The sequence below is a fragment of the Companilactobacillus hulinensis genome, from assembly GCF_003946555.1.
GTDB lineage: Bacteria > Bacillota > Bacilli > Lactobacillales > Lactobacillaceae > Companilactobacillus > Companilactobacillus hulinensis.
The window spans coordinates 1-57,671 of the sequence record NZ_RHOO01000010.1; the positions used below are offsets into that span (position 1 = coordinate 1).

The 57,671-nt window shown below is 38.2% G+C and carries 54 protein-coding genes and 1 pseudogene (1 of these 55 running past the window's edge); 11 read left to right on the top strand and 44 right to left on the bottom strand.

All coding sequences use genetic code 11. The annotated features are described in order from the left end of the window. Window positions 1–909: 909 nt before the first annotated feature. The 19 genes and pseudogenes from EKM66_RS06590 to EKM66_RS06680 form a co-directional block, all read right to left on the bottom strand. Window positions 910–1,125 (bottom strand): annotated as a pseudogene (locus EKM66_RS06590) (2,3-bisphosphoglycerate-dependent phosphoglycerate mutase); the annotation flags it as partial. An 8-nt stretch (window positions 1,126–1,133) separates the two neighbouring features. Then, window positions 1,134–2,594 carry an ATP-binding protein gene (locus EKM66_RS06595; RefSeq protein ID WP_225426570.1) on the bottom strand — a complete coding sequence of 487 codons (1,461 nt, stop codon included), beginning with the start codon at window positions 2,592–2,594 and terminating at the stop codon, window positions 1,134–1,136. A 714-nt stretch (window positions 2,595–3,308) separates the two neighbouring features. Next, window positions 3,309–3,998 carry a 2,3-diphosphoglycerate-dependent phosphoglycerate mutase gene (locus EKM66_RS06600; protein WP_125762844.1) on the bottom strand — a complete coding sequence of 230 codons (690 nt, stop codon included), beginning with the start codon at window positions 3,996–3,998 and terminating at the stop codon, window positions 3,309–3,311. A 98-nt stretch (window positions 3,999–4,096) separates the two neighbouring features. Further along, window positions 4,097–5,545, bottom strand: coding sequence for a hypothetical protein (locus EKM66_RS06605; RefSeq protein ID WP_125762846.1), 1,449 nt, complete (start codon window positions 5,543–5,545; stop codon window positions 4,097–4,099). Between the two features lie 57 nt (window positions 5,546–5,602). Next, window positions 5,603–6,655, bottom strand: a complete 1,053-nt coding sequence (locus tag EKM66_RS06610; RefSeq protein WP_125762848.1) for an AI-2E family transporter — start codon at window positions 6,653–6,655, stop codon at window positions 5,603–5,605. Between the two features lie 11 nt (window positions 6,656–6,666). Next, window positions 6,667–7,467 (bottom strand): YdcF family protein, encoded by an 801-nt coding sequence (locus tag EKM66_RS06615; RefSeq protein WP_125762850.1) that lies wholly within the window; start codon window positions 7,465–7,467, stop codon window positions 6,667–6,669. A gap of 19 nt (window positions 7,468–7,486) precedes the next feature. After that, window positions 7,487–8,899 (bottom strand): hypothetical protein, encoded by a 1,413-nt coding sequence (locus EKM66_RS06620; RefSeq protein ID WP_125762852.1) that lies wholly within the window; start codon window positions 8,897–8,899, stop codon window positions 7,487–7,489. A gap of 496 nt (window positions 8,900–9,395) precedes the next feature. Then, entirely contained in the window at window positions 9,396–10,349 is a 954-nt protein-coding gene (locus EKM66_RS06625) for a peptidoglycan recognition protein family protein (protein ID WP_125762854.1), read from the bottom strand. 104 nt (window positions 10,350–10,453) lie between these two features. Further along, complete coding sequence (locus tag EKM66_RS06630; protein ID WP_125762856.1) at window positions 10,454–10,945, bottom strand: sigma-70 RNA polymerase sigma factor region 4 domain-containing protein; 492 nt, start codon at window positions 10,943–10,945, stop codon at window positions 10,454–10,456. Between the two features lie 171 nt (window positions 10,946–11,116). Continuing rightward, on the bottom strand, window positions 11,117–11,890 hold the full coding sequence (locus EKM66_RS06635) for a hypothetical protein (protein ID WP_125762858.1): 774 nt from the start codon (window positions 11,888–11,890) through the stop codon (window positions 11,117–11,119). A gap of 45 nt (window positions 11,891–11,935) precedes the next feature. Next, the gene (locus tag EKM66_RS12860; protein ID WP_125762860.1) at window positions 11,936–13,711 is read right to left on the bottom strand and encodes a glycoside hydrolase family 73 protein; all 1,776 of its coding nucleotides are present in this window, start codon (window positions 13,709–13,711) and stop codon (window positions 11,936–11,938) included. A gap of 195 nt (window positions 13,712–13,906) precedes the next feature. Further along, window positions 13,907–14,146 (bottom strand): hypothetical protein, encoded by a 240-nt coding sequence (locus EKM66_RS06645; RefSeq protein ID WP_125762862.1) that lies wholly within the window; start codon window positions 14,144–14,146, stop codon window positions 13,907–13,909. Between the two features lie 81 nt (window positions 14,147–14,227). Then, window positions 14,228–14,653, bottom strand: coding sequence for a protein-export chaperone SecB (locus EKM66_RS06650; protein WP_125762864.1), 426 nt, complete (start codon window positions 14,651–14,653; stop codon window positions 14,228–14,230). A gap of 24 nt (window positions 14,654–14,677) precedes the next feature. After that, on the bottom strand, window positions 14,678–15,013 hold the full coding sequence (locus EKM66_RS06655) for a hypothetical protein (RefSeq protein ID WP_125762866.1): 336 nt from the start codon (window positions 15,011–15,013) through the stop codon (window positions 14,678–14,680). Between the two features lie 22 nt (window positions 15,014–15,035). After that, entirely contained in the window at window positions 15,036–15,578 is a 543-nt protein-coding gene (locus EKM66_RS06660; protein ID WP_125762868.1) for a hypothetical protein, read from the bottom strand. A gap of 286 nt (window positions 15,579–15,864) precedes the next feature. Beyond that, a complete protein-coding gene (locus EKM66_RS06665) occupies window positions 15,865–16,875 on the bottom strand; it encodes an SLAP domain-containing protein (RefSeq protein ID WP_125762870.1) in 1,011 nt (336 codons plus the stop codon). 155 nt (window positions 16,876–17,030) lie between these two features. Continuing rightward, window positions 17,031–18,557, bottom strand: coding sequence for a hypothetical protein (locus EKM66_RS06670; RefSeq protein ID WP_125762871.1), 1,527 nt, complete (start codon window positions 18,555–18,557; stop codon window positions 17,031–17,033). A 343-nt stretch (window positions 18,558–18,900) separates the two neighbouring features. Further along, window positions 18,901–19,131: a DUF2922 domain-containing protein gene (locus tag EKM66_RS06675; protein ID WP_125762873.1), complete on the bottom strand. Its 231-nt coding sequence runs from the start codon at window positions 19,129–19,131 to the stop codon at window positions 18,901–18,903. A 191-nt stretch (window positions 19,132–19,322) separates the two neighbouring features. Beyond that, on the bottom strand, window positions 19,323–19,529 hold the full coding sequence (locus tag EKM66_RS06680; protein ID WP_125762875.1) for a hypothetical protein: 207 nt from the start codon (window positions 19,527–19,529) through the stop codon (window positions 19,323–19,325). 169 nt (window positions 19,530–19,698) lie between these two features. Between EKM66_RS06680 and EKM66_RS06685 the strand changes: the two genes are divergently transcribed. Beyond that, window positions 19,699–20,583 (top strand): outer membrane protein assembly factor BamD, encoded by an 885-nt coding sequence (locus EKM66_RS06685; RefSeq protein ID WP_125762877.1) that lies wholly within the window; start codon window positions 19,699–19,701, stop codon window positions 20,581–20,583. 223 nt (window positions 20,584–20,806) lie between these two features. Here the strand turns inward: EKM66_RS06685 and EKM66_RS12545 are convergent, their stop codons facing one another. Next, window positions 20,807–20,962, bottom strand: a complete 156-nt coding sequence (locus EKM66_RS12545) for a hypothetical protein (RefSeq protein WP_164505073.1) — start codon at window positions 20,960–20,962, stop codon at window positions 20,807–20,809. Between the two features lie 382 nt (window positions 20,963–21,344). On the opposite strand from EKM66_RS12545, the gene EKM66_RS06690 reads away from it, so the two are divergent. After that, window positions 21,345–22,889, top strand: coding sequence for an SLAP domain-containing protein (locus tag EKM66_RS06690; protein WP_164505074.1), 1,545 nt, complete (start codon window positions 21,345–21,347; stop codon window positions 22,887–22,889). Window positions 22,890–23,050: 161 nt separating this feature from the next. Here EKM66_RS06690 and EKM66_RS06695 read toward each other — a convergent pair whose 3' ends face one another. The 7 genes from EKM66_RS06695 to EKM66_RS06725 all read right to left on the bottom strand — a co-directional run bounded on the left by EKM66_RS06695 (window position 23,051) and on the right by EKM66_RS06725 (window position 30,005). Further along, window positions 23,051–23,296, bottom strand: coding sequence for a hypothetical protein (locus EKM66_RS06695; RefSeq protein ID WP_125762881.1), 246 nt, complete (start codon window positions 23,294–23,296; stop codon window positions 23,051–23,053). Beyond that, a complete protein-coding gene (locus EKM66_RS06700; RefSeq protein ID WP_125762883.1) occupies window positions 23,286–23,489 on the bottom strand; it encodes a hypothetical protein in 204 nt (67 codons plus the stop codon). Before EKM66_RS06700 ends, EKM66_RS06695 begins: the two co-directional genes overlap by 11 nt. Beyond that, window positions 23,476–23,673, bottom strand: a complete 198-nt coding sequence (locus EKM66_RS06705; protein WP_125762885.1) for a hypothetical protein — start codon at window positions 23,671–23,673, stop codon at window positions 23,476–23,478. Before EKM66_RS06705 ends, EKM66_RS06700 begins: the two co-directional genes overlap by 14 nt. 21 nt (window positions 23,674–23,694) lie before the next feature. Continuing rightward, a complete protein-coding gene (locus tag EKM66_RS06710; protein WP_125762887.1) occupies window positions 23,695–24,225 on the bottom strand; it encodes a hypothetical protein in 531 nt (176 codons plus the stop codon). Window positions 24,226–24,430: 205 nt separating this feature from the next. Beyond that, complete coding sequence (locus EKM66_RS06715) at window positions 24,431–25,924, bottom strand: APC family permease (protein ID WP_125762889.1); 1,494 nt, start codon at window positions 25,922–25,924, stop codon at window positions 24,431–24,433. A gap of 262 nt (window positions 25,925–26,186) precedes the next feature. Next, window positions 26,187–27,551, bottom strand: coding sequence for an aspartate aminotransferase family protein (locus EKM66_RS06720; RefSeq protein ID WP_125762891.1), 1,365 nt, complete (start codon window positions 27,549–27,551; stop codon window positions 26,187–26,189). A gap of 729 nt (window positions 27,552–28,280) precedes the next feature. Further along, window positions 28,281–30,005 carry a pyruvate oxidase gene (locus EKM66_RS06725; RefSeq protein WP_125762986.1) on the bottom strand — a complete coding sequence of 575 codons (1,725 nt, stop codon included), beginning with the start codon at window positions 30,003–30,005 and terminating at the stop codon, window positions 28,281–28,283. A 216-nt stretch (window positions 30,006–30,221) separates the two neighbouring features. Here EKM66_RS06725 and EKM66_RS06730 point away from each other — a divergent pair, with 216 nt between their 5' ends. Beyond that, window positions 30,222–30,743 carry a DUF308 domain-containing protein gene (locus tag EKM66_RS06730; protein ID WP_125762892.1) on the top strand — a complete coding sequence of 174 codons (522 nt, stop codon included), beginning with the start codon at window positions 30,222–30,224 and terminating at the stop codon, window positions 30,741–30,743. Here EKM66_RS06730 and EKM66_RS06735 read toward each other — a convergent pair. Beyond that, a complete protein-coding gene (locus EKM66_RS06735) occupies window positions 30,740–31,114 on the bottom strand; it encodes a PaaI family thioesterase (protein ID WP_125762894.1) in 375 nt (124 codons plus the stop codon). The two genes, EKM66_RS06730 and EKM66_RS06735, sit on opposite strands and share 4 nt — an antisense overlap. 24 nt (window positions 31,115–31,138) lie before the next feature. On the opposite strand from EKM66_RS06735, the gene menB reads away from it, so the two are divergent. Then, window positions 31,139–31,954 (top strand): 1,4-dihydroxy-2-naphthoyl-CoA synthase, encoded by an 816-nt coding sequence (gene menB / locus EKM66_RS06740; RefSeq protein ID WP_125762896.1) that lies wholly within the window; start codon window positions 31,139–31,141, stop codon window positions 31,952–31,954. Window positions 31,955–32,221: 267 nt separating this feature from the next. Continuing rightward, window positions 32,222–33,676 (top strand): o-succinylbenzoate--CoA ligase, encoded by a 1,455-nt coding sequence (locus EKM66_RS06745; protein WP_125762898.1) that lies wholly within the window; start codon window positions 32,222–32,224, stop codon window positions 33,674–33,676. A gap of 36 nt (window positions 33,677–33,712) precedes the next feature. On the opposite strand, the gene EKM66_RS06750 is transcribed toward EKM66_RS06745, so the two are convergent. The 9 genes from EKM66_RS06750 to serC all read right to left on the bottom strand — a co-directional run bounded on the left by EKM66_RS06750 (window position 33,713) and on the right by serC (window position 43,948). Continuing rightward, the gene (locus EKM66_RS06750) at window positions 33,713–34,297 is read right to left on the bottom strand and encodes a GNAT family acetyltransferase (protein WP_125762900.1); all 585 of its coding nucleotides are present in this window, start codon (window positions 34,295–34,297) and stop codon (window positions 33,713–33,715) included. Beyond that, window positions 34,297–34,473 (bottom strand): hypothetical protein, encoded by a 177-nt coding sequence (locus EKM66_RS12550; RefSeq protein ID WP_164505075.1) that lies wholly within the window; start codon window positions 34,471–34,473, stop codon window positions 34,297–34,299. The genes EKM66_RS06750 and EKM66_RS12550 overlap by 1 nt, the downstream gene beginning before the upstream one ends. Before the next feature lie 99 nt (window positions 34,474–34,572). Next, on the bottom strand, window positions 34,573–35,325 hold the full coding sequence (locus EKM66_RS06755) for an alpha/beta fold hydrolase (RefSeq protein ID WP_125762902.1): 753 nt from the start codon (window positions 35,323–35,325) through the stop codon (window positions 34,573–34,575). A 563-nt stretch (window positions 35,326–35,888) separates the two neighbouring features. Continuing rightward, window positions 35,889–36,167 carry a hypothetical protein gene (locus EKM66_RS06760; protein ID WP_125762904.1) on the bottom strand — a complete coding sequence of 93 codons (279 nt, stop codon included), beginning with the start codon at window positions 36,165–36,167 and terminating at the stop codon, window positions 35,889–35,891. Between the two features lie 517 nt (window positions 36,168–36,684). Then, complete coding sequence (gene carB / locus EKM66_RS06765; RefSeq protein WP_125762906.1) at window positions 36,685–39,834, bottom strand: carbamoyl-phosphate synthase large subunit; 3,150 nt, start codon at window positions 39,832–39,834, stop codon at window positions 36,685–36,687. After that, the gene (locus EKM66_RS06770; protein ID WP_125762908.1) at window positions 39,831–40,907 is read right to left on the bottom strand and encodes a carbamoyl phosphate synthase small subunit; all 1,077 of its coding nucleotides are present in this window, start codon (window positions 40,905–40,907) and stop codon (window positions 39,831–39,833) included. Before EKM66_RS06770 ends, carB begins: the two co-directional genes overlap by 4 nt. A gap of 211 nt (window positions 40,908–41,118) precedes the next feature. Beyond that, window positions 41,119–41,397 (bottom strand): LysR family transcriptional regulator, encoded by a 279-nt coding sequence (locus EKM66_RS06775; RefSeq protein ID WP_125762910.1) that lies wholly within the window; start codon window positions 41,395–41,397, stop codon window positions 41,119–41,121. Between the two features lie 303 nt (window positions 41,398–41,700). Then, window positions 41,701–42,870 carry a phosphoglycerate dehydrogenase gene (locus tag EKM66_RS06780; protein WP_125762912.1) on the bottom strand — a complete coding sequence of 390 codons (1,170 nt, stop codon included), beginning with the start codon at window positions 42,868–42,870 and terminating at the stop codon, window positions 41,701–41,703. 1 nt (window position 42,871) lies between these two features. Continuing rightward, entirely contained in the window at window positions 42,872–43,948 is a 1,077-nt protein-coding gene (gene serC / locus EKM66_RS06785) for a 3-phosphoserine/phosphohydroxythreonine transaminase (protein ID WP_125762914.1), read from the bottom strand. Window positions 43,949–44,232: 284 nt separating this feature from the next. Between serC and EKM66_RS06790 the strand changes: the two genes are divergently transcribed. The 3 genes from EKM66_RS06790 (at window position 44,233) to EKM66_RS06800 (ending at window position 47,040) form a co-directional block, all read left to right on the top strand. Then, window positions 44,233–44,856: a histidine phosphatase family protein gene (locus EKM66_RS06790; RefSeq protein WP_125762916.1), complete on the top strand. Its 624-nt coding sequence runs from the start codon at window positions 44,233–44,235 to the stop codon at window positions 44,854–44,856. Between the two features lie 114 nt (window positions 44,857–44,970). Beyond that, window positions 44,971–45,780 carry a glutamate 5-kinase gene (gene proB / locus EKM66_RS06795; RefSeq protein ID WP_125762918.1) on the top strand — a complete coding sequence of 270 codons (810 nt, stop codon included), beginning with the start codon at window positions 44,971–44,973 and terminating at the stop codon, window positions 45,778–45,780. Window positions 45,781–45,792: 12 nt separating this feature from the next. Further along, window positions 45,793–47,040 carry a glutamate-5-semialdehyde dehydrogenase gene (locus EKM66_RS06800; RefSeq protein WP_125762920.1) on the top strand — a complete coding sequence of 416 codons (1,248 nt, stop codon included), beginning with the start codon at window positions 45,793–45,795 and terminating at the stop codon, window positions 47,038–47,040. A gap of 250 nt (window positions 47,041–47,290) precedes the next feature. On the opposite strand, the gene EKM66_RS06805 is transcribed toward EKM66_RS06800, so the two are convergent. Continuing rightward, window positions 47,291–48,235 carry a D-2-hydroxyacid dehydrogenase gene (locus tag EKM66_RS06805; protein WP_125762922.1) on the bottom strand — a complete coding sequence of 315 codons (945 nt, stop codon included), beginning with the start codon at window positions 48,233–48,235 and terminating at the stop codon, window positions 47,291–47,293. A gap of 235 nt (window positions 48,236–48,470) precedes the next feature. Between EKM66_RS06805 and EKM66_RS06810 the strand changes: the two genes are divergently transcribed. After that, window positions 48,471–49,190, top strand: coding sequence for an MIP/aquaporin family protein (locus EKM66_RS06810; RefSeq protein ID WP_125762924.1), 720 nt, complete (start codon window positions 48,471–48,473; stop codon window positions 49,188–49,190). 41 nt (window positions 49,191–49,231) lie between these two features. Here the strand turns inward: EKM66_RS06810 and EKM66_RS06815 are convergent, their stop codons facing one another. Together EKM66_RS06815 and EKM66_RS06820 are read right to left on the bottom strand one after the other, a co-directional pair. Then, window positions 49,232–50,452 (bottom strand): ABC transporter permease, encoded by a 1,221-nt coding sequence (locus EKM66_RS06815; RefSeq protein ID WP_125762926.1) that lies wholly within the window; start codon window positions 50,450–50,452, stop codon window positions 49,232–49,234. Further along, entirely contained in the window at window positions 50,445–51,341 is an 897-nt protein-coding gene (locus EKM66_RS06820; protein ID WP_125762928.1) for an ABC transporter ATP-binding protein, read from the bottom strand. The genes EKM66_RS06815 and EKM66_RS06820 overlap by 8 nt, the downstream gene beginning before the upstream one ends. Window positions 51,342–51,459: 118 nt before the next feature. Between EKM66_RS06820 and EKM66_RS06825 the strand changes: the two genes are divergently transcribed. Both EKM66_RS06825 and EKM66_RS06830 read left to right on the top strand, forming a co-directional pair. Then, on the top strand, window positions 51,460–52,368 hold the full coding sequence (locus tag EKM66_RS06825) for a DMT family transporter (protein WP_125762930.1): 909 nt from the start codon (window positions 51,460–51,462) through the stop codon (window positions 52,366–52,368). Between the two features lie 226 nt (window positions 52,369–52,594). Further along, window positions 52,595–54,670, top strand: a complete 2,076-nt coding sequence (locus EKM66_RS06830) for an Ig-like domain-containing protein (RefSeq protein ID WP_125762932.1) — start codon at window positions 52,595–52,597, stop codon at window positions 54,668–54,670. A 195-nt stretch (window positions 54,671–54,865) separates the two neighbouring features. Here the strand turns inward: EKM66_RS06830 and EKM66_RS06835 are convergent, their stop codons facing one another. From EKM66_RS06835 to EKM66_RS06850, 4 genes are all read right to left on the bottom strand, one after another. Then, entirely contained in the window at window positions 54,866–55,609 is a 744-nt protein-coding gene (locus EKM66_RS06835) for an SDR family oxidoreductase (protein WP_125762934.1), read from the bottom strand. A gap of 16 nt (window positions 55,610–55,625) precedes the next feature. Continuing rightward, window positions 55,626–56,042, bottom strand: a complete 417-nt coding sequence (locus EKM66_RS06840) for a cupin domain-containing protein (RefSeq protein WP_125762936.1) — start codon at window positions 56,040–56,042, stop codon at window positions 55,626–55,628. Window positions 56,043–56,282: 240 nt separating this feature from the next. Then, window positions 56,283–56,720: a MerR family transcriptional regulator gene (locus EKM66_RS06845; RefSeq protein ID WP_125762938.1), complete on the bottom strand. Its 438-nt coding sequence runs from the start codon at window positions 56,718–56,720 to the stop codon at window positions 56,283–56,285. 62 nt (window positions 56,721–56,782) lie between these two features. Further along, a protein-coding gene (locus EKM66_RS06850) for an ABC transporter permease (protein ID WP_125762940.1) crosses the window boundary here: on the bottom strand, window positions 56,783–57,671 show its end. Its footprint extends 1,694 nt past the window's final position; 889 of the gene's 2,583 nt are visible here — the last part of the coding sequence; the start codon falls outside the window, past its right edge — the gene reads right to left on this strand; it ends in the stop codon at window positions 56,783–56,785.

A 57,671-nucleotide genomic window follows, 5' to 3' on the forward strand; every position in this document is an offset into this window, starting at 1 on the left:
TGGCACCACGGTGATACTGTGTTAAAGTAGATATGCTCATAGTAAATGTCTTCTTTCATGGTCTGTTTAGTCACTACCATTGTAAAACATTTACTATGGGTATTTTTTTTTGATTAGGTGTTCGGATTAATTTTACAATTCACGAATTCAATAATTTTTCCTCTTTAAATATTTCGTTTTAAAATAAGTTAGAATCATTGGATTCTCTTCTTTATTAAATTACGAAACCAAATTAAAAAAGGCCTCACATAATGTGAGGTTAAAGTGCTTCATAATTGTTAGATATAATCTAACGACTTTAGGAACGCTTTTTCACGACCAAATACTCTTCAGAGTTCAAAGGTAAATTTTTTAATCAAGCTATAAAAACTTATGTACTCATTAAGTCCCTACCTGATGCTTGATGAATCTTCTGCATTTTTTGTTCATTTCCTACTATTCTGTCTGAATCTTTCTTCAGTCCCCATATTCCGAGTGCAACTAGTGCGCCAAGAATTACATCAATGATATGACCAGCTGGTTTACCTTCTTGCTTTGCCTTGTAAATGTAGTAACCTACACCTCCTACAATTTAGTAATCACTAGACATTATTAAAGTAGCAAATATAGCCTGTTCTTGAAAATACATATATCATGCACAATTACATGTACTTTTACGTACACTTTGACATCCCTCCCTACAAAAAATGTGGTACTTGATGAGCAACATCAAGTACCACATTTATAATATATACTTATTACTTCATTCAAATCAGTGCCCATTTAGTGACCAATTAGCGCCCGATAGAGTCTTTTTGGTCAAAAAAAATAAGACTACACAACAAAGTGCAGTCCTATTTAAAAAGGAATACGGTCGCCAAGACGACCCCATAAGTAACTCTAATCGGCAAAGCCGTTAAGAGTCACTAATTAGTTCAATTTTTTCTTACTTACAACTTGTAATTTGTCATCCAAGTCATATACAACTGGCTCACCAGTAGCCATTTCAACATCCATGATGTCAGCATCACTGATATTTTCAATGTATTTTGTAAGAGCACGTAGTGAGTTACCGTGGGCAGCGATGATTACGTTCTTGCCATCTAGAAGTTTTGGAGCAATTTCATCTTCCCAGAATGGAATTACATTAAAAACTACTTTATTAACCTATAATATTGGTTTGGAGATGTCGGAGCTGAGGCAACTCTTTCAAGAATTCCCATTTTGGATAGATGATTTAATGCATTTCTAGCGGAACTTATGCTATATCCATCAACCACCTCATACAGTTCACGAGTACGAACGCTATTGTGATCATATGCAAGTCCAACTGCTGCTTTTTCAATAAAGTTTAACTTTTGCCAATCTTTTCCAATTTTTGATTCCAAATCATCATTTTTTCTAAATGAACGCATAATAATGTTATTTTTTAAAATCAAATTAACGCTGTTTGTATCCACTTCATAAATAGGATCATCCAAAAAGAACTCATTCATATCTTTATAAATACGATCCACACCTTCACCGAATTCACGTACCCAACCAAAATCGGTTAACGCTCGTGCAATATATGGATTTCTAGAATAGTGTGTTCTTCTGATGTTTTCAGGTGTAACTACCGCTGGCAAACTACCTGGACTATGAATTTCTAATCGATCATCAAACATCAATACTCTGATATCATCACCCGTGTAATTATATCCACGATGTGTGACTGCATTAACAATTCCTTCAAGCCACGCTCCTTTAGGATATTCTGGAACATCAATAAATTTGCCTAATTTAGTGTCTAAACTAGAAAATGTCCTCAATTGAGCTTCCAAAATATCGCTTGCTTGTTGTAACATTTTATCTAATGGCCCCTCAATTCTAATTTGTTTAACAATATTCATGTCGGAACCAGTTTTTGCTTCCAGACCCTCATATCGAATAAACCTAATTCTTGCCCCAGGAATAAAAGCAGTCGGATATTTAGAAAGTAATAATACTCCAGCTACTGTCAGTCGATAATATATTTGATTATTTTTATCTCTAATTCGTTTTGCTAGTCCCTTAGGAAAAAGCAAGTCCCAAAGATTATCTCCATCAAATCCATACAACTTTTTATATTTATCAACAGTTTCTGGGTCAAGATCATCTAGAATTGCTTCATCGACAGCTTGACTTTCATATGCTCTAATTCCCTTATCAAATTCCAAATTCTTACGTTCTTCAAATGTGACACGATGAGTCTCGTCACCCAATCTAAGATATACTTCATCCCTTTTATTCATATACAATTTATCGTCAGTTGGTCGAACTGTTAGCAACCATATTTCATCAGAAATCCCCTGAATATTGACTATATGCTTAACATTCTTTTCTATCTCTAATGTCGGTACCACTCGTTGAGAACCGATCTGAAGAATATCATTTTTCTTTTGAGACGAAAGTAAATCAACTCCCTCATACCTTCTGTCTTTAATACCTAATGCAACCGTTCCACCATCGGCATTAGCAAATGCTATCAAAATATTAGCAAGTTTATTTAAATCATATGAAGCACTCTTTCGATCGAAAGTTTTGCCTTCTGGAATATTTAATAAATCTTTTTCTTCATACCTAGGAATATTCAATTGTGCACCTCTTTTTATAAAAAAATAATCCTATTAAACTTTGTATAGTTTGTCTTAACTTCACAAAATTACTCTTAACTCCGTAAAACCACCTTTATCTCCACAAGGCCACTCCCGGCTCCGTAAAACTTCCTTTAACTCCACAAAGCTACTTTCAGCTCTGTAAAAATTCTCTTAGCTCTACAAAGCTACTTTCAGCTTCGTAAAAATCCCTTTAGCTTTACAAAACTACTTTCAGCTCCGTAAAACTCCTTTTAACTCCACAAAGCTACTTTCAGCTCTGTAAAAATTCTCTTAGCTCTACAAAACTACTTTCAACTCCGTAAAACTCCTTTTAGCTCTACAAAACTACTTTCAACTCCGTAAAACTCCTTTTAGCTCTACAAAACTACTTTCAGCTCCGTAAAACTCCTTTTAGCTCTACAAAACTACTTTCAACTCCGTAAAACTCCTTTTAACTCTACAAAACTACTTTCAACTCCGTAAAACTCCTTTTAGCTCCGTAAAACTCCTTTTAGTTTTTAACACATTCCATTATATCAGCTTTACTACAAGCAGCAATTCAAATAACATATTTTCAAAAATAGCAAAAAAATACGACCTACACACATTGTGCGGTCGTATTTTATATCTAACTAATCAAGGAGTACGGTCTCTAAAGTCGACACCATACCATAAGTAACTCTAAGTGACAAAGTCACCAAGTGTTACTAATTAGTTTAACTTCTTCTTACTTACAACTTGTAACTTGTCATCCAAGTCATATACAACTGGCTCACCAGTAGCCATTTCAACATCCATGATGTCAGCATCACTGATATTTTCAATGTATTTTGTAAGAGCACGTAGTGAGTTACCGTGGGCAGCGATGATTACGTTCTTGCCATCTAGAAGTTTTGGAGCAATTTCATCTTCCCAGAATGGAATTACACGTTCCAAAGTAACCTTAAGGTTTTCACCACCAGGAATAATCTTTGGATCCAAGTTAGCGTAACGACGGTCTTTAGCAGCTGAACCTTCGTCAGTAGCTTTCAATAATGGTGGCAATGTATCGTATGAACGTCTCCAGATATGAACTTGTTCATCACCATATTTTTCAGCTGTTTCAGCTTTGTTTAATCCTTGAAGTGCACCATAGTGACGTTCGTTAAGTCTCCATGTCTTTGTTTCAGGAATCCATAGTTGGTCACAGCCTTCAAGTGCGTAGTGCAATGTCTTAATAGCACGTGTTAGTACTGAAGTATATGCTTGATCGAATTGGATGCCTTCTTCTTTAAGAAGTTTACCAGCGTTTTGTGCTTGCTTTACACCTTCATCACTAAGGTCAACATCAACCCAACCAGTAAATTGGTTAGATAAGTTCCATTGACTTTGTCCGTGACGAATGAAAACTAATTTTGCCATTTCAAAATCCTCTTTTCATTTCTTATACAACAATACATTTTACACGATAATGGCAATAAAAAAAAGCCAGTTTCATGTAAACTGACTCATTAAATACATTATTGTTTGTATACAGGAGTTTCAACGTCACTCAATGTTGAAATGTCCATCTTGATCTTAGAATTTGTATTCAAGTAACTATTAACTTTGTCTGTGCCAGCGAATACAGCTGTAACTTGATCCTTGCCACTGACCAAATCAGTGATGACCTTAGCGTTTTGATCTTGTGTCATAACGATTGGGATAACTTCGAAGCCTTTATCACGTAATGACAATAACTTCTTATAATATGCGGAATCAACTGATAAAAAGATTGTAGCTTGAACTTGGCGCAACGCTTGATTCTTCAACCACCAGATAATCAATTCTTCATCCGTTGCAAAGGTACTGATCAAAACATTACCTTGTGTGAACAATTGAATATATGGATCATCGTTGGTATAGCTCTTGATCAAGACCAAGGTACCATCTTGGCGATAAAAGTTCTCACGAACGACCTTATTAGGATCATGGTGATCGTAGAATTGAGTTGCGGAGATAACTCCATTAACATCGAAGATATCACGACTCAACAACTTACCACCACTGTAGTGACGAATAACTTGTAATTGTTGGTTAGAAGTACGTGATACTTCCATGATCAAGTTGTCATCAGCATCAAGAATCTTGTCAGTCTTATCACTAATATGTTGAATACGGTATGATTCTTCGAATGGGATTTCGGCAGGTGTAGCCACCATATTCATCGAACGTCCTTGCAAATCATTGTACATACTCAACAAGTATGAGTTAGGGTCGACCCAACCGGCATTTTGATAATTAGTCCATGTTTGGTTGACCTGATCATCGTAAGCAACTGAAATAGCGTTAGCCATCAAGTTATTATTGGCCAATGTCATAGTAATCTGTTGCCAAAGCTTGCTTACATTATCTTCTGGATTAGGATCCAATTGGTCAGTAAAAATGAAGTAATTGCGGTTTGGATCAAGATAGATTTCATTAGCCATCTCATCAGTGTCGTACCACTTTCTCAACAGACCATTGATCTTTGTGATACGCTCAGTTGCAGCGTCACGCTCATCTTTTTGATCACTGCTGACACTGCGCAGAACATGATTGCAGTATCCACGGTCAGCCAACAACTCATGACGCAATTGAGCTTTTAGAGACTCGCTTTGAGCCAAAGTATTCTCCAAACTATCTTGAGTATATTTCCAGTCTTGTGTATCATCAGCTTCTGGAACTGGCTGCTCTTCGTAGTAGTTGCCATTGACCTCTGGTCCATTATTATCTACGCCGTAGCTTTGATATTGTTGATCCATTGGTTGCTGTTGCTGGTAACTTTGATCAGGCTGTGATTGTTGATTATAATCGTAATTCATTTGTGGTTGCTGTTGATTTTGAGGATCTTGAAAAGAATCTACATTAAAGTTAGGTTGATTTGCGGACATATTTGAATAATCGTTTGATTGATTATCGTCCTTCTTTTTTCTATCAAAAAATGACATACACCTATTCTCCCATCTTACTCAGTTATCCCTATTATATATGACTGCAATACTTTTTTATCGAAATTTCTTCAAACTTAACTTCTTCTTAGATTCATTCTTTTGAATCGAATGTACCCCGAGAATATCCAAGAAGAAAACAAAGATTGGAATACCGATAATCAAGCCCCATGTACCGATAAGCTCCTCGGAAACAATCAAAATAACAAACGTAAAGAAGATTGGCAAATGTGTCATACTCGACATAAATTGCGGGTTCAAGAAGTATGTTTCAATCATATGAATAATAATTATCATAATTATAATATAGACTACATACCTAATTCCACCCACAGAATATCCGATGAAACTTAATGGAATCAGTGAAATAATCACACCTGCGACAGGTATCAGTGACAATATGAAGACCATCACAGCAAGTGCGATGACACTTGGCATCTTCATGAACAGCAACGTGATGGTTGTCAAAGCTGTATTAACAACTGCAATCATCAACTGTGCCTCAATAACGACTCCAAATGTATTAACGAACTTCTGTCCATAATAACGAAGATCATCAAACAACCAACCATAACTACTGTCTAAGAATTGACGACCAAAGACATTCATCTGCTCAACCTGACTAGTATAGAAGAAACTCAACAGGAACGACAAGAAAATATTCAATCCCATTGCGCCAACACTAGAGATATAATTGACTGCTTGTGCAACTGCCGTCTTGATCTGTGCATCAAGATTGATCTGTTGCAAATAATCATATACTGCCGTTAGATAAATATTCGACTTCATATCATCACTCTGATAGAACTTCTGCAATGAAGTGAACATCTTCCCCGTCTGACTAACTATCTGTGGAACATAGTTTGCCACGGCAAATACCAATCCGGCAATTATCAGTAGATATACCGGTACGATCACCCAAACAGGCTTAACTTTTGGAAACCTTTTTTGGACGGATCTAACTAATTGAACTGACAAAAAAGTAAACGTGAACGTCAGCAAGAACAAGCTCATCATGCTGCGCAACAAGTAAAATAATCCAATTACAGCTATAAGCAATACGAATCGTCGTAATCGCTTATTAGCCACGAATTTATCATATGAAATCATGCGACACTCCCTTAATCAAATACGCTAAACAATAACACTACGATAATAAATATTACCGACATAACGGTGTACCTATAATACCAAACTATTGCCGTAAACTCACGAAACATTGCTGGACAGCGAAGGATCGGTATTGTTCTTGCAGGCAGATAGCCAACAGATATCCCTAGATTCTTAATATAACGCATCGTTCTAGGAATATGGAACTCACTTGTAATAATCGTTACTCGTGGAACATGCTTGCCACGCCAGTTCTTCTTCAAGACAATTGATGAATATTCGAGATTCTGCATCGTGTTCAAAGATCTATTCTCCAGAATTATCTTCGACTCCGGAATCCCATGTTCAATCAAATAATCCTTCATCAATCCTGCTTCAGTTAGCGGAAGTTGTGAGCTATGCCCACCGCTGACGATGATCTGAGGATAATCCTTCAAACGGTGATATGTGGCAATCGTTGTATCCAACCTATCCTGCATAACCGGCGGAACACGCTTAGTCATGAAACTGGTCCCAAGCACCAGCAGATAATCAGCTCCTTGCACCTTGGCTCGTCTCAAAAAATAATAAACATAGAAAATGTAACCTAACAAAATCATCAGTAATACCAAATCAATTGAAAAAATCGTGATGACATAATAACGAATTATCAATGGTGCATGACAATCCAATAAATGAACAAATATGATCGTCATCATAATTACCATACTGCTAGTCGTCAAAACTGGATGGCGGCTGAACATATAACGTGTACGAAAAATCAAAAATAACTCTATCAATCCTATGAATATAGCTAATAATATATATTTCATAAGAATTCCCCCCAATGAACTAATTCAAAGTGAATTTTAATTCTGGGACCTTGAGCGAGACACCATTGACCAAAGTCCAAGTGACCGTCGTCGAATCCTTATCTGGTTGTTTCAACAGAAACAGACGATTATTCAGCATACCATAAATCAAGAACTTCCCCTGATTCGTCGTGATAGTCGGTCCGCCTTCCTTATAAGTAGCGGGTGTAACTAAGAACAAGTACTGCATCAATGGTTGACTCTTACCATCAATATCAACACCTTGATAATCGGTCGGAACCTGATCAGTTCCATATTTACCACCGAAGTCGACTGCTATACTACCAAGCTTCTTATCATTATTGTCAGAAATAGCCGCTGCTAATTGCATGAAGTCAGCGTTCGATGACACTGGTTTCTTCTTATATTCTTGATAATAATTGTAAGTCTGATTAATATCATTCTTCAAAAGTGTCTGCGGAGTATCCGAAGTCGTTAACAAATTACCATTGGTATTCGTCTGACCAGATTGCTTGCGAACTGTGAAGTCCGAGCTGAACAAGTAGACCTGCCCATTGTCATTCTCAATTCGAGTTCTCGCACGGTCGATTTGATTGCCAGTTGCCTTAGAATTGACCTTCAAATTAACGCTCTTTGGTAAGAGATGATCTTGATTCTGACCATGGAAGTAATACTGAATCGTCAAGAAGTTCTTCGGCATCAAATAAACCTTGCCATACAGACTCTGAACTTGACCAGATTCTACTGTTGTTGCCATAACGACCTTGCTATCCGTCTTATCAGTAGCTGGCTGAGCAGCGTGCTCCGTCATCGTCATCTGGTAAGTTCCGTTAGCATTAACTGTCAAATTACCATCAGTCCGACGGTAATCTATAATAGTAGAAAAATTAAAATTACCAGTTAAATTAGAGTTTTTCAACGGAGTAGCATCATGATTAATGTTGACGATGTGATCCGGCATTGATTCGACCGAAATATTCTGTGACTTCGACTTGTTGACTGTTGCTGACTTCTTATCAGTCTTGGTAATGTAGCCAAACTTGTACGTCTGACCTTGATATTGAACGTAGTACCCCTTCATATGCCGGCCATAAACGTTTTCTTTGTATGGCTTAAGCAACTTAAACACAACCTTGTTACTAGCATTGATAGTTATGGTCTTACCATTTCTATCTAGCTGATAACTCGGGTTGGCATTATTATTGTTCATCCGGTTGATTCCGACACTATCGCCGAGTGACAAAATATCCTTGACTTCAGCTTTGTTATTCTTCAAAAACTTGATTGAAATAACGTCTGCCTCTCCCTGATCTTGGAACATGTACCAAGTCTTCGTTGTTTCTACAACTTGGGCATTATCTTTTTTGCCACAACCTGAAATTACGATAAAAAGAAATAAAATCCCCAATACTGTTAAAAATTTTTTTCTCATCGATATTCTCCTACTTATATACACTTCAATTATACAACGTGTGATTATTTTTTAGGAAAAGATTGCTGGAATTTTGGGTTGGCATTTACTACGGTACTCCGGGAGAGAAAAAATATTGCCTGTCGTGTGGACCGGCTCGAGTCACGGTCTCTCACCTCGACTTTAAGCTTTGCATAAACCGCAAATCTTAAAGCTCGTCCTGTGGCTTCGCCACATTCACGGCGGGTTACTTTTTTCTCTCCCTCCGTCTTTTTTTATACTTTCACTTTTATAGCAAAATAAGGCACAACTACAATTTGACTTAGTAGTTGTACCTTATTTCATTAGTAGATAAATTGTATTCAAATATGTATAAATTCAAACTAAGAAGTAAATTAGCCGGAGATAGAAAGTGAATGAGCCAGAGTGGTAAGTGAGGTTTCAGACCGCACTTCGGCTGAAATCGTTCCCCACAGTAGGTTCAATCACTTTCTATCGTAGGCGGCAAAGCAAAAACCTACTTAGTAATATATTGATCGGATACCCACTCTGTTGTAGCAACACGATAGTAAGTATGACCACCGTAATCCTTAGTCTTATCTGTATACCAAGGAGTGTTGTTTGATAAAGCACGGTTCTTAACTTCTGAAGCTGAACCATCACTGTTGAACGTTACTAATGGAACATATGCACCACCAGCATTGTTAACTTTAATCGTGTTGTTGTTATTATTATTTGTATTACCAGTATTATTGTTGTCTCCACCACCGTTAGTTACAGAACCATCGGCTTTAAGACTGTTATAGTATTGACCAATCAAATCATAGAATTGATCCATGCTGTAACCCCAAGCTGCGAAGTAACCAACTGGGTCAGTGTGGTTTGTGTCACCATATCTTTGTGATACATCGTTGTGTGATAGAACTGTTGTACCAGGTGTGAATGGCAAGTTGTATTGTAGTAGTTTACTTGCGATGTAATATGCATCATTTGAAACTGAGCGAGCAAATGCATCAGTTGTACTTACTTCACATAATTCGATTTGAATGTATTTACCGTTAGCTGTTGGACCAGCACCCCAGACACCATAGTCAGTACTGTGAATGTTGATGATTTCGTTGTTATCAACGAAGGCATGAACATATGAGTATATATTTGGCCACTCACGGTTGAAATATGTAACTTCATTTCTAGCAGTAGCGCCTGGTGTGGCTGTTTCGTGAACTACGACACCTTCCGGCTTCCCTACACCGTTGTCATAGCCGAACCATTTGTTAAATGTACCTTGTTCGTATTGAATAGATACAGGTTTGATATTGTTGTTATTAATGTAGTCATTGATTGCTGAAGCAGCTTTAACATTTTGTTGGATTGCGAGTTGAGGGACTACCTGCCCTACAGTCATGAATCCAGCACCAGTCAAAGCAACAGTTGTTGCTACACTAGCCATTAATTTCTTTTTTGATACCATAATAAATATTTCCTTCCCGCCGTTAATTTTCTTAACCCTTAAATTATAACAAGATTTTTCATAAATTAATTGAAAGTAACATATCTGTAACCAGATAGTAACCTTTACACCGTTATGTTCAAGCGTAATTTAGCCAAAAGCCTATTGCGATGGTACCTGAGGTTACGTGTACTGCATTCATAACGCCGTGCTAATATTGATAAGGAATTATTATTAATGAAATGTTCCTGAAATATTAAGGATTCAATCTCCGATAATCCTTGTAAATCAAGGCATTCTAGCTGGTTATTAGCTTCCTGCTCAATAATTGAGAAATCGAATTCATCAAATGAATGGATCTCGGAGAATCTCAAATCTTGCCGCAATAAATCTGTCATTCTCCACTTTAATTTTTGATAAATATGGACATCAAATCCAGTCTCATCGTTATACTCATTCATAAAATCGACAAAGCTGTGTGCAAATATGATGACTGCTTCTTGAAAATAATCATCGTAATCAAAACGTGTCTGATAGATGTTAACTCTCTTCAAAACACCATGGATCAATCGCTTATTTACGATTGCCTTATTGAATCCTTCTTCTAAAGTTGCCAAATACAAGTCCTCATTAATACGATACTCATAAGCGCTTATGGCAAGGATTAATATAACAATTCTAGAATTGCATTGTTAGTTGCCAAATCGTCATACGAGTGTTCATTAAATAAGGCTATTGATCGAACTATAAATATAAAGAGTCGATTGTACCAGCGTTTGCCATCTAACTTAGCAAAGTAATTTTAATCGCATAGTTTTTTGAACATAGACGATTCTGGTCTGCTTACTTTCAATTTCATTCCTAGTCATCACTTCTAATAAGAAGTTTCGTAACTGATCCAACCTAATATGAATTTCACTCCATTCTTTAGGCGGTGCATCATGAAACATACAACCGCACACCTTCCTATCATTCAGAAATTGAGTAACATTAGAACAAACCCTCACTTCTAGATTTGCTCTAAGCATCCACACTCTAATAGCTTTGACCTGTGCTTCACTTATTACACACACGTCGTGGACCCTGTCATTTAGATTGCCTCGTGGAAAGTCCATTTCAACAACTGAATTATATTCAAGCTTGAATCTTGCCCTCATTCCTACTTGCTGACAGTCCAATATCCGATGAATCCCAATCCAATCAGTACAATTACGACTCCCACCACTCATAGGCATGTATGAGACACTTCCAAAGACCATTGGGATATTACGCTTCATATGATAAGCCTCAGCCATGAACTTCGTCAGCATGAACCCAGCATAATTAACCTTATGAAATTCATTCATCAATTGCTTTGTCGTCTTGTCCACAAAGAAAACACCAAATTCATCATGTATGACAATAGAGTTACCCGTAATTATTCTTTGCTTAGAACTAATATCCAGTAATGCAATTATATTATTATCTACTGCAAAATTTTCTTTTTTGTACATCATGTTAATACCAGTACCAAGCAAAAAATCCGTCGATAGAATTTGATTGTTAAATTTGTTTAAGTTCATAAGTCCCCTTCCGGAACGAAAAAAGGAAGACGCCTAAGCGTCTTCCTAATTTGAAGTATATATGCAATATTTCCCGTTGACCCAGCCAGATGATACTCTGTACCATGTCTGTCCATCAACTATTTGTTGCGATGTTACTTGCCATGTCGTACCGTCAGCCAGTCGAGTTCCTGTGAACTTATTGTTTGCGGCTGGGCTGTTATATACGTTAACTCCATAGCCTGGAATATAGTTAATTTTTACGGATCCCGAGACTGTCTTAACGTAATTTGATCCTTTAACTTGAACATCATTAGCACTGACCCATTGGCCTGTAGCTACTCGATACCAAATAGTACCATCTGAATGAGTCGACTTCTTATCGATTTTCCAGTCAGTATTATTGAGCAGACTTACAGCTAGTGCTTGATGCTTATCGTTATAAACTTTAGCACTTGGTGTTGCCGTAACATGAATAATATCAGGATATGACACGATATTATCATTCTTATAATCTTCATCTGTCTTCTCAGATTTCAACTCTACATCACTAGCAGCTATATAAGAATTTGTACCAACAAAATAAAACTTTTCATTATTACTATTTGTAACGTACTTCGTTGTGATCCATTCTGATTGATAAGGAAGGATACGTCCCGTTGCAGTTGATTTATCAGCTGAACTATATACTTGAGCACCTGTTCCTTTAATAACAATTGCTGTATCAGAAATAGACACCGGCGGATTCGTCGTTGTGCTTGTCTCTTGAGACTTCAATTGTACATCTGAAGCTTTAACATACTCAGTCGAGCTGACCTTGTAATATACTTGGCCATCAGAAGTAACCACCTTGGCAGTAACTACCCAAGGAGTATTATAACCGAGCGCACGATTGGCCGGCTTATTTGCGTCTGCATATAAATACACTCTGGCGCTGTTCTTATTAGTAACTGTAGCAACGTCGTTCATCTTGGTTACAGTTCCGTTGACTTGTTGTTCGTTCGTATTATCACCTGAATTATTGTCAGAGGCTCCACCGGTAGATGCATCACCGTCATATTGAGTCAGATTATAAGATTCAATAATTCCGTTGAGAACTGATGCATATGTTGGTGCCGTGGCATATCTTCCTTGAAGCCAAGCTGTGGCATCCTTATATGACGAACAATTTTCTTTCCATGTACCACTGTAATATGAAGAATTCCAAGAAACACCGTTACGGAGCTTGTTTCCATTATCAGCAAATGATTCATAGTAGCTAGGATACTTAGCAAAGTTGGCATATATAGAATACCAACCTTGAGCAGCACTCCACTCAGACGTAGGCATCGATACATAGGCACCGTTGTAGCTTCCTTTGATACCGAATAAGTTATGTGCTTCGGTAGCAAGCGTCGATTGACCCCAGCCACTTTCAAGAATGGCCTGAGCTAACATAACAGAAGTATACAATTTGTATTGTGAAGCAGCCTTTTGAGCCATTGGTACAGCTTCAGCTAAGAAAGCCTGTTGTTGAGAACTTGTAACAGCAGCCGTGGTAGTGGCTTGTGTTAATGCTGTGGCAGCACTACGTTCCAACACACTCGTACCAGTAGTGTTGGGATCACTCTTAGCAGATTCAATTGCATCAGCAGTGGAATCATTAAGAGGTGCACCCTCAGTATCCATTACACTAGCAACACTAGTATCTTTTGCACTCGAATTATCGTTAGTTTGATCCTTCGTATCATCGTTGTCATCGTTACTCGTTACGGCGGCATGTACGTGCGCCGTATTGGAAGAAATACCTATTGCAGCAAGAACACTAGCTACAGCGGTAGAAGCGACCCATTTTTTGTTCATAATCGTACTCCCCCTAGAAGTCGCAGGAAAATCCCACTACTCTATCTTAATCATACATCTATGCAACTAGATTACTATGGGATGAAATTATCTTCAATTAAATATTAAGAAATATCGGATTTTTTAATATTTTTAACTAATTTGTAACATTTTTACAGAAAAAAAGACAGACTTATCCAAGTCTGTCATCACAAATTAATCTGTCATTTGAATAAAGTCGACATATTCAGCTTCGATCCATTCACCATCTTTGGCGATACGATAAAATACCTTACCATCATCACCAGTACCCTTTTCGTCAGTGTACCAAGTTGACTCGCCTTTGACGAATCTATCTTGAAGCATCTTACGGTTCATTTCATATGTATCGAACAAAAATACAACGTAGCGACTATTTTGATTTACTTTAACAATACCATTAACTTTTTCAAGCATCGAAAATACCACCTTTTAGATATTCTGTATTAATTATACCCTAATTGGGGAAAAAAACAGACTTGCTTATGCAAGTCTTAATTACTTATTACTATTTTTACCAAACTTTTTCCATAACTCAGTGGTATTAATCGTTGGCAATAAAATCGTACTACTAGAATCTAATCCTGTAATCATTGATACAATACTTCTTGCATACGGATACAAAATTGCTGTTCCATTCACAAATAAAGCTGCTGCAATATCATCAGTATTCTTTGCAGAAAGGGATTCATTTATATTAAATTGACCTTGAATTTTTACCTTGACCCCAAAATTATTTTCTTCCCGTTTTAACGAGATATCAACGGTTAAGGTTGCTTTACTTTTATCATCATTTAATCCCACCGATGGAATATAATTAAATCCTGAATCATAACTACTCAATATATCCACATCTCGAGTATATTCCAAATTTTTTATTGAATAACCTTTGAATTCAATGATTGGCGTGTTACCTTCAGTCATTTTTAAATCTCCTAATTGTTTAATTTAACATAAATTCATATTAACATAAAAAAAAGAAGCATTTTCATGCTTCTCACTTATTGTAATATTTTCTTTATCATTAGTATCAAAGTCATTATTATTGTTTCCAGTTTCAACCATGCTATCAGCGACTTCACTAACATCGATTTTTGAAATCTTAATTTCATTATACGAATCAGCAATTACGAAATAGTCATCATTTTCAAATAGTGGATCGTCCAATATTTCATGACGGGATCCATCTGGTGAAACAAACGCTGATTTTTTATTAGCTGGTGAAGCCGTAACTGGTAATCCATATTTTTTGGCTGCTTCCAAAATTTGATTTTTATCATACATAGGTTCCACCTCCACATCAGTATTATACGTGTTCTAACTCCAACGTGTCAAAATTTATTAAACTTGGTTCAAGAATGTTAACTTGAATTTCTTGAGGAACAAAATCAAGTTCTGTAATTTTTAACCTATTATTAGGAACCTTAAAGGCACAAAAGCATGCCTTGTATCCTGCACTCCTGCAAAGTAGTTCAATCAGCTTTGATCTTTGAACATTAGCTTCTTCTCCTGGGTGACTATTAAGATACTTAACATCCTCATCTGAATATCCATAATCTAAGTTTGCACTTTTAATATATTTTTTAAATTCAACGAATTCATTCGCGCCAGATAAACTGGAAAGATTCAATATATATTTACTATCAATATTCATTAAAAACTTCAGTACGGCTGAATCAGATTTAAATTTAGACCTTGCCCACCATTTTGCAGCATCAGGATCTTCCATGAAAAAGTAAACACCATTTCCTAACCAATGACCTGGTCTTTCATGATAAATGAATTTACGCTCATTCTTTATTTTATTAGCTATTTCATAAGACGTTCCATGATATGCATTAAATTCCATCAACTTGTTCCTTCTAATTTGGATACTATTATTTTATCACACGTACTAATGAATTTATCTTCAATAAAATTATATCGTACATATGTTCGATTATCAAAAATCTACGAGGATAAACCATATCCAGAATCTGATGGCAACACAAGTGAAAAGACAAATTCTTAGATTAATAACAAAACTCTATTATTTAACCTAAAGCCATTAACTCATCAGCCTCAAAGAGGTTTGATGGGTTATTTATTTGTAATTTTTTAAAAAAAAGAACCGCCATTGGCGGTTCTAAAATAAACTATTCAACATCACTAGCCTTAACCCATTCGTAGGTAGCAACCTTGTACATCTTAACGCCATTGATTGTAGCCATCTTGAATACGGCCCATGGTGTGTGTCCACCAAGTGCACGGCCCTTGATGAGCGCACCATCAATTGTGTAGAGATTTGTAGGAGCATCCGAAATAGTTGTTACAGCAACTCTATCAGCCTTTTGGATATCTTTTGCTGAACTGATATTGTCATCTGTATCCGGGTTAGTATTTGTATCAGTACCTGTATTCACATCGTTACCTGTGATAGTGGCATCTGATGCTTTAACGAACTCATTTGTAGCTACACGATAATAAGTTACTCCATTAAGAACCAACTTACGGTCGATTGCCCATTTAGTATTAGCACCCAAGGCACGAGCCTTAATCAAATTACCTGCCTTATCATAGATAGGAGCACCTGTACTACCTGTTGTAGCGATACCTGTGTACTTAGTTACAGTACCAGCGGCAGAAGGTTGTACAAGTACGATTCTGTCATAAGTACCATTTCCGTTAGGATCAACTATAGTAATCGAGCTGTCAGAAGCATTCTTCAATTCATAACCAGCAGGAATGCTATTCAATTTAACTGATGCACCCAATTCTCCAGTTACAGCTTCAGTACCAACTGATTTTTGTGCGGTATTGTCAAAATAACTGACATTAGCAGTAATTTTCTTAACTGCATCTGACTTAACAACATCATAGCGCAGACTTGGTCCCATTTGAGCCATCAATGTTACTGATGTAGTATTGCTAGCTAATACATAGCCATCAGGAATATGTTTCAAAGTCTTAGTAGTACCAACACTACCACTTACAACTTCGGTTCCAACTGGCTTCTTAGTAACTTGGTCAACATAGTTTACAGTAACACTCTTTTGAGCAACTGTAGTTGTGGCTGTTCCATCAGCTTGAACAACAACTGGCGTTACAACTGAACCCAAGATCATACCAGAAAAAAGAATCCCACTTACAATCATTGATTTCTTCATATAGCTTACCTCCAAAAAATAATATTTGAATCCAGTATCAACATAATATTTTCTACATATGAATTCAATAATATTGGGTAATACTTAATCAAAATTTAGAGTAATTGAGCATAAAAAAAGACTCGCATAAGCGAGTCTTAATCAGTAATATTTAATTACTTGAAGTTAACACCTGTACCAGAAACAACCCATTCTGTAGTTGAAACTTTGTAGTATGTGTTACCTGAAGCATCTTTAGCAGTTTGTGAAACGATCCAGCTTGAGTCACCGGCAAGGGCACGTTTAGCTTCTGAACCATCTTTTGTGTATAGTCTGTATACGAATGATGCAGGACCGTCAAGACTTACAGTACCATTAACTTTAGTAAAGTCTGATAATGCACCAGTGTTGTCAGTTGATGTGCCGTCACTGAATGTAACGTCGTTAGCATCAACCCATTCGCCAGTTGCAACACGGTATTGTTTGTTACCGAATTGGTCTGTACGAACAGCGTTTGTCTTCCAACCTGAGTTAGCTGAAAGTGCACGGTTCTTGATAGTACCGTTATCATTGTTCTTCAATGTGTAGTAATCTGAGTCACCCTTTGTTGTAACAACACCAGCAACCTTAGTTGTTGTCCATGCTGAAACATCGTTTGAAACGTTGATTGCACGAACAAATGTAATTGTTTGTGGATCTGTTGATGTCTTAGCATTCAATGTAAAGTCATAACCAGCTGATGCTTGTTTGCCATTTACAAAGATTGTGTAACCTGTTGGGTTTGATTGATATGCATCAATGAACTTAGCTAAAGCTGAGTTATCAGTAGCTGTAAATGTGATACGTTGGTAATATGTACCAGCAGTAGCAAATTTACCATCAACGATATCTTTACCGTTAGCTTGATCTACAACACTTGTTGTTGCGTTGTTGTTGATAGCAGCAGCGTATGTGTAGAAGTATTTGTTGCTCAATGACTTAGCCTTTGTAGCAACTGAATCACCGTTTTGGTCAACTAGTGACAATGCAGCATTGTCAGTTAATTGTGTAGCAGCAACTTTAGAGTCTTTAGCAACTGAGATAGGAGTTGTGAACTTAGCATTAACTGACTTAAGTTCGTTCTTCTTAGGGTTAGCTAATTTGAAGCTTACCTTATCATTTGCATAGTCACCATTCAATGCAACGTATGAATAGTATACAGTGAATGTTGTTGTATCACTATCAGAAGCATCGATAGCTGTCTTCAATTGGTCAGCACCTAAAGTAACTGTAGAAGCGTCGTATGTTTTACCATCAACAGTAGCAGTTACGTATACATCCTTAACTTTTCTAGCAGCATCTGTACTTGTTTGTTCTCTTTCAATAGCAGCATAAGCAGCTTCAGCAACTGGGTTAGCAACTAATTTTTTTGAAACAGCACCGTTCTTGAATTGATCGAATGTTGTAGCATTTTGTGAACCTAAGTGAAGGTCAGCGTTTGTTGCGCCTTCTAAGTTGATTGACTTAATGTTAGCAAATTGACCATCAAAAGCTGATTTAGCGGCTGTAAAGTCGTCTTGGTCTGGTTCGTTTACTGTAGCAGTTGCTTCTGTAGCAGTTGCTTCTGTAGAAGTAGCAGCTTGTGAAACAACAGGAGCAGCGATAGGTGCAACAGTTAGAAGTGTTGCAGCAGCGATTCCTGCGTATTTAATAGATTTTTTCAATGTTAATCCTCCCCTGGACTACAAGAATTTATTTTTTAATTTGTTCAGTGGGCTATCCCACTGACAATCATTATATGAAACTCCGGCTTAGTAATCAACTATTAATTGGAAAACGCTGACTTTTGTAACAATTCTGTATTATTAATAACATTGCTGTAATATTTCAAATACATAATTGTTACGAAGAAAGTGCACTCAAATAATTGTCTCCTACAAAAGAGCCTACGTATATAATAGTCGAAATAGACGATAGGCTCAAGTCATATCCATGAATTAATTTGTTTTTCCGCAAAATTAACGCAAAAAAGCCTGTGACTATTAATCACAGGCTTGAGTGTTTTATTTAAATGGCCAGATCTTGTTTAAAAAGACCTGTTTCAATACGTTCCACATATTTGGCAGCAACCACTTCTGAATAAAGTTGGACGCTGTTCTTTTCAAATAACTTACTAGCGATAATCGCATCCATGGCCTTTCTAACTGTGGGTGCATCGAGGTCTTCACGCACATAGTTGAATACTAAGTCCTTTTTATGGCCTTCTGCTGTTTTGAATGTTAGTTGTAGTTTCTTCATATATAATATCCCCTTTTTTGTGTCTTTGATTTTTGGTGGTGTCATTGCGTACTTAGTTTGTGGTTCTGAAACGCGTTTACAACAGGCAACACCCTGCGCTTACTACGCTTAAGAACTGCACCGACTCTGTCGGCACTGTCCTTAACCTAGGTAATGCTCAGGTGTTCCCGCCTGTTGACACGCTCTGGTTCCTAATCATTCAGATAATCAGTATGTTGTACAACTTCAGCTTTAAGGAATGTATCTCCATTAGATAGCATTACCAATACTTCTGACAACTTGTCGATTTGTTCTGTTGTTGGTTCTTTGATCACGTTTTGGAATCCTCGGATTGCTTTTCCGTCTTTGTAATTCTCGTTTGCCATTGTCATGTTAATAGATGTTTTGTTCCAACTCATTTTTGAGTACCTCATTTATTTTTTATTCGTAAGAACTCATCGGCCGTCTTAAGTTGCTTACATATACAGTAACGATTGGAAATGGCAAAAGCGGAAATACTTTTTCAATTTATTTTTGTTAATTTTTCGAACATGATATAATCCAACTAGATGTCCAAGGAGGAATTCTATGAAAAAAGCACTAGCACTACTCGCAACAACCGCTGTTGGTATCCTACTTGTTGGTTGCAGCAATGGTTCATCATCTGCATCTTCATCAAACAGCGACAATGAATACAATACTGAAATGTCAAAGGGTAACAAGGCTGTCGATCAAGAAAAATACGAAACGGCTGCTGACCACTTTGAATCAGCCAATGAAGCTAAAAATACAAAAAAATCCAAATCATCAAAGATTCAAGCTGAGAACTTATCAGAAGCTAAGGAATCAATGAACGACTTGGAATTCACAGAAGCTAAAAAGGAACTGACAACTGTTAAGAACCGCACTAATGGTAATAGCAAGATGGTCAGTCACGCCAAAGAACTATTGAAGCAAGTTGAAACTATCACTAGAAAACGTAGTGATTACAAGGCTGATATCAGAAATGCCAAGGAAATGATTGCTTCTAATAGTAATGACCAAGCTAGATCACTTCTCGAACAAGTTACTAACACTAGTGGTATCAAGGGCAAGTATTACAAGGACTTATATAAGAAGGCTAAGAAGTTATTGGACAAGTTACCAGCTGCTTCAGTTACTGCTGACAACAATACTGATACTAATAATAGTAGTGATAACCAAACAGATAACTCAGAAGCAAGTGATTCCAATAATTCATCATCTGATGATAGTAGCAATCCTGCTGCTAAGGGTGACTTCGATGTTGAATCCAAAGAAGTTGGTGGTAAGACTATCACTGATTCCGATATTGCCAAGGCCAGACAAGATCTAACTGACCAAGGTGTTAAGAACGTAGCTGCATGGAGTGATAATGATATCGTCCGTGCAATCAAGAACGCTGCTAAAGATGGCCGTACAACTATTAAGGCTTCTGACGCACAGGTTCAATAGTAAATAATCTCTATTCATAGAAAAAGGACTCTGAATGAAATTTCAATTTCATTCAGAGTCCTTTTTGGTTCTCACTATGGCAGAGATATTCCGATACATCCTAAACGTTCCCACTATGGTAGGGATACTCCAAAAAATTATAATAGTTCTCACTGTGGTAGAGATACTCCAGTTAGTACTTTGCACTTACAATATAACTTATCAAACAGACTATATACAATATTTAATCTTTTTCATCTTCTTCTATTAACTCATGTCCCTTAAAGCCACCTTTAGCAAGCTGTTCATCCCCACGCTTGATTTTTGCCATCAATTCAGGATTAGACATAATCTTGAGAGTTTCAATTAAAGAACTATCTTCATCTTTTTGCTCAGTCAAAATTTCCACCTCAACTATTTATTTGCACCTGCATAGTACCTGCATTGACTACTCAATTCAAATAAATTAACTTATCATTCAAAAAAAGGAGAAAATCAATAATCTAGTTGGCAGTGAGGGTGGCGTTAGAACTTTAGTCCTTACACCACGGAATGCCTTTGGAAATTTGCCGACCTTCGCAAAGTTTCAAAGCAAGCCTTGAGACCGCACTCCAGGCTCAAGGTGTTTCCCACAGCCAACTGGATTATTGCTTTTCGGAAACAACAAACACAAAACATTAAAGATTCGCATAAGAAATATCAGATTAATTGTTTAACTTCTCCGAGGGTAATATGCTGAGAGTATAAATTATCATGCGATAACTATGGGGAGGATTAAACCTATGAAGAAGAATTCTGTACTCATTGGTACAGCTGCCGCAATCTTGCTTGCCCCTGCTGTGCTGAATAATATTTCTCAGACTAACGTTAATGCTGCCACGAACTTGGTCGGAGTTGTTAAACGTGGTGGCGGTGCTCTGTACACCGATGGCGCAACATACGCCAATCGAACACTGCCTAATTTCACATCTTGGAAGTTGGGCAAATCCAAAGTTATCAATGGCATTACCTATTATAGAGTGGCGACTAACGAATGGATCTCATCCCAAGGCATCGAGATAAAGGGTGGCAGTACAACTACCCCAACTACTAATATCGTCAAAACTCCTGGTTACATTGGAGCTATTCGTAAAAGTGGTGCCACTGCATATGACAACAACGGTAATTTAACAACTAATTCTTTCAGCAGCAACACTGCTTGGAAGTTGGATGCTAAAAAAGTTGTTAACGGAATTACTTACTATCGTGTCGCTACTAATCAGTGGTTAAAGGCTGATTCAATGGACGTAAAAGATGCTACTGGCAAGTTGACCAACCCAATTAATACTGCAACCTCAAATGTCACAAAGACACCTGGTTATATAGGAACAATTAACTCAAATAATGGTGCATATGGTACATCTGCTGCAGATGACAACGGCAATTCCAATGGTATTTTTTACAGTACTGGAACTAGTTGGAAGCTCACCGGTATTAAGCTGTTCAGTGGTCAGGCATACTACCGAATTGCCACCAATCAATGGCTTCTTGGTAGCGCAATGACTATTCGAGATGGTAACGGCGGTATTGTTGGCAATCAAAGTACTCCAGTTCCCAATTCAACTGGCTTAGTTGAACTATACGCAGAGATTTACAATGGCAACGGAAGTCCGACCGGCTATGTATTGCCACAAGGAACAGAATGGAAACTTGGTAGTGTCAAAACTATTAATGGTAAGCAATTCTACAAAGTGGCGACCGACGAATATATTTTGACAAGTTCCGTCAAAATTCTTACAACTGGCAGTTCTACACCAGAAACAGTGCTATATTCCGGTCAATCGCTCGACAACAATTCGATATTATACAACACAGAAACCAATACCCTATCGACCGATACTAACCCTAAAGGAACTGACTACAACATCTTGGCTATCGTCAGAAACAAGCAAGGCGAATATTGGTTCAAAATCGCACCGAATACTTGGATCAAGGGACTTGGATTCATGGATGATAGTGTCTATTCATACACGACCCAAGAACCCGAGTTTGCTTTGACTGCGACAAACCATGTTTATGAAGACCCATCCGCCGCCAAAATCGGTACTGTAACTAACGGCTCAACTCACTTCTTCGATGAATCGACTGGACAATATCAGACAGCGCCCGTTGCCGAAGGCACAAGTTGGCAAGTATATACCATTGTCAGGAATTCCAATGGCGATTACTTCTTTAAAGTTGGTAAGACAGAATGGCTCAATCTTAGACACTTAAGTCTTAATTTCAATATTCATACTGCCAGAGTACTTGAGCGACCCAATTTTGGAATTACTGGTCTGACAAAATAGTTTTTCCTAAAAGGCTTACATTTCATCCGAAAATGGGTGTATAATAGTAGTTGATAGAATAACTACTTTATTTAGAGATATTACAAGATACTCCCTGATATATCGGACGACCCATTTCATGTTTTGGGCCGTCTTTTTTGTACACAAAAACCACCTTGACGTTATTTGTCTTGGTGGTTTTTTTTTGGCTTTGTATTTGTGGTTGGTTCATCGTAGTAGGATAGGTCGAATCTTGGGTCTTCATACGAATATGCTCCATTTGGTAAAACCATATATACCCTTTTCCCCTCTTTATCGTAGATAGGTGGAACAACTTCCATTCCCATTTTCCTGGCAATCTTTCTGAACTTTTCCCTGTTGAAATTAGACTTACCGTAATTTTTAGAGTACTCTATTCTATTGTTCATTTTCTCTTTTTACTTTCTCATTCGTCTTGTCTTCATCATAGTATGAAAGATCAAACCTTGGATCTACACAACTATATGTGCCATCAGTATAAACCATTGTGACTTTACGACCATCTTTGTCATAAACAGCAGGTATTAATTTTACCCCTGCACGTTCCGCAGCAGCAAAAAGTTCTTCTCTATCTATTTTCATCTTTTCTCTCTTTACCCGGCTTATCCTCATCGAAAAAAGATAAATCAAACCTTGGGTCCACGTACGAATAAGATCCATCACCTAAAATTGCCGAAACATGTTTCCCATTTTTATCCACAATTCCTGGTACAAAATCAACACCTGCATCCCTTGCAGCTTTGTATAGTCTTTCCTTATCAGTCATAATAATACCTCCTATTATTTATCAAATATAGTTAATAATTAATTTTTGTATTTCTATTATATTAAAATCAATTGCAACAAGTTGACGCTCTTTAATTTCGAGTCCTAAGCTTTTTATGTTTTCAAATTCATCCGTATAAGGAACTTCAAAAGAAAATATACAGCACTTCACATTAGAATACTTATAAAACGTCTGCAACCAAAGTGCCCTAGTCTCCCTCATAGAACTTTTATCCGAAGTACTATTAAGCTTCATCGTCAGATGATGAGATTCAGAATTAAGAAACTCATTGAACTTACGCATCCCTGTCAAAGTATCAAGATCCAACAGGTCGTCCTCATCAACTTCCAATTCATATTCCAGAACGGCGCGCTTAACATCCCTATCCTGTCCCTGACCTGCCCACCAAACTGCGGCGTCATAATCATTAACGAAGAAATACACTCCTTGTCCCAACCAATGATCTGGTCGTTGCTGAAACACAAAGTTGCCATCACCGATGATGGACTTGGCCTTACTTGCGGTAGTTCCGTGGTAGATTTTAATTTTCAAAGTTCTTGCTCCACTCTTTTAATTGGTAGTTTGTATCAACATGGAGTTAGAACTACATATTGTGTAGCAAGTATAACAGCATTGCATCATGCTATACCATCTATTGAGGTATTTAAATATTTATAACTATCATTGTACAAAAATAGGCCAACTTCACATTCCAGTGAGGTTGACCTTTTTGATTTCAATTATTTAAACAGTAACCTTAATCTTCTGCGACTTCATCTTTTTCATCTTTAACTACTTTACTCGCAGACTCATTTTCCTTAGTTTTCTTACCAAGAAATGAGTGATTCATACCATAGGCAAAGTAGATCACCAAACCAATGGCGAACCAGATACCAGCGTATAACTTAGCTTCATAATCCAAGCCCCAGAATACGAACAGTGAGCCTAGGAAAGCAAGTGCTGGCATAACTGGATAAAATGGCATCTTGAATGCTGGGACTGGCAAGTCCTTACCTTCACGTCTACGCAAGGCATAGATTCCAAGTGAAACGAACATGAAGGCAATTAATGTCCCTGCTGAAATCAATTGAGCCAAGAATGCGAATGGACAAAGAGCTCCGATAACAATACCGATAAATGTCAATGTGAACAGTGCATGATTAGGGAGATTCTTCTTGTTCAACTTACCTAACCAGCTTGGCAACATTCCGTCACGTCCGAATGAATAGATCAAACGTGATCCGGCAAGCATCATACCAATCAATGCCGTAAACATACCAACAACGGCAACAGCTTGAATGGTACTAGCAACAACTGGGTGTCCTGCCTGGCGCAAAGCCCAACCAACAGGTTCGGCGTTATTAGCATAGTCAGAATATTTGAACATTCCAACGAGAACTAAGGCAACGGCAACGAACAAGACAACAGCAATGGCTAGTGATCCAAGAATACCACGAGGCATTGTCTTACCAGGATTCTTAGCCTCGGCAGAATTTGCAGCAATCGAATCAAACCCGATATAAGATAGGAAGATCATCGATACACCTGCATAAATCCCTTTCCAGCCACCAAAGGCTGTACCATCAGCATTGACATGATATTTGGGAATGAATGGGAAATAGTTTTGAATATGAATGGCTGTTAAACCAACAACAATAAATGCCAGAACGGCTAGAACTTTTAAAACAACTAGAACATTTTCAACTTTGGCGGCACCTGAAACACCACGTGATAGCAACAAGGCAACAGCTGCCAGAACAATCACGGCAACAATATCAAGCACACCCCCGTTGACACCCATAGTGTTGGAAATGGCATTCGGGAACTTGATACCTAGTGGTAACAGCAATCCTCTAAAGTTGGCGGATAGCCCTGACGCGACAAAGGCAACAGCAATGAAATACTCAGCCAATAACGCCCAACCGGCTACCCAACCGAAGAACTCACCGAACATTACGTTGATCCACGAATACGCAGACCCCGCAAACGGCATGGTTGCGGCCATTTCTGCATATGCAAAAGCAACTAAACCAGCAACGATAGCAGCAACTAAGAATGAAATTGCCACCGCTGGACCGGCATGTTGTGCGGCCACAACTCCGGGTAATGTAAAGATTGACGTTGAAACGATTGTTCCAACTCCTAAAGCCAAGAAGTCCTTAACAGTTAAAACACGGACTAGATGTGAATCCTTATCTTCATAAATACTCGGATCTTCCTTCAATGTTAATCGTTTAAAAAAACCACTCATATATTTTCCTCCTAAAACTTTCCTAAATGAGTTGCACAAAACAACTTCTTCCGTCTACTACGCTTAATCAAGCGACACTCTGTGCCACTTGATTAACCTAGGTAGTACTCAGAAGTTCTCGTTTTGTTCCACTCTCTTCATAAAACGAGCTACACAAGCCAGATTCCTGCGCCTGCTACGATTAGTGACTTCACCACTCCGTGGCAAATTCTCTAATCTAGGCAGTGCTCAGAATCTCTCGGCTTGTTTCGCTCTCTGTGGGTTACCATCCAATCTTTGTATCATCTGGCACTTCAACTTCATCATTTTCTGCAGCAATGAAAGCTGCTTCGAGAACGTCTAATACTTTGTCGAGTTGTTCTCTTGTAATTACCAACGGTGGTTGGAATCTAAGAATATTATTCTTCAGAGTGATGATGACCACCCCGTGTTCAAAGGCGTAATAGATTACTTTGTTGGCAAAATCTGGATTAGGTGTTTTTGATGCTTTGTCGGTAACTAATTCGATTCCACCGTCGAGTCCATAAAATCTAACGTCGCCAATTTCTTCATATTTTTTCTGTAACTCAAGGAAACGACCTTTAACATATTCCCCGTCTTCGACTGATTTTTCAAGTAATTTTTTCTCTTCCAATACATCTAATGTTGCAAGAGCTGCCGCACAACAGACTGGATTACCTGAAGTTGTGAAGACGTGTGCTGGAGAATCAAGGCTCTCCATGACCTTCTTCTTACCAATTACCGCACTCAGAGGCATCCCTGAAGCAAGTGACTTTCCAACGGCCATCAAGTCGGGTTCGATGTCTTGGAATTGTTGAATGCTCCACATTTTACCAGTGCGTCCCATACCTTGATTAACTTCATCGACTGCGAACAGAATACCGTTGTCATGACAGAATTTGTACAACAACTGCATGAATTCTTCAGGTGCTTTACGAATTCCGCCATCTCCTTGAATTGGTTCGATCAATACACAAGCAACCTCATCTACTGGCAAGAATGTCTCAAAGGGCTTCTTGAATTCGTCAAAATATCTCAGCGAAACATCGTGCTCTGTTTCACCAGCAACTCGGCGATACAAGTCTGGGTACGGAACATGAACGACATCAGGAAGCATTGGTCCCATTTTGCGAGTCATATTCAGACTGACTCCTGAAAGTGTCATGGAGCCATATGTAGAGCCATGGTACGAATCCATAAATGAAACAATATATGGACGACCAGTGTACGCACGTGAAAACTTAATAATCGCATCATTAGCATCAGAACCAGAATTACCAAAGGTCACTTGTTTGGGCTCACCAGGAACTAATTTGGCAAGTCGTTCCGCCAATTGTTGTTCTGGTCGATGATGGAAATAGCCAGGAGTGTAATGGACTAACTTGGTAGCTTGGTCTTGGATAGCTCGGACAACCTTTTCATTCGTATGTCCAACATTGATAGCCGAGGCACTAGCTAGAACATCAATATATTCATTTCCGTCGACATCAACTAACGTTGCATCGTGTGCATGGTCAACCACCAAATCAAAGTAATCCATTCGTGATGCTTGTGCGTAATACTTATTCTCACGTTGAATCAGTTGATGATCTATCTCATGATCATGTTCTACCTTTTGTGTATCCATAATGACACCCCCAATTAATTCTTCATATGAAATATTGTAATTCTAATTGTTTTCTAATTTAGTTGCAAGAGTTTTTATTAATAAATACTTTTTTCACTTACACTTTGTATACAAAAAGGGCAAACCACGTTGGATTGTGATTTGCCCATCATTAAAAATAAATTAATTTATGTTTATGGTTTCCGTCTCCAGTTACGAAAAGATTTATCTGCCATGAGGAACAATTAGAGCCAAAGAACGGTCTCTAATTTCGACTTTAAGCTTTGAAAAACCACAAATCTTAAAGATCGTCCTATGCCCTAAGAACGGAAAATCACCGTACTAAGGGCATCACCATGGCTGATAAACTTTTCATAACTTCCGACTAAACGTTTCTTTCTTATTAAACAAACTGTATTCTCATATAAACTTTTCAAGCAGATTACATAAGATACAGATTGAAAAAATCAGCACCACAGCTGGCACACCACTTCCAACCTACGACTAATTGCTGCTTTGCTTTAATGGATACAACTAAACATCCACCAGGGGACACTTTAGCTGGAGGTTGCGAGAATTTTATCAGCCATGAAGGTGGTCTTAGAACGGTGAACTTCTGTTCTTAGACCACGGGACGATCTTTGAGACTTGCAAAGCAAGGCTTAAAGTCGAGCTTTGAGACCGCCTTTCGGCTCAAAGCGTTCCCCATGGCAGATGAAATTCTCACAACCGGAAGCGGAAAAAATCATCCTACAAAAACGAACGCAAGATTTCTTTCATTGGTGGCAATTCCGGAATAGACTTCTTATCAATCACATGACCAAAACCAAACTTAGCATAACCCTTGGCCTCATCAATCACGATTTTACCAGGAAGTGGTGCTTCATCAGTAACAGCAGCATTGATCAAAACAGGACGATCAGCATTATGATACTTTTTGAGTGCAGCTTCATATTCTTCATTAGATGTTACAGTGATTCCGATTCCTCCACAGGCTTCCGCAAACTTAGCGAAATCAATGTCAGGAAGACTGATCCCATAATTTTGTTGCCCAGCTGATTGTTGTTCATATTCAATGAAGGCCAATAATTTGTTATTCAAAACTGTGATGACCATTGGCAAGTGATACCTGACTGCAGTCGCAAAATCCTGCATGACCATGCTGAAGGCGCCATCACCAGCAACTGCATAAACTGGACGTTCTGGCATAACCATCTTAGATGCAATTGCTCCAGGCAACGCACATCCCATCGTACCTAACCAAGCAGAGATAGTATATTTTTGAGTACTCTTGGCATCAATGAATCGAGCACCGAAGGCAGTCGAAGTACCAACATCAATTGAAAAGACGGCGTTAGCTTCAGCTTGCTTAGACAAAGTACGGAACATTTTTGATGGTAATACTCCATCATGCTTCTTGTTAATGACATCTTCCATCCATGAGCGCCATTGTGACATGTGATTAATGGCTGTGTCCAAGAATGCACGGGATTCTACTTCATCACCCAGATCGATCATTCGTTGCAGAACTTCTTTGGTCTCACCTTGAATGGCAACATTGACACGATGACGTTTACCCAATTTATCGCCATTGATATCAACTTGAATGGCATCAATTTTGTGATTCAAGTACGGTGCATATGGATAATCAGTGCCAAGCATTATCAACAAGTCAGCCTTTTGCATCATTTCAAAAGCAGGCTTCGTTCCTAACTTACCCAGTTGACCCAGATTATAAGGATGATCATCATCGACCATCCCTTTGGCAGGCATAGTCTGAATAATAGGAAGCTTAAATTTTTCGATGAACTCTCTAGTCTCTTTTTTGGCATTTCTAATGCCGGTACCAGCTAAGACAATTGGATTAGAATGTATCTCCATTAAATGCAATGCTTTCTTGATCTCATCATCATCGACTTGATAATCTTCAATTTTGAAATTGTCCACATTGGCAGTGAAATTGTCCTGAATCATGTGGTCTGGAATATCATCAGGAATTGTCAACACAGCGACCCCTTGTTTGGAATAAGCTGTTCGAATGGCTTCGTCGACTATTCGAGGCAATGATTGCGGATCCATGATCAACTTGTTGTAGACAGCTACGTCATCAAATAAAACATGCGTATCAACTTCTTGGAAGAAGTCAGTATTCAACATCTTGGACTGAACTTGCCCCAAAATTGCTAGAACTGGTGCATGGTCCATCTTGGCATCATAAAGTCCATTGAGCAGATGAATCGCTCCAGGTCCACCGATTGAGAGACAAACTCCAATTTTACCTGTTAGTTTGGCTTGTGCAGCGGCTGACAATGCAGCTACTTCTTCATGCAATACATGTGTGAACTTGATTCTATCTTGAGCACGATACATGGCGTCGATCGTGGTATCAACTGAATCCCCGGGCAATCCGAAAATATTGTTGATTCCCCACTGCGACATAATATCAATCATTTTATCTGATGCACGTACTTTCATCATTGGTACCCCCTAAGTTTCATATCTATATATCGAATACAATACCACTTTAATTTCACAATCAAAAATAATTGCTCATTGTCGATTAAATCAAGATTCATATAAAAATATTTATTTATTTGTGAAAATTCTATCTAAGACTAATCATTTTTTTATTACATTTTTTTGGTATCATAGGTCTATACACATTTAGACATATTTAGGGGAAGTGAAAAAATGGTCAGACAGTTCCAACTTTATCGTTGGCTGCGTTTTATTTTCTTATTAACAACCGGTATTTTGATCGTCATTGAACCGACTAAGAGTCTCAACGCCATCATCTACCTAGTTTCAGGTTACATTGCCATTTACGGAATCCTTTCATTGATAGATGGCATGAGTATCAAACGTATGACCGGCGAAACCAACATTGCAATTGGTTTGGGATTTGGAGCTTTGTTGGTGGCTGTGCTGGTACTATTTGTCGCCAAGATATTGATCCAGCTGGTTCCACCAGTTCTGGGTATCATTCTCTTGGTTAACGGCATCAACCAATTCCGTGATTCGCACGAGACAAAAAAACAAGTCAATATAACTCCTTGGCTTGATTATTTTTATTCGGCGCTACTGATAGCAGCCGGTGTTATGTTTATTCTACAACCACCCAAAACTATCATCTTTATCTACCAACTATTCGGCATCAGTTTGATAATTCTAGCGTTCTTCGAAATCATTAATTCCAGATTGTATCGAAATTAATGTAATTTAACTTTTTTCAACGTGACGGTACTCATACTATTGTTGATAGAACTGCCTTCTGGATGAGTGATGACCTGCCAAACTTGGATATTATATCCAATCTTTATCGGCATAGCCTCAGCATTAATAACACCATCCTTGACGGTATTCAAATGATGCGTCGAAATGTCTACTCCGACAGCTACTTCATCAGGTTCAGATATGTTAAGATTAGCACCGATACTGGCAGCTGTCTCAGCGAGCACGGCATTGATTCCACCATGCATTATCTTGTATGGCTGCAAATGTTTATCTTCAACTTTCATCTTCAAAGTTACACGATTCTTGTTTTGTTCAACTGTCTCTATTCCTAAATTTTCTAATAAATTCATTATTTACACCTCGGAGGTTATTTTATGAGTGCATGGGAAAACATTAAAGATTATCAAGATATTATTTTTGAACGTATGGGCAAAATTGCCAAGATAACGATCAATCGTCCTGAAAAGCGTAATGCCTTTACACCTGTCACTGTACAGGAAATGATTGACGCTTTCAATATTTGCCGTGATGATGCATCGATCGGTGCCATTATTCTGACTGGACAAGGCGACCTTGCCTTCTGTTCTGGTGGTGACCAGAGTGTTCGTGGCAATGGTGGATATGTCGGACCTGACCACATTGCTAGACTGAATGTCTTGGATCTACAACACTTGATTCGTATCATCCCTAAGCCAGTTATCGCCATGGTTCGCGGCTGGTCTGTCGGTGGTGGTAATATTCTACAACTAGTCTGTGATTTGACTATTGCCGCAGATAACGCCAAGTTCATGCAAACTGGACCTAAAGTGGGAAGTTTCGATGCTGGATATGGTTCAGCTTACTTAGCTAGAGTAATTGGACATAAGCGTGCCAAAGAAGTTTGGTTCTTATGCAAACCATACACCGCTGAAGAAGCCTTCCAAATGGGCTGGATCAACAAAGTTGTACCATTAGCTGATGTTGAAAAAGAAACTATTGAATGGTGCAATGAAATTTTGAAGAAGTCCCCTACTGCCATTAGATTCATCAAGGCAGCTATGAATGCTGATACAGACGGAGTTGCTGGATTGCAACAACTAGCAGGAGATTCAACCATGCTCTATTACACAACTGATGAAGGTAAAGAAGGCCGTGACGCATTCTTGGAGAAACGCGACCCTGATTTTGATAAGTTTCCGAAATTTCCATAAGATCAGAGCGTGTCAAAGGACGGGAACACCTGAGCATTACCTAGATTAAGGACAGTGCCGACGTAGTCGGTGCAGTTCTTAATCGTAGTAAGCGCAGGGTGTTGTCCTTTGTAAACGCGTTTTCGAAACGAGTTGCGAAGACCAGATTCCTGCGCCTGCTACGGATAGTAAATGCACCGACTTCGTCGGCACCTTCACTATCCTAGGCAGTGCTCAGAATCTCCCGGTCTTCTCCACTCTCTAACAAAATAAAAAGGAGCAACTATCGTGGAAAACTGGCTAACTAAACGTGCAAAACTTAATCCCAATAAAATAGCTTTGATCATTGAACATTCAGACTTTACCTTTGGCGAACTAAATTCCACTGTTCAGCTCTGTGCCAGCAAGTTGCATACTAAATTACATCAAGGACAGCGTGCTGCACTTTTCATCAGCAACAGCTTCAATGGTTACATTCTCATTTTGGCCCTCCAACAAATTGGGGTTGAGATGGTCTTCTTAAACTCACGATTATCACATGAAGAATTGAAGTTTCAAATCGAAGATTCTCAAGCCAAGTTATGTATCATCGACGATTCCAGCAACCATGAACAACTTGATAAAATTGACACCAACAAGATGTTCTTATCCGATATTTTGAGTTTAAAGGCAGACCCAGATTACCAACCAATCGCTGAATTCGATAACAATACTGTAACTTCCATAATGTACACCTCCGGAACATCTGGACGTCCAAAAGGTGTTCTACAAACCTTCGGCAATCACTTCTATTCTGCCATTGGTACTTCTCTTAATCTCGGCATCAACGACCGTGACTCTTGGGTTTTAACAGTTCCTCTATTCCACATCTCAGGATTCTCAATCATGATGCGCTCACTGATCTATGGAATTCCAGTCTATCTGGTTACCAATTTCAAGGAAGACTATATCAACAAAATTCTAATCAATGAACGTGCAACAATTATTTCACTAGTTCCAACAATGTTAAAACGATTATTAAACAAATTACCAGCGGGCATTCACTACAACAAACATTTCAAAGGTGTCATGCTCGGCGGCGGACCAATTGACAATTGGACACTACTTCGATGCGATGTTTTGAAAATTCCAGTCATTCAATCATACGGAATGACTGAAACAGCCTCAAATGTGGTCGCCTTAAACTTCCGTGACGCTGACAAAAAAGTTGGTTCCGCTGGACAACCACTCTTCCCTGTTCAAGTTAGAATTACCAATATTAATCGCGAAGGAATCGGTGACATCGAGATCAAGGCGCCAAACGTTGCTAAAGGATATTTGAACAAACAAGAACTTTTTGATAAAAAAATAACACCAGACGGATTCTACCAGACTGGTGATATCGGCTATCTAGATAACGAAAGTTATTTGTACGTTAAAGGTAGAAAAGATGACATGATTATTTCCGGTGGCGAAAATATTTATCCTGAAGAAGTTGAGAATATCTATAGCAAAATTAAAGGTATCGAAAATATCTTCGTGGTGGGAATCAAAAATGACGAATGGGGCGAAGTTCCCGTTGCTTATATCATGTTGGATTCTGATGCTGATCTGATTGGCGAGGATTTGATTGGCTTTGGAAGGGAAAAAATGGCCCACTACAAAGTTCCTAAGGAATTCCGATTAGTTACAGATGTTCCCCGAACTGCCAGCGGGAAAGTTGTCCGTCGTAAACTGGATGAAGTTAATTATACGGTAATTTAATTACAAAAAAAATGAGACCCCAGAGGTCTCATTTTTTTATTCAATACTGGAAATTATAGAATTAATCCGTCTTATATACAAACATTGATTATTCGGAGTTCTATATTTAGGAACTTCTTTAAACCCATTTTCCGTGTAGAATTTTCTTAAATGAATTTCATCATCCACTTCCAAGTAAATTATTCTTCCACCAATTAATTGATATATTTTTTCAATCGTTTTATATATTAAGACCAACAATTCTGCGCCAGTAATGAGGTTTTTATGATTTTGATTTTTCCCCAGCTGACCTACTAAAATAGATTTTATTTCATAATTATCACGTTCCGTCTTATGACCAATCCCCAATAATTGTTTTTTCAAGGAATTAGAAAATTTAGAGAAATTGGTTTTTGAGATAATTAACGGTTTATTTGTAATTGAATAGTATCCAACCAAAACATTTTTATTCTTGAACTCTGAGAAAACTAAATATGTTCTTGATAAATCCATTTTCTCAAATTGGATAGACTTGTATTTCAAGAAGCTTTCCACATCTTCATTAACTGAAGAAAACGTTCTGAATACTTTTTCTAAATCTTCATCGTCTATATCTTTTAACTGAACAATTTTATATCCCACTATTTAAAATCATCCAAAATCGAATTAATAGACTTACGATCGTTCTTATTAATAAATTTCACTGGTTTACTAATTCTCACCGTTTTTTTCACTTTATCATTTTTTAAAGCGACGGCAAGTTTCTTTCCACCTTTTTGAGAGAAAACAAATTCTGTTTGAAAACTTTTTGTAGACATAATTAACACCGTCCTTAAGGGCGAACTATTTTAAGGTAATGTTATCATCTAATAGATAGAATTAACAACCACTTTTACTTTGTAAAAAATATAAAGTTTTTAATACAAATAATACTCAAAGAAATTGGCTATCTTATCCATCAAACGTGTCTCAACCAAATGCTTAGCCTTATATCCAGTAATGAACGCAACCTGTTCAGCGTATGGTTGTCCTTGAATGCTGTCGAAGAACTTTTTCGATTGGCTATAAGGAATCCGCTCATCATCAGTTCCATGCCAGAACAGTACTGGCCGATTATTGAGAGTCTCAGGATAATTATTCAAATCATAATTATCGATCCAGCTAGTCAAATTTTCCATATCTTTAGGAACATACAAATGATGTTTAGCGGCAGAATCACGAACTAATTTGGCATAAGCATTCAGATTAGGTGTCCCCATGATAATCGTCGCAGCGGTTATCTCTGGATGCTGCGTTAATAGTGCACCAGTTGTCATTCCACCCATGGAATACCCACCAACACCAATTTTTTCATCCAAAACAAGATCACGATTCAAGTAAAAATCCTTTACCAAGTCAAATTCAGCCAGATTACCTTGAATACTGTTCCAAAATGTAAAAGAAGGAATCGACGAAATATCTTCACGGCGCTGTCCATGATTCATAGCATCAGGTAAAATGACTCGGATATTTTTCTTAGCTAGCTTTCGAGCCTGAGTCAAAACTAGTTCTTTATCCGATCTCCATCCGTGATAAAAGATCACCAACGGAACTTTGCTATAACGGTATTTTTCTTCAACAACTTCCAATATCGGTACATCTTGCAATGTTCTCTGATATATTTTCACCATCTCAATCACCTCAAGATAATATTACTTGATTATATGAGAAATATAAAAGTATTTATTTGTGTGGGCCTACGGTTAAGAAAGTTGTAACTGCTGTGTGAACCGATTCGAGCCACGGTCTCTCATCTCGACTTGAAGCTTTGCTTTGCAAATCTCCAAGCTCGTCCGTGGAGTAAGAACGGTAAAACGCAGTTCAACTCCACATTCACAGCAGTTACAATTTTCTTAACCTCCGAATTTTTTATCCATACTTCATTCCAAATCCAATAATGCAATTATTCAAGACAATTACTAAAAACTCTGACAATCACACATTTAGCAATTCATACAAACCAGCCGGAAGTTGAAAAAAATGGAATCAGCGGTGATAGTTCTGTTAGAACGTCGAAGACGTACTTACAGAACTGGATGTCTTTTGAAATCTGCGGTTCATGCAGAGTTCAAAAGCAAGACCTCAGACCGCCTTATGGCTGAGGTCGGTCCCACAGCAGATTCCATTTTTTTCAACTGGAGGTGGACAACAGAAAACAAAAAAAGCCGGGGATTAAACACCCCGGCAAAGCAAACTAATATCTATTAGATCTGTTAAAAGATTGATTGATCTTAAAAATCAATTCATCGACATCGCGTTCGTTAACGTGATCAGTCTTCTCGTCGTATTCGATTAAATCTCTTCGAAAATCCAGCAAAGCTGGTTCAAAATCACTGTCTTCAAAACGATCAAGGTATTGCATGACGATGCCTATTAGATTTCTCTCAGAAAGCATGTTAAATTCACCAACAGACTCCTCTATTGTTTGAATTACTTCTTTACGGTCCATCTTACGTTCTTCCATTTCCTCCAAGGTATTCCCCGCCTTTCTTCGTTGAAAATGAATTACCCCTTTTAATCATTGCGCAGAACTTGTATTGAAGCTCATGAAGACATTATCTAACATTTTTTATTGGTTTGGAATTCACTTTTATATAATAAAATTATATCGAATTGACCTATACCTATTGCAACAAGCCTTTTCGTAGCCTGAACGGATGAAAAACTGTTTTAAACTTATTTAAACAAATTTCCACGTCAATATTTAAATATTTATGAAAGCATTATAGATATTATAGTATATAAGCTATATAATTAAGTTGTTTATACTGGCGGGAATGTATAAACTTAATAACGAAAGTTATTATTCAAAGTGGTACTCCTTCTCAACTGCTTAAAAATCAGGGTTTGTGGTAGGCCTTGATTTTAAAAATTCTCGCATAAAGGGTGGAAGTTTGTGGTAGACTTCCGCCTTTTTGTTTTGTCTAAAAACATGTAACAAAAAACGACCGTAAATGTAAAAAATTACATCTACAGTCGTTTTATTTTATCTAAAGTGCGTGTATATAGTATGCTCTCTCATTCAAAACATCCAACATTGCTTTGATCGTATCAACTGCTGTGAACAGTGGAACACCATGAGCAATTGCTAATGCTCTGATATCCACTCCAACTTTATCGTTCAAAACATTATTGATGACCATTTGAATATTTTTCTTCAACATTTCTTGATCTAGTTTTTCTTCAACTATATTTTCTACTGGAACACCATTCTGTCTCAAATAATCGCCAGTTTCGCCCACTGAATACAACTTGTATCCCAGTTCGACGAATTGTTTAGCAAATCCCAAAACTTCTTCATTGTCTTGTGGATTATTATCGATAACAATATTTCCGTAATCAGGAATGTGAGTCTTAGTAGCTTCAAAGGCCTTGTAAAGTGCCTTTTCCACAGTAACATCAGTTCCCATTACTTCACCTGTTGACTTCATCTCTGGTCCTAATAATCCATCAACTCCAGCCAGTTTGAAGAATGAGAACACTGGTGCTTTGACGTGAATTGTCTTACCTGTTGGTGCCAAGCCGTCAGAATATCCCTGATCATGCAGGCTTTGACCCAATATCACCTTAGTGGCGACTTGTGCCATTGGAATATCAGTGACCTTACTCAAAAATGGCACTGTTCTACTAGCTCTAGGATTAACTTCAATGACATAGACCTTTTCATCATGAATAACGAATTGAATGTTCATCATCCCTATACAATTCAAGTCTTTTGCCAACGCCTTGGTATACTCAACTATTTTGTCTTTAATAGCTATTGAGAAGCTCTGAGATGGGTAGATTGCCATTGAGTCACCAGAATGAACACCGGCACGTTCGATGTGTTCCATAATACCTGGAATCAAGACTGTTTCACCGTCACAAATTGCGTCCACTTCACATTCCTTACCTATTAGATAATGGTCGACTAGAACTGGATGGTCATGTGATGCTTGTACAGCTGTGTGCATGTAATAATCCAAGTCTTCCTTACGATGAATGATCCGCATAGCTCTTCCACCTAGAACATAACTTGGACGAACTAATACAGGATAACCGACACGTTCGGCGATTGATATCGCATCATCAGCATTGTCGGCTGTATCTCCAGTAGGGTGACTGATACCAGCATTCTTGATAACTTGTTCGAACTCATCACGGTCTTCAGCGCGATTGATATCCTTCACACTTGTACCAAGAACTTTCACTCCGTGTTCTGACAATGGTTCTGCCAGATTAATGGCTGTTTGACCACCAAATTGTAAGATAACACCTTCTGGTTGTTCCAAGTCAATTACATTCAACACATCTTCCAGCGTTAATGGCTCAAAGTACAATTTATCAGAGATCGAGAAGTCAGTTGACACTGTCTCAGGATTACTGTTCATGATAATGGCTTCATAGCCATTCTTTTGAATTGCCTTGACCGAATGAACAGTTGCGTAGTCAAACTCTACACCTTGCCCAATTCTGATAGGACCAGAACCAATAACTAGGATCGACTTCTTCTTGCTGACGATACTTTCATTCTCGAATTCATATGTTCCATAAAAGTACGGCGTCTCTGATTCGAATTCACCGGCACAAGTATCGACCATCTTATAAACTGGCAACATCTTATTATCAAGTCTTAATTGTCTAACTTCATCTTCTGTTTCATTCCAGAGCTCTGCAATCGCAAAATCTGAAAAGCCATTCTTCTTGGCATTTAATAGAACTTCCAAATCACCAACATGTTCCTTCAAATCATTTTCGATCTCAATAATATGTAGTAATTTGTCCAAATAGAATAATGTAATATTGGTTTTGTCAGCCAAATCTTCAATCGACTGTCCACGATGAATTGCTTCTGATAGATAGAATAATCTGTCATCTTTGGCATGAACGACACCATCTTCTAATTCTTCATCTGTTAAAGAATGAAGTTCTGGCTTATCCAAGTAATTCAAACCTATTTCTAATGAACGAACTGCCTTCAAAGTTGCTTCTTCGATATTCCTACCGATAGCCATAACTTCACCAGTTGCCTTCATTTGTGTACCTAACAATCTGTCAGCATCAGTGAACTTATCGAATGGCCAGCGTGGTATCTTACAGACAACATAATCAAGTGCTGGTTCGAATTCAGCATAAGTTGTTCCAGTAACCGGATTAATGATCTCATCCAAGGTCAATCCAACAGCAATCTTGGCCGCCACTTTAGCAATTGGATAACCAGTGGCTTTAGATGCCAAAGCACTTGAACGACTAACTCTTGGATTAACTTCGATAACATAATACTGGAAGCTGTTAGGGTCAAGTGCGAGTTGAACATTGCATCCCCCTTCGATTTTCAAAGCTCTGATAAGTTTCAGTGCTACATCACGCAACATCTGAACTTCTCTGTCAGACAATGTCTGAACTGGAGCATATACGATTGAATCTCCAGTGTGGATTCCAACTGGATCGAAGTTCTCCATATTACAGACGACCATTGCATTGTCAGCGGCATCTCTCATAACTTCGAATTCGATTTCTTTATAACCGGCAATACTTTGCTCGAGCAGAATTTGAGTGACCGGTGACAAACTCAAACCATTATCAGCAATTTCTCTTAATTCAGTTTCATCATGTGCAATACCACCACCAGTACCACCCATTGTGAAGGCTGGACGAACGATGACGGGATAGCCGATTTTGTTAGCTGAATTAACAGCTTCTTCTACTGTATGATCGATTGACGACTGAGGTACTGGTTCATTCAAGTCATTCATTAACTGACGGAACTTCTCACGGTCTTCCGCCTTATCAATGGCATCAAGCTTAGTTCCTAACAATTCAATATCAAGTTCATCTAAGATTCCAGACTTCGATAGTTCCATTGCCATGTTCAAACCTTGTTGTCCACCAAGCGTTGGTAGAATTGCATCAGGTCGTTCTCTGCGAAGGATCTGTGAGACGAATTGGAAGGTAATTGGTTCAATATAAACTTTATCGGCGATTTCTTTGTCAGTCATGATAGTCGCAGGGTTGGAATTGACCAACACTACTTCATAATTAAGTTCCTTTAGCGCCATACAAGCCTGTGTTCCTGAATAATCGAACTCGGCAGCCTGTCCAATAATTATCGGACCTGAACCGATAACCATAATTTTATTAATATCAGTTCTCTTCATTATTTAGCTTTCTCCTTCGCATTATCTTCCATCATTTTGATGAAGCTATCAAAGATATAATCGGCATCATGTGGACCAGGTGCTGCATCGGGATGGAATTGCACAGAAAAAGCCGAATAGATCTTGTGTCGTATTCCCTCAACGGTATGGTCATTGATTTCTTCGTGGGTCACTTCGAGATTGGTTCCTTTTAGTGATTCACTGTCAACAGCATATCCGTGGTTTTGCGACGTAAAGTCTATCCGGCCAGAAGAAAGTTCACGAACAGGGTGATTGAATCCACGGTGTCCAAATTTCATTTTGAAAGTATCCGCCCCATTGGCTAAAGCAAATAATTGATGACCTAAACAAATTCCAAATAAAGGTACTTGTGCCTCTACTTCTCTGATCATCTCTAATGCATCAACATCTTTAGGGTCTCCAGGTCCATTAGTTAACATGACACCATCGGGATCAAGATCCAAAATAGTTTTTGCATCAGTATCTGCGGGTACAACGGTTAAGTTACAGTTTCTCTTATTCAACTCTCTAATTATCGAATTCTTCAATCCAAAATCGACCACAACAACTTTCTTACCTGTTGCGGGTACGGCATATGCTTCATCAGTAGTACTTACTGCAACTTGATCGTGTCGAAGTTGAGCTTTCAACAAGTCTGATACTGTACTTTCAGTTACTTCATCAACCATTACGGCCTTCATAGCACCCTTTGTTCGAATGTGTCGAGTAACAGCGCGTGTATCAATTCCACTGATTCCGGGGATTTTGTTTTCCTTTAAATAATCATCTAATGACGTATTCATGCGCCAGTTGTTGGATCGTCGGGCTAATTCATGTACTACTACGCCCTTTACAGTTGGGGCGTTTGATTCAAAATCATCGGGATTGATTCCGTAGTTTCCTATTAATGGATAAGTGAACATCAAAATCTCTCCATTATATGATTGGTCAGTAATTGATTCTTGATATCCTGACATACCAGTATTAAATACTAGTTCGCCAATTGTTGAAGCGCTTGCACCGAATGCTTGTCCAGGATAGATATTTCCGTCTTCTAGAACTAAATAACGTTTCATCGAGACACCCTTTCTATTTAGAATTAGCCTTTATTGATCACTTTGAATCGAAGTATTCAAGTCGTGATTGTTTTAGATTGTACAACGGATTATTAACAATTAAAACTATTTTTTTAATTTAATTATAAAATTATAAACGCAAAAAGCCCCCAACCACACAGGCTGAGGGCAATTATTATACATGTAGTATTTTTTTAATTATTATTGCGTATTAGTGTTTGTTATATTCTGGATCGTCAAGATCTTCCTCAATATTCATTCCATAAAGATCATTTACTGGCGCATCCTTAGGCGCTGGATGAACCACCAGAATTGTTGTGGCGCCTTTGCTGCTAACGTATCCTACGAAGGTCGTTACTTCTTCAACATAATATGCTAGTCCGTCTGAATGAATGATATATTGACCGGCAACTGGCATGTTTTCTACAAATACCTTGTTCATTCGGATATAGTCGTCCCCTTCGTGGAGAACGATAAGTACCTTATACATGTAACCCCTCCTTTTACTCTCTGAAACGAGTGATAGAGAAGCAACCCCCTGCGCTTACTACGGCTATTAACTGCACAAACTTTGTTTGTACAATTAATAGCCTAGGTAATGCTCAAGGTCTGAACGCTTCTCTTCCACTCTCTATTAAAACGAGTGGTAGAAGCCAAGTTTCTGCGCCTGCTACGAATAGTAAATGCGCCACTTTATGGCACTTTTACTATTCTAGGCAGTGCTCAAAACTTCCCGACTTCTTCCACTCTCTATAAGAGTTGTAACATATCAAAGGCACAAATTGATAGTCAATTACCTGTGTTTTATCAAGCGAACTCGATAAACATCGGGTATTTGACGGATTTTTTCAAGCAATTCATTCCCATTATCAATATCCAAGTTATCCACATCAATTATTGAGTATGCGACATTTTTTCTGGCCGCATTCGCCATACTGGAAATATTGATCTCTAATTGTGCCAGATCAGTTGTTATCTGTCCGACCATATTGGGTACATTCTTATGAATAATGGTGAATCTGTAAGGAGCTTCAAAGGGAACTTTCATCTCAGGTAGATTGACTGACTGAACAGTATCTCCGGTCTCTAAGTAACGCATGATCGTATTGGCGGCCTGTGTGGCTCCATTAGACTCAGCTTCTAGAGTTGATCCACCAATATGCGGGGTGATGATAACATTGTCCTGATCGGCAATAACTGGTTCACCGAAGTCAGTGACATAATACTTGATCTTGTGATCCAGTACGTACTCCAATGCTACTTCGTTATCGACAATTCCCAAACGAGAATAGTTGAACAGAATAACATCATCTTTCATGGCTTCAATAACATCACGATTGATCAACTTATCGGTTTCGTCATTCTTAGGCACGTGTACTGTAACATAGTCCGCATTTTTTACAGCTCGTTTGATGTTGTCAGCTCGATCAACATGGTTATTAATATTCCAAGCTGCATTACTTGATAGATGTGGATCGTATCCGATAACATTCATCCCTAATTCCAATGCGGCCTCCGCAACTAATGAACCCACATGCCCCAATCCGATAACAGCCAAGTTCTTACCCATTAATTCTGTACCATTGAACTTAGTCTTATCGGCTTCAGTACGCTTAGAGATATCAGCACCCACATGAGTATTGGAATATTGATTAGCCGCAAAAATATTTCTCGATGCCGAAATCATCAGCGAAATAACCAATTCCTTAACAGCATTAGCGTTGCTCCCTGGTGTATTGAAGACAGCAATACCTTGTTCAGTTGCACGATGAACTGGCACATTATTGACGCCAGCTCCGGCACGAACGATTGTCTTAAGTGATTCGGGGAATTCTGCCTCTCGCATATTTACTGAGCGAATCAAATAGGCATCAGGATTTGCTCCTTGGTTGATTTGAAAGTTATTAGTGAATGCGTCGAGACCACTCTGTGCGATAGCATTGAATGTTTTTACTTGATACATATTAATGTTCCTCCCAATAATTAGTTTCAAATTTGTCTAAGAATTCCGTTAGTGCCGTGACACCTTCCATAGGCATAGCGTTATAAAGACTTGCACGCATCCCACCGACCAATCGGTGTCCTTTCAGATTCATTAACCCGGCTGCTGTAGCTTCTTTGATCACTTGTTTATCGACTTCTGGATCACCTGTGACGAAAGGAATATTGGTTAGCGATCTATCACATGGTTTGATAAGGTTATTGAATAGTCTTGATTGATCTAGAAATTGATACAACTTACTAGATTTTTGACGATTTATTCGTTCCATTTCAGCAATTCCACCAATATCCTTGAGCCATTTTAATGTCAATTCAGCAGCGTAGATGGCAAATACCGGTGGCGTATTGAGCATTGAATTCTTGTTAGCCAGTGCCTGATAATCAAGCATGCTTGGCAGTTGCTTCTTCCCTATTAAGTCATCTCGAACAATGACCACTGTTAATCCGGCAATTCCTAGATTTTTCTGTGCTCCGGCATAGATGGCACCAAAATCTTCCACATTATATTGCTGAGCCAAAAAGTTAGATGACATATCACCGACCAAAACTTTATTAGTTTTTGGTAAAATATCAAAAGCAGTTCCTTCAATTGTGTTATTAGTGGTTAAATGAATGTAGTCATAATTATTATTATCGTCAACGTAATTTGGAAGCTGATGATAATCTTGATTTTTAGATGATGCGACGATAGTTACTTTAGTACCAATTTTTTCAGCCTCTTCACCAGCTCTAATTGACCAGTGCCCTGTATCGATTAGACCAATGTGGTTATATCTCATGGCGAGGTTCATTGGAAGTGCTGTAAATTGCAGAGTTGCTCCTCCTTGGAGAAATAATATTCTGTAGTTGTCAGGAATCTTCATAAGATCTCTTAAGTCATTCTCAGCATCGTTGATGACATTATCAAAAAGTGCTGTACGATGCGATATTTCCATGACACTCATACCTGAATTTTGAAATGATGGGATATCTTCCTTGATTTGGGCTAAGACTGGCTTAGGCAACATGGCTGGACCAGCTGAAAAATTGTATACTGTCATCTTTGTTTCCACCTTTAATTTAGATTTTTGGGTAAATAAATAGGAACCCTACACGAGTGAGGGTTCCCAAACAAAAGTCTGAATTAATGCCCTCACAGTTTCAATACTTTGAATCCATGAGGGCTTTAGCGTAACGTTTAATAAGCCTACATGGATGACCGTGTAGACAAGGAGGAGCTTATTAAGCTAAAATGTAATTGTTTCATCATAATTAGAATACCTCCAATAAACTTAAGCACACTTTAACAATTTAACTGGGGAAAGTCAATCAGAAGGAGAAAAAAATGACAGAATTTTATTTCATCAGACACGGTCAAACAGACGCCAATGCCGAGGGGATCAAGCAAGGGGTTATCAACACGGATATCACAAAACTAAATGACACGGGTAAAAGCCAGATTAAAAAACTCCACTCAGTTTTTAATATTAGCTTTGCGGATGAACTGATCCACAGCCCACTTACTAGAACCGTAGAGTCCGCAGAGATTCTTAATGAAGGTTACAACTTGCCAACGTCAACTGATGAACGCCTTCTAGAAATTTCCTATGGGCAATGGGATGGTCAAAAAAACTCCGACTTACATAAAAAGTATCCTCGATACTTTGACCAACATCTAAATGACGTTCTTCCCGAATATGTGGAGGTAGCTACTAAGGGAGAAACATTCCCACAAGTTGTTGCACGTGTTAAATCGTTTATGCTAGAAAAAACGCTCAATACACCAGACAAAAAATACATCGTCGTAACACACGGCTTCACTATTAAAGCCGCAGCTCTGGGTGTAATTGAACCACAAAACCCGATGACACTTCCTGAACCGAACAACGCTAGTGTTACAAAGATCGTAACATTGGCGAGAACACAGCAAATGTATTTGGAATACTATAATCGGGAGTTTAAGTTCTAGAAAAGAGAGTGGAGAAAACCGGGAGATTCGTAGCAGGCGCAGGAATCTGGTTTTTGCAACTCATTTCAGAACGCCAAATCATGCTCCCTCAAAATAATAAGGGAAAACTAAAATATGCAAAACAAGCGAAATTTAATAGCCAATCGAATTGTAGTCAAAGTGGGAACTAGCACTTTGATCCATCAAAACAGTAAAGTCAGATTGTCAGTCATTGACAAGTTGGCTCATGTTCTCAGCACATTAAAAAAGGATGGTAAGGATGTTGTTCTTGTTTCATCCGGTGCCATTGGTGCTGGTATGGGAGTACTTCATCTCGATCGTCGACCAATAAAGATTTCTCAGCAACAAGCTGTTTCAGCAATCGGACAAGCCGAATTAATTCAAATATATAATGAAGCTCTCCATAAATATGGCATGTGTGCGGCTCAGATGCTGATAACTAGGGATGTTATCGACTATCCTGAAAGTCACACTAATGTAATGAACAGCTTCCAAGAATTGTTAGCGATGGACAACACAATTCCGATAATTAACGAAAACGACGCCGTGACGGTATCAGAAATGGATCATCTAACTAAGTTCGGTGATAATGACCAATTATCCGCTATCGTTACTAACCTAATTGATGCCGATTTATTGATCATGTTGTCGGACATCGATGGATTCTACAACGCTAATCCATTGAAAGTTCCTGATGCCAAGTTGATTACACGAGTCGATAATATTGGACCGGAAATAATCGCCGCCGCTGGTGGTAATGGAACCAAGTTTGGTACAGGTGGTATGACTACCAAATTAAAAGCTGCCAAACGTATTTTGAAGCATAATCAACAAATGATCCTCGCAAATGGTAAAGATCCTGAAATCATCTTCAATATTTTATCCGGTGACCCTATCGGTACTTTATTCACCAAAATCAAATAGGAGTTGAATGATATGACTGATCTAAACAAAATGGGCAAAGATGCTCAAGCTGCAGCCTTTGACCTCGGACAACTTGGTACAACTGATAAAAATAACGCCCTATTAAAAATGGCTGATGCATTAATCGCCAATAGCAAAAATATTATTTCAGAAAATACAAAAGATATTGAAAAAGCTAAGAAAAACGGCATGGCTAAGGCCATGGTTGATCGTCTATTATTGGACGATTCCAGAATTGCTGGCATGGCTGATGGACTTAGACAAGTCGTCGCCCTGCCCGATCCTATTGGCAAAGTTGACCGTGGATGGACTACTGATGCTGGATTGGATATTATCCAAGAACGTGTACCACTTGGTGTTATTGGGATGATTTATGAGGCTCGCCCAAACGTTACCGTTGATGCGGCCGGATTGTGTTTCAAATCCGGTAATGCTGTTATCTTACGTGGTGGTAAAGAAGCTATCAATTCTAATATTGTTCTTGCCAATACTTTGCGTAGTGCTCTAAAGGAAATTGGTATAACTGAGAATGCTATCCAATTAATCTCAGATACTAGTCACGAAATCGCTAATGAAATGATGCAATTAACTGACTATATCGATGTCCTAATTCCTAGAGGATCAGGTCGATTCATCAAAATGGTCGTTAACAATGCCAAAGTTCCTATTATTGAAACTGGTGCTGGTAATTGTCATATCTATGTTGATAAGGACGCTGATTTGGACAAGGCTGTAGCGATCATCATTAATGCCAAAGTTCAACGCCCATCCGTATGTAATGCAGCTGAAAAAGTTATTTTACACAAAGATATCGCTGATGAGTTCCTACCAAGGCTTTACAAGGCTTTGAAGGAAAACAACGTTGAAGTCCGTGGTGACGAGCGTGCTGTTTCAATTATTCCTGACATTATTCCTGCAACTGAAGACGATTGGTATACCGAATATAACGACTATATTATCGCCGTTAAAGTTGTTGACGATATTGATGGTGCCATTAAACATATCAACAAATATAACACAAAGCACAGTGAATCAATTATCACTGAAAACTACGCTTCTAGCCGTAAGTTCATGAAACAAATAGATGCAGCCGTCGTTTACGCTAACGCTTCAACACGTTTTACCGATGGTAATGAATTTGGATTCGGTGCTGAAATTGGTATCAGTACTCAAAAACTTCATGCAAGAGGACCTATGGGTGCCAATGAGTTGACTACTACCAAGTATTTGGTTCAAGGTGATGGACAGATTAGAAAGTGATTTTATACGTAATCTTCAAAACTTAGTTAATGAGTTTCGTACTACTGACTCTGCTAGATGGCAAAAGATACTGAATATAAAAAGAAGCTGAACTTACTGTTTACGGTAAGTTTAGCTTCTTTTTTTGTGGTTTGAAACGAGTTGCGAAGGGGCAAACCTCTGCGCTTACTACGAATAAGTAGTGCGTCACTTCGTGACACTCTACTTATCCTAGGTAATGCTCAGGAGTTCCCGCTTTTTGACACGCTCTTTAATATCCTTCACTAAAATCAACCACGTTCTCAACGACTTCGCCATTTTCAACGTATGACTTCAAATTGCGCTTAAAGATGCCAAAGGCACGTTCTCCATAATGTACACTGGCACCGGCGTTATGTGGTGTGATAATAACATTCTTCATTTCCCATAATGGGCTATCTTCATTTAATGGTTCTGGAGTTGTGACATCAAGTGCGGCTCCTGAGATTTTCTTTTCTTGTAGGGCAGAAACAAGGTCTTCCATATTAGTCGTCTTACCACGTCCAATATTGATATAGAAGGCTTTCTTAGACATTGCGTCAAATAATTCTGAATTGAATAGGCCATTTGTCTCGGAAGTATCTGGCAATGCATTAACTATGAAATTAGCATGTTTAAGATTGTCTTTAAGATCTGACATTGGAATCATTTCATCAATATTAACATCTGATTGATCAGAACGGCGTACTCCGACGGTCTTCATTCCCAAAGCCTTAGCGTATTGTGCAATCAAACTACCGATATGACCGACACCAATGATCATGACGGTCTTACCATAGACTTCATCATAAGGTTCGTCGTATTTCCATTCTTTATTTGCTTGTTGCAAAACAGCAAGGTTCATATTGCGCATCAACATCAACATGTAAGCAATTGTTTGTTCCGCAATATTAATGGCATTGGCACCTGATCCAGTTGTCAAAGTAATACCCTTATCAGATAACTCACGAAGTGGCAAAGCATCCACTCCGGCACGAACTACTTGAACCCAGTTCAAACTTGGACTGTTCAAAATATCAGCTTTTAAGGAGTTAGTCCAATCATACAGAACCTCAACATCCTTTAAGTCTTTTGCAGTAACCTCTTTAGGTGAAGTAATTGCCAGATCGACACCAGGAATCTTCTCAATTCTTTCCTTCTGGTGATCTGTTAAATTTACCAAGCTTAGAACTTTCATATCCCATACCTCTTACTTAAAATTTAACTTCAATTATAATCATCTATCACGAAACTATCCAGTTTTCTAATTAATCTCTTAAGAAAAGTGAATTGTATGGTACACTAATAAATGTTGTTTGCAAAAATTTTGATTTATTTTCAGAAATATGTTAGGTAATTGCTTCGCGTTTTGGAGCAATTTTTTGTTGTCTGAATCAATTTTGCATTAAAAAAAATTATTAGGGGTATAAATAATGCATTACACATTATTAACACGCTGTATTGCGGAATTCATCGGAACCGCAATTATGGTTGCTTTGGGTAACGGTTCAGTTGCCAACGTTGAATTAAAAGGTACTAAAGGTTTCCACGGTGGGTGGATCTTAATCGGATTCGGTTATGGTATCGGTGTTATGATTCCTGCTATGATGTTTGGACCAATCTCAGGCGGTCAAATCAATCCAGCCATGACATTGGCTCTTGCTATTAACAATGAGTTCCCATGGGCAGAAGTTGGTCCATATCTTCTTGCTCAAATGCTTGGAGCAATCTTTGGTCAGATTCTTGTCGTTGCTGCATACAAGCCTTATTACAACAAGACTGAAAACGTTGAATCAATTCTTGGTACTTTCTCAACAATTGATGCTGAAAACAGTCGTTTGAACGGATTTATTAACGAATTTATTGGTACTTTTATTCTTGTCTTTGGTGCTGTCGCACTTACTTCAGATCATATCGATCCTCGTGCTGACTTCATTGGTCTTGGATTCTTAGTTATGTGTTTGGTTATTTCATTCGGTGGTCCTACTGGTCCAGCTCTTAATCCAGCTCGTGATCTTGGTCCACGTTTACTTCACGCCATGTTGCCATTTCCACATAAGGGCTCTTGTCAATGGAAGTACGCTTGGGTTCCAGTTGTAGCACCTATCTGCGGTGCTATCGTCGCAGTTCAACTATATAGTGCATTCTTCTAATTAGATATTAAAAAACGTCTCGGAAAAATTCCGAGGCGTTTTTATTTATTGTAGGACAATCCACGTTTCAATCTCTTCCAGAAACTAGAATCATCATTTTGTAACATCAATCCTTGATAAACCTTACCGATATAGTAAATCATCAGTAAAATGGCTGCTACCAAGATAGCTAATGAAATAATTATTTGGATCGGCGCAACTTCATTATTGATAATTCTCATTGGCATGAAATATGATGAGAAAAATGGAACATATGACAGTATCTTAACTGGCAGTACATCCATATTGTTTTGGAATGGAAAGGTAATGAAGAATGCCAGCATACTTAACATGGTTACCGGTTGAGCAGCCTTTGAAGCATCTTCAGCTTTGGCAACCAAGGCTCCACAAAGTGCTGCCAAAATCGTATAAATAACTACTCCTAACAATAAATAAACCAAATTCAAACTTAAAATATTATGCAAGACAGCAGTTATCAAATCTTTGTTCTTTGCAATTGCATCTTTGGTCAATTCAGCGTGCTGAGCATAGACAAACATCCCCCAGCCACCAACTAAATAAATCAATATTTGCGTAATAATAACTAACAATACTCCAAGAATCTTACCGATAAAGTATTTAACAGCAGTGGTACTGGAGAAAATAACTTCCATGATCTTAGTACCTTTTTCAGATGCAATCTCTTGCGCCGTTATCGATCCATAAGTAATCAGGATCGTATACACCATGATCACAATTATCCAAAAAGAAATCATTTTGGCAAGATTATCCGTTCCAGTTTTCTTACGGATCACTTCTTTGAACACCGGTTGCTGCTGCAATGATTGTGCTTGTTTCGGTGTTAATTGTGCATTGGCATAGTTTAATTGCTGCTGAACACCCATGGTGAAGGTATTAATCTTAGCCTTCATGCTGTTGTCAATCGAGCTAGAACCATGGTAGGTTGCCTTCACACTGTTATTTTCAGTTGTAAAAACAAGATAACCAGCTATCTTATTAGCTTTTACTTTCTTTTCAGCTGTAGAGACTGACTTAATCTTTGTATTAATGTCATCTTTGTTCTGCTTAATGAAGGCATCTTTTAACTCATTTTGACCATATACAGCAATATCATCACTATCACTAGCGCTACTGGCACTCAGATAACCTGCACCAATACTGATACCAAAAATAACGAATGGCCCCAGAACCAAAGCTACGAACCCCCATGACTTAACTTGTCTCAAAAAAGTTTCAAAAGTGACTATCCAAAGCTTATTCATTATGATCGCCAGCTTTCAAGCGGAATATTTCATTCAATGTTGGTGGTTGCTGACTGAATTCTTCTATATATTGACCATTAGTTAATGTATCAAAAATATCTTTACCAGCGGTTTCATCATCCAAGTCTAACAAATAGCGATTGTACTCCCGTTGTATGACTGAAATAACATGTGGTAACTGTGATAACCTGTCCGCAGTCCAATCGGTCGTAACAAACAATCTTGTCTTACCGAACTGATCACGAACTTCACCCACTGTACCATCGAGGACAATTCGTCCATTTCTAAGCATAACTAGACTATCGCAAACCTCCTCGACATTCTCCATATCATGACTAGAAAAAATGATGGAAGCACCATTATTCTTAGCTTCAATTATGGCCTGTTTCAATAAATCAGAATTAACTGGATCTAATCCACTGAATGGCTCATCGAGAATTATTAACTTGGGATTATGAATCAGCGTGCAGATCAATTGGACCTTTTGCTGATTACCTTTGGACAATGATTTGATTTTATCTTTCTTATTACCTTTAACTGCAAACTTCTCTAACCAACTATCTATCTGTGGTCGAATCTCTTTAGCAGACTTATCTTTCAAACGTGCCAAATAAACAATTTGTTGCTCAATTGTCAGTTTGGGCATCAAGCTTCTTTCTTCGGGCAAGTATCCGATCTGGTCAAAGACCGACTCTGTTATCGGCTCCCCTTGCCAATTTATCTGCCCGTCGTAATGCAAAAAGTTCAGAATACTGTGAAATGTTGTAGATTTGCCGGCACCATTTTGACCGATCAATCCCAATATGTGACCATCTGGAATATCAAAATTGATATCGTCTAGTGCTTGAAGTGAACCAAAGCTCTTACTTACATGCTGCACACTAAGCATTTCTCGTTTCCCCCTTATTTGTTATGTTATAAGTATACACGACAAAAAGTTTTTTAAGTTATATTATGTTAGCATATTGGTATTATCAGAATATCGATATTATATGGGGAAATTATCTATGTCAGATCAACAAAAAGGATTATTTTATGCAATTGCCGGTCCAGTTCTTTGGGGATTCTCTGGAAGCATTGCTCAATACTTATTTAGCGTGGAAAGCATCCCTACTCAATGGTTAGTTGGATTGCGCCTTATTTTAGCGGGGATATTATTGCTAGTTTGGTGTGGAATCGCGATGCCTAAGCAATTATTCTCTATCCTGAAGAAACCGCGATATATTTTCCAACTATTGTGCTTCGGATTATTAGGGATGTTGCCGGCACAGTATACATACTTCATGGCTATCAAGTACGGCAATGCGCCAACAGCTACCGTACTGCAGTTTTTGGGACCACTATTTATCATTCTGTACTTATCAGTTCGAAGTCTGCACTGGCCAAGACGTATTGATATGATTTCAATCGTCCTTGCATTAATAGGTACCTTCTTATTAGTAACTCATGGTCATTGGAATTCACTGGCATTATCGCCTCTTGCGGTTCTTTGGGGAGTGGGTTCTGGATTGAGTCAAGCTTCATACACATTATTGCCACGTGAATTGCTCAAGAACTTTGATGCCAGAATTGTCACCGGCTGGTCAATGCTACTCGGTGGCATCGTCTTTGCGCCAGTCGCTCACTTGAATCAAGTTCCACAATTGACGACTAAAGCTTGGATCATGATCATTTTTATCATAATCGGTGGAACAATGTTCTCCTACCTGTTCTATCTCCAAAGTTTGAATTACTTGTCTGCTACAACTACCGGGATGCTGAGTGCCTTTGAACCATTGACCGCCACTATTCTTTCAGTAACTTTGTTGAGCACACATATTGGTGGAGCTGAAATTGCCGGAGCATTATTGATTCTTGGCATAACCTTTTTACAGGCTCTGCCACCAAAATTATTTATTGGTAAAAGAAGGATTTAAATCACACATATATATACAAAAGGGAGCCATCTCTTACTTGATATTGTTACATCACGTAAGAGATGGCTCCCTTTTTATCATTTATCAACAAATTTGTTTAAACATTGTGTACTTTTTCTCACCTCATGATATTTATAATTTCATATTTTGGCATATATTTTACTAAAAATGGTGCAATAATAATAGACGCTTAGTATATTGTCAAAATGTAAAGGTGAGGATTTACATGAGGAAAAGATTTAAAAAATTAGCTTTATCAATTTTGACTTTCACAATAACCTTTCTATTTCTAGCCAAAATTAGTACCATGACAACCAATAATGAATTTCAATTGCAATACGATGTAAAAGCCGAATCTGCCAGAATACCATCCACTCCACCGATCAAAATTATTGGTATTTGGTTAACTTCTGGCTATGATGTTCAGCCAGACAGCGATAACTATACGACAACTAGTCAGCCGGTAACTTTGTACGCCGATGCAGGCCGTTCCATTTTTTCGGCTTTGTTGAGTTTGACTGCTAGTCCCCATTATCAATGGTATTCATCTGATGACGGTTTGATCTACAATAAAGTTCCATCCAAAGATGGTGGAACTAATCAAAACTTGACTGTTAATCCAACAACAATTGGAACTAAATATTATCAACAGTGGACAGATTGGTACACCTTATTTTCTTGGGGACCATTGATCGATACAATGGCGTACACTAACATTATCAAAGTCCACGTACTACCTGATCCAGTTAATGCCAAGTCAGTGACTGTAAGCTCAGACAGTGATTATCTATACAATAACTTAACTTCTAACTTCATTGGTATTTTTGATTATCCAGTTGCTGATACAACTCAGATGCACGCAACTGCCGATCCTGAAAATGCCACTGGTACTGTTAAGTGGTATAGCAGTGACTCAAGCATCGCATCAGTTGACGAGAATACTGGTGCCGTTTCTGGTAACACCAAAGGTATCAATGGTACAGTCACAATTACCGGCGTCTACACCAATCCTGATGGATCGACCATCAGCGACAGCACCAAGATCCGTGTCGGTGGTGGACTTGATGATCAAACAGTCGGCGTTGGTGGAACTGCTACATTCAAATTACAAGGTAGTTTCTCATCCGCTGATAATGTTTCAACATCAGTTGAATGGCACAAAGTTTCAGCAGATGGTAAGACAGATACGGTCGTAGATAAAGGTAATAACTTATCATACACAACTCCTGCTACTACCCTATCTGATGATGGATCTCACTATTATGCCAAGATCAAAGTTTCTCAAACTACTAATGGATCCACATCCACTCAAACCGGAACCACTAATAAAGCCGCATTAAATGTTTTGACCAAAGGTGATCCGGATATTTCACAAAAGATTGAGATTGCCAATGAAAATACCCAAGCCGATAGCGATTCGTTCTTGGATAACACCATGACTGGTGATGAAATGGATTTTCAAGATACGCTAACAAATAATAGCACCACTGGTACCTTAACCAACGCTAAACTTACAGTTCCAGTTAGAAAGGGATCTATCCTTGAAACACTATGGGTTGACAATAAAGTTCTATTAGTCGGTGGTGCTCCACTGGACGCAAGTGTCACTGTAACCCATCAATACAATACTGAAAAAGGATATGACGAAATTGTATTCTCCAGTCCATCTGGATCTGGGGCTAGTGATTCACTAAACTTTAATCTAGGTCAAACACACACTGTAAAAGCATTTTATAAAGTATCCGAAGTAGATAAGAACGAAACCTTAACAAGTGCACCAACCATCTTCGGAATTAATTCAGATGGAGAAAGTTACAGTTCTGATGGTCCTTCAAACACTATCAAATTCACAACAGGAGATATAACTCTCGATCCAAGCAACATATCTTTTGGTTCCCATTTGCAACAATCTGGATCTGAACTACTAAATAGAACTGATGATACTAATTCACCAAATAACGTCTTAACCGTTGACGATGGCAGACGTGATCTAGAAGGCAAAAGTCAAATTCAAATCACTTCAACACCACTCTATAAAGAAGTTACTGATTCAAGTGGAAACAATGTTATCGATACTGATCAAGTCATGAATTCTGACTTAAGATATTACGACGCAAACGGAACATATACTAGTCTTACGAATGGAACAACGGCAATCGTCGAAAATGCCATTTCTGGTAGTCCACTAAGTTCAATTACTTGGGCTCCGCAAGAAGGATTGAGACTGTATGTACCAAATGGATCAACCCCTGGATCTTATGAAGGAAAAGTCACTTGGACTGCAGTCACATCTATTGAGTGAACTTAAAAGAACATGACCACTAGGAGTGATACCAGACACCACTTTGTAAATTGAAGTAAAAAAGCCCCCAACAGTCATAACCTGTTGGGGGCTTTGGTGTTACGTCGATCTTCTCGTTTACGAGGAATATTATAGCATCTATCAACACCAGTTCATAATTTTTAATTCACTACAAAAATATCAACCGATTAATAACTAGGCTTGCTTAGTTGGATAGATTGTAAATTCATTGACGTTGACTTCGTCTGGTTGATCAATGGCAAAGTTAACAACACGTGCAATAGAAATGGGTGCGATGCCAACTTGATCATACAACTCATCCATACCTTCTTTAGCATCTTTATCAGTGATTGTTTTTAACAATTCTGTATTGATGGCTGCTGGGTACAAAGTTGCAGTTCTAATATTTGTACCTTCTTGTGCACTTTCAGTACGAATAACTTCCATTAGATTTCTAACAGCAAATTTAGTTGCACCATAGACACCGGCTCCTGGGAAACTTTTAATTCCAGCAACTGATGAGGTAGTGATAATTTGACCGTGTTTTTGCTTAGTGAATTCAGGCATTACGGCAGCAACGCCATTTAATACACCCTTCAAATTAATATCGATCATGTCATTCCATTCGTCCACGTGCAAAGCACTGATTGGTGAAGTTGGCATAATACCGGCATTATTAAAAATAACATCTAATGCGCCATACTTATCTTTTGCCAATCGAACTAAATCTTTAACTTCTTGAGGATCACGAACATCAGTCACCTTGTAGGCAGCAGTGCCTCCAGCTGATTCGATTGCTCCGACAATTTTTGCAAGTTTTTCTTCACGGCGAGCACCAAGAACGACCTTAGCACCATTACTTGCCAATAACTTTGCGGTTGCTTCACCAATGCCTGATGATGCTCCTGTAATTACTACTACTTTATCTTTTACAGACATATATTACTTCTCCTTACTATTTACCTAGTTTGTTGTATTCTTCATCAGTGACCTTTTCTAACCACTCTGAACTACCTTTTGTGATAGCAACATGACTGAACCAGCTATCCTTTGTTGCACCATGCCAATGTTTAACACCGTCATGAATAGCAACTACGTCACCCTTCTTCAATAATTGAGCAGGTTTACCAGCTTCTTGATACCAGCCCTCTCCACCTGTAACTAGAAGGATTTGGAATCCATCATGATGAATATGCCAATCATTACGACATCCCGGTTCAAAAGTTACATTTCCAACACTGACATCAATATTGTCATCTGCTGAAACTAGCCCTTTCAAATAACTTTGACCGATAAAATATTTTGCATAAGCGTCGTTTTTATCTCCAACTGGAAACACACCATCGTTTTTGAGTTCTTCAAATTTTGCCATTATATTATTCTTCCTTTTGTTTTTCTCTAATTGATTACAGAGACTATTAAACATCTTAAAGTTAACTTTAAGTCAAGGAGTATTTTGAAAAAAATATTACTTTCTTTGTTTGATATTAACCAATAAAAAAGTTGTATCTCACTTACTAAATTTAAGTGGGATACAACTTTTTTGAATAGATGAATAATTATTTTTACTAACAAAATACAAATTAGTCAGAAGAACTGAGAACAATGAAACTTATTCATGGTGGTTAAGTCTCTTCAAATACTTTGAAAAATCTTCACTGTCCTCAATATGACCATTAACCTTACCCTTATACCAATCTAACTTATCGTTAAGAATCGTCCAACTATGTTGTAATTCAGCGAATTCCTTCTCAAAGTTATCTCGGACATCCTGCAACAAAGCAATTCGCTTATCAATCGTAGAATCCCCTTCAGCACGCCAAATAACGTATTGTTTGAGCTGCTCGATCGTCATGCCAGTACTCTTCAAGTGTAATAAGAATTTGATCCAATTTGCATCTTGTTCAGTGTAATAACGTAGGCCATTATCTGTACGATGTGGTTTGATCAATCCTTCTTTTTCATAATAACGTAACGTTGGACTGCTCAATCCAGTGACTTCAGCAAAGTCACCAATTCTATATTGTATTTCAGAAGTTTTAGTATCCATAAACGTGCCTCTTCTAGTTAAAGTTAACTCTAATCCTAGCACATATTAGCTTTTCTTATGCTCTATTCATTTGATTTCAATGCACCAATCATATCGATACCTTTGAGTTTTTGATGAGTTATCAGCATGACAATAACTGTAAAGACTATCATCAACACCGTCGCCACAATGTACCCTAGCACACTTATCGTCAGTGGGAATATCACTAATGCAGTCGACGCTTGATTCAGAATATAGGCCGTCAACAGATTGCCGACTCCATACCCAACGATGATTCCCATTATCGTCAGGATTATATTCTCACGAACGATGTACATAGTTACTTCGTTATTATAAAATCCAAGAACTTTGATAGTTGATAGTTCTCTGATTCGTTCAGAAACATTAATGTTAGTCAAATTGTACAAAACGACAAATGAAAGAACTCCTGACAAGAGGATAAAGATCAAAACGATTGGTTTCAAGGATGACGTCATCTTAGCAATCGTTGACTGTTGATCATAAGTATAGCTAGTACCCATAACCCCACCATGCTTCAATAATTTGTTAGCCAAGTCATTTCTCTGATTATTAGTCTGTATCTTTAAATTAACTAACAGTGTATTAACACTGGGTTCACTACCAAAGAGATTAGTATAAGTTGTTTTATTCAAATACATGAAATGACCGACAAAATTCTGAGTTACGGCAGATACTTTTATCTTGCCACCTTTGCCATTAGGCAAATTGACTTTGATTGTATCTCCAGCTTTCACTTTTAAGATGCTAGCCATTTTTTTAGTCAGAACAACCTGATTATCCTTCAAATTCAACTTTTTATTATCTTTTGAATCTTTCAGATGAATATATTCAGAGAAGTTCTGCTTCTCTGGTGTATAAATATTCACATCATCGACTTGTTCATCGTTAGCCTTCACCTTACCTGTTGTCGCATTAATTGCCGTACTGCTG

Excerpts from the sequence above, each read along its gene's own strand:
- EKM66_RS06600 (WP_125762844.1), bottom strand. The coding sequence starts at position 3,998 with ATGGCAAAATTAGTTTTCATTCGTCACGGACAAAGTCAATGGAACTTA.
- EKM66_RS06605 (WP_125762846.1), bottom strand. The coding sequence starts at position 5,545 with ATGTCATTTTTTGATAGAAAAAAGAAGGACGATAATCAATCAAACGAT.
- EKM66_RS06610 (WP_125762848.1), bottom strand. The coding sequence starts at position 6,655 with ATGATTTCATATGATAAATTCGTGGCTAATAAGCGATTACGACGATTC.
- EKM66_RS06615 (WP_125762850.1), bottom strand. The coding sequence starts at position 7,467 with ATGAAATATATATTATTAGCTATATTCATAGGATTGATAGAGTTATTT.
- EKM66_RS06620 (WP_125762852.1), bottom strand. The coding sequence starts at position 8,899 with ATGAGAAAAAAATTTTTAACAGTATTGGGGATTTTATTTCTTTTTATC.
- EKM66_RS06625 (WP_125762854.1), bottom strand. The coding sequence starts at position 10,349 with ATGGTATCAAAAAAGAAATTAATGGCTAGTGTAGCAACAACTGTTGCT.
- EKM66_RS06635 (WP_125762858.1), bottom strand. The coding sequence starts at position 11,890 with ATGAACTTAAACAAATTTAACAATCAAATTCTATCGACGGATTTTTTG.
- EKM66_RS12860 (WP_125762860.1), bottom strand. The coding sequence starts at position 13,711 with ATGAACAAAAAATGGGTCGCTTCTACCGCTGTAGCTAGTGTTCTTGCT.
- EKM66_RS06645 (WP_125762862.1), bottom strand. The coding sequence starts at position 14,146 with ATGCTTGAAAAAGTTAATGGTATTGTTAAAGTAAATCAAAATAGTCGC.
- EKM66_RS06650 (WP_125762864.1), bottom strand. The coding sequence starts at position 14,653 with ATGACTGAAGGTAACACGCCAATCATTGAATTCAAAGGTTATTCAATA.
- EKM66_RS06655 (WP_125762866.1), bottom strand. The coding sequence starts at position 15,013 with ATGTATGATAAAAATCAAATTTTGGAAGCAGCCAAAAAATATGGATTA.
- EKM66_RS06660 (WP_125762868.1), bottom strand. The coding sequence starts at position 15,578 with ATGGAATTTAATGCATATCATGGAACGTCTTATGAAATAGCTAATAAA.
- EKM66_RS06665 (WP_125762870.1), bottom strand. The coding sequence starts at position 16,875 with ATGAAGAAATCAATGATTGTAAGTGGGATTCTTTTTTCTGGTATGATC.
- EKM66_RS06675 (WP_125762873.1), bottom strand. The coding sequence starts at position 19,131 with ATGAAGAAACTACAACTAACATTCAAAACAGCAGAAGGCCATAAAAAG.
- EKM66_RS06680 (WP_125762875.1), bottom strand. The coding sequence starts at position 19,529 with ATGAGTTGGAACAAAACATCTATTAACATGACAATGGCAAACGAGAAT.
- EKM66_RS06685 (WP_125762877.1), top strand. The coding sequence starts at position 19,699 with ATGAAAAAAGCACTAGCACTACTCGCAACAACCGCTGTTGGTATCCTA.
- EKM66_RS06690 (WP_164505074.1), top strand. The coding sequence starts at position 21,345 with ATGAAGAAGAATTCTGTACTCATTGGTACAGCTGCCGCAATCTTGCTT.
- EKM66_RS06695 (WP_125762881.1), bottom strand. The coding sequence starts at position 23,296 with ATGAACAATAGAATAGAGTACTCTAAAAATTACGGTAAGTCTAATTTC.
- EKM66_RS06700 (WP_125762883.1), bottom strand. The coding sequence starts at position 23,489 with ATGAAAATAGATAGAGAAGAACTTTTTGCTGCTGCGGAACGTGCAGGG.
- EKM66_RS06705 (WP_125762885.1), bottom strand. The coding sequence starts at position 23,673 with ATGACTGATAAGGAAAGACTATACAAAGCTGCAAGGGATGCAGGTGTT.
- EKM66_RS06715 (WP_125762889.1), bottom strand. The coding sequence starts at position 25,924 with ATGAGTGGTTTTTTTAAACGATTAACATTGAAGGAAGATCCGAGTATT.
- EKM66_RS06720 (WP_125762891.1), bottom strand. The coding sequence starts at position 27,551 with ATGGATACACAAAAGGTAGAACATGATCATGAGATAGATCATCAACTG.
- EKM66_RS06725 (WP_125762986.1), bottom strand. The coding sequence starts at position 30,005 with ATGAAAGTACGTGCATCAGATAAAATGATTGATATTATGTCGCAGTGG.
- EKM66_RS06730 (WP_125762892.1), top strand. The coding sequence starts at position 30,222 with ATGGTCAGACAGTTCCAACTTTATCGTTGGCTGCGTTTTATTTTCTTA.
- EKM66_RS06735 (WP_125762894.1), bottom strand. The coding sequence starts at position 31,114 with ATGAATTTATTAGAAAATTTAGGAATAGAGACAGTTGAACAAAACAAG.
- menB (WP_125762896.1), top strand. The coding sequence starts at position 31,139 with ATGAGTGCATGGGAAAACATTAAAGATTATCAAGATATTATTTTTGAA.
- EKM66_RS12550 (WP_164505075.1), bottom strand. The coding sequence starts at position 34,473 with ATGTCTACAAAAAGTTTTCAAACAGAATTTGTTTTCTCTCAAAAAGGT.
- EKM66_RS06755 (WP_125762902.1), bottom strand. The coding sequence starts at position 35,325 with ATGGTGAAAATATATCAGAGAACATTGCAAGATGTACCGATATTGGAA.
- EKM66_RS06770 (WP_125762908.1), bottom strand. The coding sequence starts at position 40,907 with ATGAAACGTTATTTAGTTCTAGAAGACGGAAATATCTATCCTGGACAA.
- EKM66_RS06775 (WP_125762910.1), bottom strand. The coding sequence starts at position 41,397 with ATGTATAAGGTACTTATCGTTCTCCACGAAGGGGACGACTATATCCGA.
- EKM66_RS06780 (WP_125762912.1), bottom strand. The coding sequence starts at position 42,870 with ATGTATCAAGTAAAAACATTCAATGCTATCGCACAGAGTGGTCTCGAC.
- serC (WP_125762914.1), bottom strand. The coding sequence starts at position 43,948 with ATGACAGTATACAATTTTTCAGCTGGTCCAGCCATGTTGCCTAAGCCA.
- EKM66_RS06790 (WP_125762916.1), top strand. The coding sequence starts at position 44,233 with ATGACAGAATTTTATTTCATCAGACACGGTCAAACAGACGCCAATGCC.
- proB (WP_125762918.1), top strand. The coding sequence starts at position 44,971 with ATGCAAAACAAGCGAAATTTAATAGCCAATCGAATTGTAGTCAAAGTG.
- EKM66_RS06800 (WP_125762920.1), top strand. The coding sequence starts at position 45,793 with ATGACTGATCTAAACAAAATGGGCAAAGATGCTCAAGCTGCAGCCTTT.
- EKM66_RS06805 (WP_125762922.1), bottom strand. The coding sequence starts at position 48,235 with ATGAAAGTTCTAAGCTTGGTAAATTTAACAGATCACCAGAAGGAAAGA.
- EKM66_RS06810 (WP_125762924.1), top strand. The coding sequence starts at position 48,471 with ATGCATTACACATTATTAACACGCTGTATTGCGGAATTCATCGGAACC.
- EKM66_RS06815 (WP_125762926.1), bottom strand. The coding sequence starts at position 50,452 with ATGAATAAGCTTTGGATAGTCACTTTTGAAACTTTTTTGAGACAAGTT.
- EKM66_RS06820 (WP_125762928.1), bottom strand. The coding sequence starts at position 51,341 with ATGCTTAGTGTGCAGCATGTAAGTAAGAGCTTTGGTTCACTTCAAGCA.
- EKM66_RS06825 (WP_125762930.1), top strand. The coding sequence starts at position 51,460 with ATGTCAGATCAACAAAAAGGATTATTTTATGCAATTGCCGGTCCAGTT.
- EKM66_RS06830 (WP_125762932.1), top strand. The coding sequence starts at position 52,595 with ATGAGGAAAAGATTTAAAAAATTAGCTTTATCAATTTTGACTTTCACA.
- EKM66_RS06835 (WP_125762934.1), bottom strand. The coding sequence starts at position 55,609 with ATGTCTGTAAAAGATAAAGTAGTAGTAATTACAGGAGCATCATCAGGC.
- EKM66_RS06840 (WP_125762936.1), bottom strand. The coding sequence starts at position 56,042 with ATGGCAAAATTTGAAGAACTCAAAAACGATGGTGTGTTTCCAGTTGGA.
- EKM66_RS06845 (WP_125762938.1), bottom strand. The coding sequence starts at position 56,720 with ATGGATACTAAAACTTCTGAAATACAATATAGAATTGGTGACTTTGCT.